This is a genomic window from Cupriavidus alkaliphilus, from assembly GCF_900094595.1.
Classification (GTDB): domain Bacteria; phylum Pseudomonadota; class Gammaproteobacteria; order Burkholderiales; family Burkholderiaceae; genus Cupriavidus; species Cupriavidus alkaliphilus.
Genome location: NZ_FMAD01000010.1, coordinates 1 through 54,674 on the forward strand (window position 1 = coordinate 1; position 54,674 = coordinate 54,674).

The following is a 54,674-nucleotide window of genomic DNA, read 5'->3' on the forward strand; positions in this document are numbered from 1 at the left end:
CGGCCAGCTGCGACAGCTCCAGGAACGGCGTGCCGGGGTCGAGCAGCTGCTGCACGCGCTCGCGCGGCAGCAGCTTGCCGCGCGCCAGGTGCTTGGCGCGCGCGTCGGCGCCGCCGCCTTCGGCCAGCTTGGCGATCTTCGCCTTCAGGTCGGCCACCAGCGCGCGCATGGCCTCGGCATTGGCCTTGAAGGATTCGGAGCGGGCGTTGAGTTTGCTTTCGAGCGTGGGCATCTCGGAGTCTCTTGCTGGCAGTTAGGATGGTGGACCGCCTGGTGCCGTCCCGCCGCGGCGGGGCTCAGCCGGCTGCTTTCGGCAACGGATGCCCGGGCATCAGCTCATAGGGATGCTTCCAGCCCGGCAGCGCGCGGAAGCGCTCCATCCACGCGTGGATATGCGGGTATTCCTTGCGCCAGTGCACGCCGATTTCGTCGTCGAAGAAGACGTAGCCCGCCAGCGAGAAGTCGGCAATGGTGGGGCGCTCGCCCAGCACGTAGTCGCGTCCGGCCAGGTGCGCGTTCAGTACGTTCCAGGCGCCTTCGCAGCGCGCGCGGAAAAAGTCCAGCACCGCGGGGTCGGGCGACCTGGCGAAGTTGCGCATGAAGCGGTAGGTGGCGGTGTACGAGGTGAACTTGTGGTTGTCGAACAGCAGCCAGCGCAGCACCTCGGCGCGCTCGGCTTCGTTGCGCGGGCCGAACGCGTCCAGCCGCGCGGCCAGCGTCTCGAGGATGGCGCCGGACTGCGACAGGCGCTGGCCGCCGAACTCCAGCACCGGCACCTCGCCCATCACGTTGATGGCGCGGTATTCCGGGGTGCGGGTCTCGCCGTTGAAGAAATCGACAAAGCGCGGCCGCCAGAGTGGCTGATGCGTCGGCTGGCCGCGCTGCACGCCGACGGTTTCCAGCAGCTGCGCCACCTTGTAGGCGTTGCCGGACTGGGCAAAGCAATACAGCAGGTACTCGGGCTCTTTCTGCTTGTCGATGCTCATGGTGTCTCCCCGATGATGTCGCCATCCACATAAAGCCAGCGCGGCGCCTCGCCCGGGGCGCGCGCCTCGCAGACAAAGCGGCTGCGCTCATGCAGCCGCCAGGCGCGCCCGCCTACCTTGTAGCGCGCCACGAATTCCACTTCGGCATGGGTGTCGTCCTGCTGCGCATGCGCCTTGACCGCCAGGCCGAGCCAGCGCGTGGCGGTGTCCGGCACCAGGTCGGCCGGGCAGGTCGACGCATGCCAGGTCTGGCGCAGCCAGTCGATGTCGTTCAGCACATAGGCGCTGTAGCGCGAGCGCATCAGCGCCTCGGCATTGGGCGGCAGCGCCTCGCCGCGGTGAAAGCGGCCGCAGCAGGCGTCATAGTCCGCACTGCCGCACGGGCACGGCACCGGGCCGGCCTTTGGCAGGCGCTGCGCCGCCTTGGTTGCCTTGGCCGCCTTCATGCCCGTCACCCCACCAGCTCCGGCAGCTCGCGCATATCGGTAAAGATGGTGCGCGCGCCGGCCTCGCGCAGCTGCGCGGCATCGTTGCGCGCGGCGTAGCCGAACACCGTCATGCCGGCCGCCACGCCCGCGGTCACGCCGGTCGGGCTGTCTTCCACCACGGCGCAGCGCGCGGGCTCGACGCCCATGGTGCGCGCGGCCAGCAGGTACACGTCCGGCGCGGGCTTGCTGCGCTCGACCTCGGTGGCCGAGAAGATATGCTCGCGCTGGTCTTGCTGGAACAGTTCGACCAGCCCGGTCTTGGTCAGCTGCAGCTTGACCTTGACGCGGTCCGCGCCCGAGGCCACGCACACCGGCATGCCGGTCGCGGCGACCGCGCGGATGGCCTCGCGCACGTGCGCCACGGCCGCGACCTCTTCTTCCAGCACCGCGTTGCGGCGCGCCAGCCAGGTCGACAGCCAGTTCTCGGGCAGCGGCGCGCCGCGCATGCGTTCGATCATGTCCAGCTCCTCGCGCACCGCGCGGCCCAGGAACAGGCGCGTGGAGTCCTCCAGCGAGATCTCGATGCCGAGCTCGTTCAGCATCTGGTTGAGCACGCGGTTGACGATGGGCTCGCTGTCGACGAGCACGCCGTCGCAGTCGAAGATCACACAATCGAATCGGCCGGAATGGCCACGGTTTACTGCAGTCATGCGGGTTTCTTTTCCTTGGTGTCCAGGTTGGGAACGGCCCGGAGTTCGGTCTGGCGGCGGCTCTTCAAATGGGCTTCGACCTGGTCGAAGCGGTCGAAGCCCCAGAACGGCTCGCCGTCGACGATGACGAAAGGCGAGCCGAACACGCCCTTGGCCATCGCCACCTCGATCTCGGCCTTGAGCTGGTCCTTGATCTGGTAGCTGGTGGCGCCGGCATCGAGCGCCTGCACGTCCACGCCCAGCGGCTCGGCCAGCTTCATGATCTCGGCCGGCTCGGCGATATTGATGTCGTCGACGAACAGCGCGCGGTACACCGAGCGGGCAAAGACCGCGGCGAGGTCGTCGCCGTGATGGTTCTGCAGCCACAGCATCGCGCGCGCGGCATGCGTGGTCGGCAGCGGGAAATGCGTGGGGCGCTTGTATTCGATGCCGTGGAAGCGCGCGGTGCGCTCGAAATCGCGCCAGCTGTAATCGCCCTTGAGCGGCAGCTGCGGCAGCGGCGATGCGCCGGTGGTCTTGAACACCACGCCCAGCAGGATCGGATGCCAGGCGACGTTGCGCCCGTACTTCTGCGCCAGGTCGTCGATACGGGTACTGGCGAAGTAGCCGTACGGCGAAGAGAAATCAAAGTAGAAGTCGATCGCTGCGGTCATGTCGGGGCCCTATTCTTGGGGTTGCAGGTCCGGTTGCGGGAAAACGTGACGCCGGCGCGGCACGCCCGCTCATCGTACGCGCAAATGGCGGCGCTAGGCCAGCGCGCGTGCGATCAGGATCTTCTGGATGTCGCTGGTGCCCTCGTAGATCTGGCACACGCGCACGTCGCGGTAGATGCGCTCGACCGGGAAGTCGCTGACGTAGCCGTAGCCGCCGAACACCTGGATCGCGTCGGAGCAGACCCGCTCGGCCATCTCGCTGGCGAACAGCTTGGCCATCGCCGCTTCCTTCAGGCACGGGCGGCCGGCATCGCGCAGCGCGGCGGCGTGCCACACCATCTGGCGCGCGACGTCGATGCGCGTGGCCATCTCGGCCAGGCGGAACTGCACCGCCTGGTGCTGGAACAGCGGCTGACCGAAACTCTCCCGTTCCTTTGCATACGCCAGCGCCGCCTCGAACGCGGCGCGCGCCATGCCGATGCTCTGCGAGGCGATGCCGATGCGGCCGCCCTCCAGCCCCGACAGCGCCATCTTGTAGCCGCCGCCCTCGTCGCCGAGCAGGTTGGCGGCCGGCACGCGGCAGTCCTCGAACAGGATCTGCGCGGTGTCGGACGAGTGCTGGCCGAGCTTGTCCTCGAGCCGCGCCACCACGTAGCCCGGGGTCGAGGTCGGCACGATGAAGGCGCTGATGCCGCGCTTGCCGGCGGCCTTGTCGGTCACCGCCAGCACGATCGCCACGTCGGCGTTCTGCCCGCTGGTGATGAACTGCTTGACGCCGTTGAGCACGTAGTGGTCGCCGTCGCGGACCGCCGTGGTACGCAGCGACGAGGCATCGGAGCCGACGTGCGGCTCGGTCAGGCAGAACGCGCCCAGCATCTCGCCGCGCGCCAGCGGCACCAGCCACTGCTGCTTCTGCGCCTCGCTGGCGAACGACATCAGCATGCTGCACACCGGGCAGTTGTTGACGCTGATGACGGTGGAGGTGCCGCCGTCGCCCGCCGCGATCTCTTCCAGGATCAGCGCCAGCGACAGGTAATCGAGCCCGGCGCCGCCATACTGCTCCGGCACCGCCACGCCGTAGGCGCCCAGCCCCGCGAGTTCGCGGTGCACGTCCTTGGGGAAGGTCTTGTCGCGGTCCCACTGCGCGGCCTGCGGCGCGATCACTTCCTGCGCGAACTGCCGCACGGCGTCGCGGATCATTTCCTGTTCGGGGGTCAGCAGCATGTCGGTTCGGGGTTCGGTTGTGCGCACGCCCTTACCAGGGGATGGGCGTGCCGTCGTAGTTGTGGAAGGTGCCGTTGTCGCGGCGCTTGACGCTGGCCAGCACCTGGCGCATGCCCTTGACGCTCTGCTGCACGGTCAGGTCGGCTTCCTGGCCGCCCATGTCGGTCTTGACCCAGCCGGGATGCAGCGCGACGCAGGTGGCGTGGCGCGCATCCAGCGCCACCGCGCGCAGTGCGGCGTTGGCGCCCGCCTTGCTGACGCGGTACAGCCAGCTGGTGCTGTGCTCCATCGCGCCGATGCTGCCCATGCGCGAGGACAGCACCGCAAGCACGCCGCCATGGCCGGACTGCCCGGCCTCGACATAGGGCAGCAGCAACGGCAGCGCCATCATGGGCCCCAGCACGTTGACATGCATGACGCGGTCGAACTCCGGCGGCGTGACCGGCTGCGCGCTTTCGGTGCGCGGCCCCATCACGCCGGCGTTGTAGACCGCCACGTCGAGCGCCTCGCCATCGAGCTTCCAGCCCAGGCCCGCCACCGCGCCGGCATCGGACAGGTCGGCCTGGTGCGCCTCGGCGCCGAGCGCCTCCAGCGCGCCGACGCCTTCGGGCGTGCGCGCCGCCGCGATGACGCGCCAGCCGTCGGCTCGGTACTGGCGCACGAATTCAAGGCCGATGCCGCGCGAGGCACCGAGGATGAGGGCGGTTGGCAAGGGTGGGCCTCCTTTCAAAGACTGACCTGCCGCATATGGCACGGCTGGCCACGGATTGGCAAAGTGCCGCTGTCTTGCTCCCTCTCCCGCGAGCGGGAGAGGGGAGAAAACAAGCGGTTAGCGCGCTTGCGTTACAGGAGCTCGATCCCCACCGCCGTCGCCTCGCCCCCGCCAATGCACAGGCTCGCCACGCCGCGCTTGCCGCCGGTCTTGCGCAGCGCGCCGATCAGCGTGGTCATGATGCGCGCGCCCGACGCCCCGATCGGGTGGCCCAGCGCGCAGGCGCCGCCGTGGATATTGACCTTGTCGCGCGGGATCTTGAGGTCGTGCATCGCCGCCATCGGTACCACGGCGAACGCCTCGTTGATCTCGAACAGGTCGACGCTGTCGGTATTCCAGTCGAGCTTGCGGTACAGCTTGGCGATGGCCTCGACCGGCGCGGTGGTGAACCAGCCCGGCGCCTGCGCGTGAGTGGTGTGGCCCAGCATGCGCGCGAGCGGCTGCAGGCCCAGCGCCTTCGCGGTCGAGGCGCGCATCATCACCAGCGCCGAGGCGCCATCGTTGATCGACGACGACGAGGCCGCGGTGATGGTGCCGTCCTTGGCAAAGGCCGGCTTGAGCGACGGGATCTTGTCGAGCTTGATTCGGCGCGGGCCTTCGTCGGTGTCGATCACGGTGTCGCCGCCCTTGCCCGATACCGTCACCGGTGCGATCTCCCAGCGGAAGTCGCCGTTCTCGGTAGCCTGCTGCGCGCGGCGCACGCTATCCATCGCGAACTCGTCCTGCTGCTGGCGCGTGAAGCCGTACTTGGCGGCGCAGTCCTCGCCGAAGGTGCCCATGGCGCGGCCCTTGTCATAGGCGTCTTCCAGGCCGTCCAGCATCATGTGGTCATAGATCATGCCGTGGCCGATGCGGTAGCCGCCGCGGCCCTTCGGGATCAGGTACGGCGCATTGGTCATGCTCTCCATGCCGCCGGCGACCGCGATCTCGAACGAGCCCGCGACCAGGCCGTCATAGACGGTCATGGCCGCGCGCATGCCGGAGCCGCACATCTTGTTGACGGTGGTGCAGCCCGTGCCCAGCGGCAGGCCCGCGCCCAGCGCGGCCTGCCGTGCCGGGGCCTGGCCCTGCCCGGCGGGCAGCACGCAGCCGAACACCACTTCCTCTACCTGCTCGGGCTTGAGCCCGGCGCGCTCGACCGCGGCGCGGATGGCCACGGCGCCGAGTTGCGGCGCGGTGACGCTGGCGAATTCGCCCTGGAACGCAGCCATCGGCGTGCGGGCGGCTGAAACGATGACGATCTCTTCCATCTCGGGTCTCCTGGATCGGTAGCTAGGTATCGGTAGTGGCGGTTAGGTGGATCAGCGGATCGACGCCTGCGGCGGCTCGCCGTACTGGCGGTAGGCCGCGGCCAGCTGCTCGTGCAGCTCGTCGTTGTTGCTGGCAGCCATGCCGAGGTCGCGCAGCAGGCCGTCGGACACGCCGTAGATCCAGCCGTGCACGGTGATGGCCTGGCCGCGCGCCCAGGCGTCCTGAATCACGGTGGTCTGGCAGACGTTGTTGACCTGCTCGATCACGTTGAGCTCGCACAGCCGGGTATGGGCGTCTTCCTCGCGCAGGATGGTGCCGAGGTAGGACTCATGCTTGTCGGCCACGTCGCGCACATGGCGCAGCCAGTTGTCGGCCAGGCCGATGCGCTCGCGCTTGAGCGCCACCTTGACGCCTCCGCAGCCGTAGTGGCCAACCACGGTGATATGGCGCACCTTGAGCACTTCCACCGCGAACTGGATCACGGACAGCGCGTTCAGGTCGCTGTGCGCGATCACGTTGGCGATATTGCGGTGGACGAACACCTCGCCCGGGGCCAGGCCCAGGATCTGGTTGGCCGGCACGCGCGAATCGGAGCAGCCGATCCACAGGTATTCCGGCGCCTGCTGGTTGGCCAGGCGGGTGAAGAAGGCCGGATCTTCCGCATTGACGCGGTCGACCCAGTCGCGGTTGTTGCGGAACAGCTGGGCGATGGCGTCATTCATGCGACTCTCCTTGCAGGGCCGGCAGCGGGCTGTGGGTGGGACGGATTGACGGACGGCTCGGCGCCGTAGCGGTGAATGAATCGCTCAGAAGCGTGATAGGCAAAAAAGTCATGGACATGTCCGGCCAGCAGCCGGTCCTTGTGGCTCTGCCACATGGCAGGGTCAAAAAAATCCGCATGGTGGCGCAGGAACGCCGCGCGTACGCGCGGATCCCCGAGCAGGAAGGTGCGGAAGGTCTCGGGAAAGATGTCGTGCGGACGCACGGTGTACCAGACTTCGCCCGACATCTCCTCTTCCTCGTTGCGCGGCTGCGGCACGTGGCGGATGTTGCAGTCGGTCAGGTACTCGATCTCGTCGTAGTCGTAGAACACCACGCGACCATGGCGCGTGACGCCGAAGTTCTTGTACAGCATGTCGCCCGGGAAGATGTTCGCGGCGATCAGTTCCTTGATGGCATTGCCGTATTCCAGCACGCCATGCTCGACCTGCTCGTCCGAACCCTCCTGCAGGTAGATGTTCAGCGGCGTCATGCGGCGCTCGATATAGACGTGGCGCACCACGATCTCTTCGCCGCCGTCCCTGGTGCGCTGGTATTCGATCATCGAGGGCGCGTGCTGTTCGAACTCGCGCACCAGCGCATCGTCGAAGCGCGACAGCGGGAAGGCCACGTCGGAGTATTCCAGCGTATCCGCCATGCGGCCGACGCGGTCGTGCTGCTTGACCAGCTGGTACTTCGACTTGACCAGCTCGCGCGTGGTTTCCTTGGGCGCCGGGAAAAAATCGCGGATCACCTTGAACACGTACGGATACGACGGCAGCGTGAACACCAGCATCACCAACCCGCGGATGCCGGGCGCGACGATGAACTTGTCCGACGAATGCTGCAGATGGTGCAGGAAATCTCGGTAGAACAGGTTCTTGCCCTGCTTCTGCAAGCCCAGCGAGGTATAGATCTCCGCGCGCGGCTTGCGCGGCATGATGTCGCGCAGGAAGGTCACGTAGGCCGACGGGATCTCCATGTCGACCATGAAGTAGGAGTGGGTGAACGAGAACAGGATCAGCAGCTGTTCCTTCTTCAGCAGCACGGTGTCGAGCACCAGCTTGCCCGAGGGCCCGTGCAGGATCGGGATCGCCAGCGGGAAGGTGCGGTCGCCGTTGACGATGCGGCCGATGATAAAGGCCGCCTTGTTGCGGAAGAACAGCGACGACAGCGTATGGATCTGGAAATTCGGCGCGATGCGCAGGTCGCCGAAATGCTCGCCGACGGCGCGCACCACGTAGCCGATGTCGCGCCGCAGGTCCTCGAACGGGCGCTCCAGCTGGAAGTTGTGGACGATGCGCTCGAAGCACGCGGCCATGCCCTCGCGGCTGCCGGGGTAGTAGGCGCGGAAGGTGGGGCGCGTCGGCGATTCCTCGTTCTCGATGTACTCGGTCGAGATCGCCGGGCGCACGAAGATGAAATCGTTGTTGAAGTACGAGCGGTGCAGGATGCGCGTGCACACCGAGTTGAAGAAGGTCTCGGCCAGCTCGGGCTGGTGGTGGTTGGTCAGCAGCCCGATGTAGTGCAGCTTGATCTGCTGCCAGATCTCGTCTTCGATGTTCTCGGCGTCGTACTCGTCTTCCAGGATCACGCTGGATTCGCGCACGCGCTCGTTATAGAAGGCGATGCGGTCGCGCTGGATCTGCTGCAGCCCGTGCCAGTCGCCGGCCTCGAACTTCAGCTTGGCCTGGTGGCTGACCTCGCGGAACAGGCGGTAGTGCTTGTCGAACCCGTCGAGCATCGTTCTCGCCACATCGTAGGCAATCTGCGAGGAGAGCAGTTTGGGGAAGTGGGACATGGGTCGACAGGGGCCGGGGGGCAGTACAGCGTGAGGGTCTTGCGACAGGTATTGAGATTGTAATGGGGTTCGGGCGGGGGCCCCGGGTGATTTCGGCGCCCCGCCTGGTGACCGGCGCTGCCGGTTACATGGTTTCCGCGAACAGCTCGCGGCCGATCAGCATGCGGCGGATCTCCGAGGTGCCGGCGCCGATCTCGTACAGCTTGGCGTCGCGCCACAGGCGGCCGGCCGGGTATTCATTGATATAGCCGTTGCCGCCCAGGATCTGTACGGTCTCGCCCGCCATCCAGGTAGCCTTCTCGGCGGTGTACAGGATCACCGCGGCGCAGTCCTTGCGCACCTGGCGCACGTGGTCGCTGCCGAGCGCGTCCAGGTTCTTGCCGACCGTGTACAGGTAGCTGCGCGCCGCCTGCAGCGTGGTGTACATATCGGCCACCTTGCCCTGGATCAGCTGGAATTCGCCGATGCTCTGGCCGAACTGCTTGCGGTCGTGGATATACGGCGTGACCACGTCCATGCAGGCCTGCATGATGCCGACCGGGCCGCCGGACAGCACCGCGCGCTCGTAGTCCAGGCCGCTCATCAGCACCCTGGCGCCGCCGTTCTCGGCGCCCAGGATATTCTCCACCGGCACTTCCACGTCCTCGAACACCAGCTCGCCGGTATGCGAGCCGCGCATGCCCAGCTTGTCGAGCTTCTGCGCCACCGAGAAGCCCTTCATGCCCTTCTCGACGATAAACGCGGTCATGCCGCGCGCGCCCAGCTCGGGCTCGGTCTTGGCATAGACCACCAGCACGTCGCAGTCCGGGCCGTTGGTGATCCACATCTTGGTGCCGTTCAGCACGTAGCGGTCGCCCTTCAGATGCGCGCGCAGCTTCATGCTGACCACGTCGGAGCCGGCGTTGGGCTCGCTCATCGCCAGCGCGCCGATCCATTCGCCCGAGACCAGCCTGGGCAGGTACTTGGCCTTCTGCGCGGCCGTGCCGTTGCGATGGATCTGGTTCACGCACAGGTTGGAATGCGCGCCGTACGACAGGCCAACCGAGGCCGAGGCGCGGCTGATTTCTTCCATTGCGATCATGTGGGCCAGGTAGCCCATGTTGGCGCCGCCGTATTCCTCGGCCACGGTGATGCCGAGCACGCCGAGGTCGCCCATCTTCTTCCAGGCGTCCATCGGGAACTGGTCGGTGCGGTCGATCTCGGCCGCGCGCGGGGCCAGCTCGGCCTGGGCCCAGTCGCGCACGGCGCCGCGCAGCATTTCGATGTCTTCGCCCAGATCGAATTTCAGGCCTGGCAATTCAGTCATGATGGTCTCCTGTAGGAATCGGTGTGTCGGTGTGTCGGTGGGTTCCGGGGTCGCCGGATCGATCGGTTCAGACGTGGCCCAGCGTTTTGACCACGCACAGCGTCATCAGCATGGTCGCCACCGGCTTGCGGCGGCCTTCCTGCTCGACGTAGACATCGCCCTGCGCCACGATCAGCGTGCGCCCGGGCTTGAGCACCCGCCCCACCGCCACCAGGCGTTCGCCCTGGGCGGGGGACAGCAGGTTGATCTTGTACTCGGCGGTCAGGCCCGCCTCCTCCTCGCCGACCAGCGTCAGCGCGGCATAGCCGCAGGCGCTGTCGGCCAGCGCGCCGACCACGCCGCCGTGGAAAAAGCCATGCTGCTGGGTCACGCCCTCGGACCACGGCATCGCCAGTTCCACCTCGCCGCGCTGCACCCGCGCCAGTTCGGCGCCGAAGGTTCGCATCAGCCCCTGGCGCGAGAAACTGGTGGCAATGGCGTCGGCCCGCGCGGCGGACAGCGGTTCCGGTTCAGCGGGCACGGCATGGGCAAGGGAGGCGGTCATGGCGGGTTCCGGTGTGGCGGCCTGTTTCGACGGACAGCGCACGGCCGCGCGCTGTCCGGCTATTCTATTTACGTTTACGTAAACGTCAATGGCGGATCGCACGGAGGCGTGCGCAAGTGCCGCTCACGCGGCATGGTTCTGGTCCGGTGCCTTGTCACCGCTCTGGGCCGCCAGCAAGGCCCTGCACTGGCGCTCATGCTGGTCGATCTCGGCCAACTGCGCCTGCAGGTCTTCCATCTGGCGCTCGAGCGTGCCGCGGTGCGCGGCGAGCGCGGCCAGGAACCGGTCCAGTTGCGGGGCGGTATCGCGCGGCGATTCGTACAGGTCAAGAATTTCGCGGATCTCGTTGAGAGTAAGCCCCAACCTCTTGCCGCGCAGCGTCAGCTTCAGCCGGGTCCGTTCGCGGCCGTTGTAGACCCGCTTGCGTCCGCCCGGCCCTTCGCGCTGCGGCGACAGCAGGCCCTGGTCCTCGTAGAAGCGGATGGCGCGCGGCGTGACGTCGAACTCACGCGCGAGGTCGGTGATGGTGTAGGTGGCGGAAGCCGCCGCTGGTGTCGCTGACATGGCCTGGGCAAAGAAAGTGAACGGTCGTTCGTTGCGAAGTCAAGTTTTCGCTTAAGATGGAAACGAACCCGTATGGTTGACGTTTACGTTAGCGTCAACCAGATCGGCTGGCAACCGGTGCTTGCACGCCCCGCACGATCAGGACGTGCCGGCAGAACGAGAAAGCCCGCGCCCCGGCGCCAGGCTTCGACCACGAGACTCCTCATGAACGCACTCGAACACCAGCTCCAATATCCGTTCGGCGACACCATGCCCGCGCCCGGCGCCAGGCAGGAGGTCGCCCCCGGCGTCTACTGGCTGCGCATGCCGCTGCCGTTCGCACTCGACCATATCAACCTGTGGCTGCTGCGCGACCGCCTGGACGGACGCGACGGCTGGACCATCATCGATTGCGGCATCACCAACGATGTCATCAAGGGCCACTGGGAAACGATCTTCGCCAATGAGCTGGAAGGCTTGCCGGTGGTGCGCGTGCTGGTCACGCACAGCCACCCAGACCACGTCGGCCTGGCGCACTGGCTGTGCCGCCGTTTCGACGTGCGCCTGTGGATGAGCCTGGGCGACTACATGAGCGCGCGGGTGATGGGCAGCGGCACCGGGGCCGGGTCGAGTGCCGGCGGTGACGCCGCCGCCGCGCATTTCGCGCTGCACGGCCTGACCGATGCCGACAGCCAGGAAAAGCTGCGCGCGCGCAAGACCTATTACCCGTCGCTGGTGCCGGACCTGCCTACTCAGTACCGCCGCCTGATGGAGGGCGACACGGTGCGCATCGGCACCGACCCCGCCACTTCGGCCTGGCGCGTGATCACCGGCTTCGGCCATTCGCCCGAGCACGTGGCGCTGTATAACGCCGCCACCAATGTGCTGGTCTCCGGCGACATGGTGCTGCCGCGCATCTCGACCAATGTCAGCGTGTTCGACATGGAACCCGAGGCCAATTCGCTGCAGCTCTACCTGGATTCGCTGGGCAAGTACGAGCCGCTGCCGCAGGACGTGCTGATCCTGCCGTCGCACGGCCGCCCCTTCCGCAACCTGCATACCCGCATCATGCAGCTGCGCGAACACCATGCCGACCGCCTCGCCGAAACGCTGGAGGCGTGCCGCGCAAAACCCTGCAGCGCGCACGACATCGTCAGCGTGATCTTCAAGCGCCAGTTCGACATCCACCAGATGACCTTCGCCATGGGCGAGTCGCTGGCCCACCTGCACTGCCTGTGGCACCGCGGCGAGCTGGTGCGCGAAACCGGCGACGACGGCGTGATCCGCTTCCGCGCCGCCTGATCGTCTTAGCGCCTCAGTTGGCGGCCGCCAGCGCCGCCAGGTAGCGCACCCCGTCGACGGCGCGGCTGCCGTACCACGACAGCATCTCGCCGTCGACCAGCAGCACCGGCTTGCCGAGCTGGCGCTCGAGTGCGTCGGCATGGTCTTCGGTAAAGCGGTAGGGCTCGGTCGACAGCAGCACCAGGTCGAGCTCGCGCACCAGCGCATCGCTCCAGCGGAAGCTGGGATAGCGCTCGCCGGGCGCATTGGGACGGCTGCAGTCTCCGCCTGCGCAGGCCTGCATGGTGTCCGCGCCGCCGGGCCAGGTCTGCCAGTTGGCCAGCGCCAGCATGCGACTGATATAGGTGTCGCGCGACACCGTCATCCACGGGTCCTGCCAGATCGCATAGAGCACGCGGCGCGCCGGCCACGGCCGCATGCGGATGGCATCCAGTTGCGCCTGCAGCGCCGCGCACAGCGCCTCGGCCTCGGCATGGCAGCCGAAGATCCCGCCCAGCAGCCGGTACAGCCCGAGGTTGTCCTCGGGCGCGCACGGATGGGTGACGATCACGTTGGGCACGAAGCCGCGGATCTCGTCGACAGTCTCGCGCCGGTTCTCATCGATATTGACCACCACATGCGTGGGCGCCAGTTCGCGCAGCCGCGCCACCTTGACGTCCTTGGTGCCGCCCACCTTGGGCACCGCGCGCACCGCCGGTTCCGGATGGATGCAGAAGCCCGTGCGCGCGACCATCTGCCGCGCCAGCCCGAGCGCGAACAGCAGTTCGGTCACCGACGGTACCAGCGAGGCAATCCGCACCACGCCGGTGGCGGCGGCATGCTGCTGGCCGATGGCGTCGCGCCACATCTCAGGGCTCCCGGAATGCGTCGGCACGGCGCGGCTTGCGCGGCGCGCCCGCGGCGAGCGTGTCGTACAGCCAGCGCGGCATCACGTGCAGCAGCGCCGCCACCACGCCCATCGGCCACGGGATCACGCGGAAGCGCCGGCCCGCCGCGATCACGCGCACGGCCTTGCGCGCGAATACCTCGGCATCGGTCAGGAACGGCATGCGGTACGGGTTGTGCGCGGTCATCGGCGTGCGGATATAGCCCGGCGCGATCGTGACCACGCGGATGCCGTGCCCGCGCTGCTCCAGCCGCAGGCTTTCGAGCAGCTTGATCACCGCCGACTTGGAGGCACTGTAGGCCCCGGCCCCCGGCAGCCCGCGCACGCCGGCCACGCTGGCAATCCCCACCAGCGTGCCGCGCCGGCCGAAATGCCCGGGCTCGCGCGCCTGCATCGCATGCAGGAAGGGCTGGAAGGTGGTCAGCACCCCGAACCAGTTGGTGTCCATGACCTGGCGGAACGCGTCCAGGTCCTCGCGCTCGCTGGCGACGGTCCCGACCGAAACCCCGGCATTGGCGATCACCACATCCGGGCAGCCGAACTGGCCGAGGAAGTCTTCCGCGGCGCGCGCCATCGCCTCGGCATCGCGCACGTCGGCGCCATAGACGCGCACCGCGCCCGGGTTGGGCAAGGTGGCCACGAACTGGTGCAATGCGTCCTCGCGCCGCGCCACCAGGCCAAGGATGGCGCCCTGCGCGGCGTATTCGCGCGCGAGCGCCTGGCCCAGGCCGCTGGAGGCGCCGGTGAGGAAGACTTTGAGGGGACGCATAAAAGCGAAGGCGGTAGGAAATAAAAAACGGCTGGTACAGGATACCAGCCGTTTGGCGAACCACGGGTCTTTGCCCCCTGCCTGGGCACTCCCTCTCCCGCTGGGAGAGGGTTGGGGTGAGGGCGGGAATATCGACGAAGTACAGCGCGTCGGTGTGCCAGGGCCTGCCCTCACCCCCTGCCCCTCTCCCGCAAGCGGGAAAACCCCGCCGCAATCAAAGCTTTTTCGCCTTGATCTGCTCCACCAGGTAATCCATGGTCTGCACCGCGCCCTGCTTGTTGCCGGCGATCGACGGCGAGGTCACGTACTTGCCCTGCACCACCACGGTCGGCACGCCGTCGATCTTGTAGGCGTCGGCGATCTTGTTGGCGCGCTGCGAGTTGGTCGTCACCGTGAACGAGTTGTACGCATCCAGGAAGGCCTTGCGGTCGACGCCGTTCTTGGCCATGAAATCGGCGATCTCGTTGGTGTCGGTCAGGCGCTTGCGGTCCACGTGGATGGCGCTGAAGACCTTGTTGTGCATGGCGTCGAGCTTGCCGATGGCTTCCAGCGCGTAGAAGATCTTGGTGTGCGGGAGCAGGTCGTCGCGGAACGCGACCGGCACGCGCTTGAACACCACGTTGCCGCCCTGCTTCTTGACCCAGGCTTCCAGGTCCGGCTCGAACTCGTAGCAGTGCGGGCAGCCATACCAGAAGAACTCGGTCACCTCGATCTTGCCCGCCGCGACCGGCTGGGGTGTCTTCAGGACCTGGTACTCCTTGCCTTCGGTGGGTGCCGCCTGCGACGGGGCGGACATCAGCAGGCCGCCCACGGCGGCGAACATGGCGAACAGTGCGGCGAGTTTTTTCATATCAGGACGGCCTTGCGGTTTGGACGATGAGCGTATGACAGCGGCGGCGGCACCCGGTTCATCGGCGCGCCCGCCGCTTCTGGCAGGAACCTGTTGCTGCGGTGTTGCGGCGGTTACCGGGTATTAAGCGGTGCCGCCTACTGCTTGGTAAAGCGGATCACCGAGGCCTCGAAACCGGACGACTGCAGCCGGTCGCGTGCCTTGTTCATGTCTTCGATGCGGTTGAACGGCCCCAGGCGCACCCGGTACATCTTGACGCCGTTGACGTCACGCTCGGTGATGCGGGCCTCGAAGCCCTGCATCGCCAGGTTGGCCTTCTGGCGGTCGGCGTCGTCCGACGAGCGGAACGCGCCCACCTGCAGCAGGTAGCCCACCTTGTGCGCGTCGGCCTGGGCGATCTCGGCGATCGGGTCCGACACCGGCTTCTCGGCGGGCTTGGTCGCGAGCGGCTTGTCAGCCGGCTTCTCGACGGGCTTGTCCAGCGGCTTGTCCAGCGGCTTCTCCGTCGGGCGGGTCGCCACCGGCGGCTGGCCGTTCTGCTTGGGCTCCGGCTCCGGCGCCTGGCCCACCGGCTTGGCCGGGGTCTTGCTCCACAGCGGCTTGTTCGGGTCGCTCGGGCCTTCGTCGGCGCGCTGGGCCGGGGCCGGCAGCTGGCTGGTGACGTTGCCGGGCTCGCTCGGCCGGGGGGCGTGTTTCTGCTGGAACGGCGTCGGCGACTTGGTGATGTACAGGGCGACCACCACGGCGATGGCCAGCCCGACGATCAGCCCGAGCACCAGGCCCAGGAACGTACCGCCGCGCTGCTGGCTGCGACGGACATTGCGCGACTCGCGCTTGCGTTGCTGTTGCATGAAGTCCTCTTCGGTGATGCCGGGATTATAGAGCCAGTGCCGCCGCCGGCCGCACTGGATCGCCCCCGGGGCCGGCGAGTGCCGGGCGCCGGCTGCTTGCTTACATGCGGCGCGGGGCGGACACCCCGATCACCGCCAGGCCGTTGCGCAGCACCTGGCGCGTGGCCGCTAGCAGCGCCAGGCGGGCGCGCTTGACGGCTTCGTCGTCGACCAGCACGCGGTCGGCGTTGTAGAAGGCGTGGAAGTCGCCGGCCAGGTCGCGCAGGTAGAACGCCACCGCGTGCGGCGCCAGTTCTGACGCGGCGGCCGCCAGCATGTCCGGGAACTCGGCCAGGCGCTGTCCCAGCGCCAGCGCCTGGGCACTGGCCTCGGCGCCGGTCACGGCGGCCAGGTCGGCGCCGGCCAGCTCGGCCAGGCGGGCTTCCCAGTCCGCGCCGCCCCACGACTCGAAGATCGAGCAGATGCGGGCATGGGCGTACTGGACGTAGTACACCGGGTTCTCGTCGTTCTGCTTGAGCGCCAGGTCGACATCGAACACGAACTCGGTATCGGCCTTGCGCGACAGCAGGAAGAAGCGCACCGCGTCGCGGCCGCGCGTGAAGTGCGCGGGCCAGTCCGCCACGCCGCCGTCCAGGCAGCCGCGAATGGTCTCGTCGCCACCGTTGGACCATTCGATCAGGTCGCGCACGGTGACGTAGGAGCCGGCGCGCTTGGAGATCTTGACCTCCTCGCCGTTCTTCATCACGGTGACCATCTTGTGCAGCACGTAGTCGGGATAGCCCTGCGGGATGCCCATGTCCAGGCCCTGCAGGCCGGCGCGCACGCGCGCAATGGTGCCGTGGTGGTCGCTGCCCTGCACGTTGATGACCTTGGTGAAGCCGCGCTCCCACTTGGTGGTGTGGTAGGCCACGTCCGGCACGAAGTAGGTATAGGTGCCGTCGCTCTTCTTCATCACGCGGTCCTTGTCGTCGCCGTCGTCGGTGGTGCGCAGCCACAGCGCGCCCTCGCTCTCGTAGGTCTTGCCTTTACCGATCAGCGACTGCACCGCGGCGTCGACGCGGCCGTCGCTGTACAGCGACGACTCCAGGTAGTAGCGGTCGAACTTGACGCCGAAGGCCTGCAGGTCGATGTCCTGCTCGTTGCGCAGGTAGGTCACGGCGAACTTGCGGATCGAGTCGATGTCCTCGACGTTGCCCGACGCGGTCACCGGTTCGCCGTCGGAGGCGCTGACGGTCTTGCCGGCGAGGAAGTCGGCGGCGATGTCGGCGATGTAGTCGCCGTTGTAGGCGGCCTCGGGCCAGCTGGCATCGCCCGGCTTCAGGCCGCGCGCGCGCGCCTGCACCGACAGCGCCAGGGTCTGGATCTGCACGCCGGCGTCGTTGTAGTAGAACTCGCGGTGCACGTGCCAGCCCTGCCACGACAGCAGGTTCGCGAGCGCATCGCCCAGCGCCGCCTGGCGGCCGTGGCCGACGTGCAGCGGGCCGGTCGGGTTGGCCGAGACGAACTCCACCAGCACCTGGCCATGCACGCCGCGCTCGCGCGCGCCGTAGTGGTCGCCCTGGCCCAGCACCGCGCGCAGCACGTCGGCCTTGGCCGCCGGCGTCAGGCGCAGGTTGATGAAGCCGGGGCCGGCGATCTCCATGGTCGCGACCAGCTCCTGCGCGCGCGCATCGGCCTGCACCGCGGCGACGATGCGCTGCGCCAGCTCGCGCGGATTGCTCTTGAGCGCGCGCGCGACCTGCATCGCGACATTGCAGGCGAGGTCGCCATGGGCGGCCACCTTGGGCCGCTCGAAGGTGACCGCGGGCAAGGTGGCATCGGCCGGGGCGAGCGCACGCACGGCATCGGTGAACGCGGCGGCAAGATTGGAGGTCTGAACAGGCAGCATGGATGTCGGAAGCCCTGTGGGCTGGTATTCAGGCGCAGACCCCGCGGGCCGCGCCGGTGCCACGAACGCAGCAAGTGACGGCGAATCAACGCCGCGCCGCGTGCCAGGCATGGGAATCGGGAACGCGCAATTTTATCAGGTGCTATGCTGACATCATGCGCAAGGACGGCCACGGACCACAATCCGCCCCGGCGGCCGCCCCACACCGTGCCCGAACCGGCGCGGCATCCCGCCCCGGGGACGCCGCCCCACCGTTCCCCGTGAAAGGAAAAACCATCATGCTGATCACCTTCAAATCCCACGCCGCGCAGGACCTGATCATGATGAAGGATCTGGCCGTGACGCTCCTGGGCATCATCGGCAAGCATCTCGGGGAACGGGGGGTGATCACTGTCGAAGAACTGCCGCACGCGATCCACAGGCTCGAAGCAGCCGTGGCCGATGCGCGCCGCGCGCATCCTGCCGACACCGCGGTCGAGGCCCGGCCCGAGGCCGACGAAGAAGAGGAAGAGCCGCTGCACCTGGGACAGCGCGCCTATCCCTTCCTCGACATGCTGCGCGCCTCGCAGCGCGAAGGGGCCAATGTTCTCTGGGGGGTCTGAACCGTCTGCGGGCCGCAAGACGCTGAGCGCCGCTGCGCGCCGGTCCACCGCCCGCGGATAAAAAAACACCCGGCACCACCGTTGGCGGCCGGGCTTCCGGACGAGGGTTCCGGAAAGGGGGGAATTCCGGCGGAGCCCGGCTGGCGCGCCAGGCGGGCCTCCGCGTCAGGTCATTTCTGCTGAATCCGCGCGGCTATTCCTCATCGGCATGGTGCCGGCCATTGGCCAGCAGCAGCCCGATCACCGCGCCGACAGCGGCGGCGATCGCCACCGCCTTCAGCGGGGATTCGGCCACGCGGTGCTGGGCCTGCACCACCGCGCCATCCATGCGTTCGCGCGCGCGCATCATGCCGTCGGCGGTCTGGGCGCGCAGGCGATGCGCCATGTCGCTGGCGCGTTCGCGCAGGCGGTGGCCTGCCTGCAGGCTCTCGGCAGAGCCCTCGCGAGCCAGCACCTGGATGGTGTGCTCGAGTTGCGAGATCAGCGACTTGACTTCGCTGGACACCGGCGCCGCAGCCTCGCGCGTATCGCGCGCGGCATGCTTGATATGGCGGATCGCACTGTCGGCACTGTCGGACAGGTGGTTCAGTTCCTTCCGGACTTTAGGGTTCTGCGTCAGCATACGGTCTCCTCAGGTTCGGGTCGACGAGGGCGTGATACCGGCTTGCGCCGGCTTCATCGTCCCCTGCGAACGAGTCCCATCACCGCGGCGACCAGCGCCACGACCAGGAAGATGAAGAACAGGATCTTGGCGATTTCCACGGCGCCGGCAGCAATTCCGCCGAAGCCGAAAATCGCGGCGATCAGGGCGATGACAAAAAATACGAGTGCATATTGCAGCATGGCTAGGCTCCCGAAGATTTCGGACCAGGCCAGGCGCCCTGGCTGGGCCCATGTGAGGCTTGCGCCAACGGGTGCAAGCTCATAGCCTCATCGTAGAAAGCCACGCTTCGTGCCAATACCGACAGGCAGCCGATTCCGCTGTCAGCCAAGTCCTACAACGCCTGCCGGGCGCCACGCAGGCACTGCGCAGCGCGCGCAACCGGGCTGAGGTGCTGGCGCGAAGCGCGACCCGGAAGCCGGCGCCGGGTTGACCCATGGCGGTCGATGTGATTCCATGGGCCCTCCCTTGGCGCCGCGGCGGGCGAGCGCGCCTTCTCGATAGGAATTGCCCCATGTTCAAGCAGTCATTTCTCCCTCACACGCTGCTGCTCGCGGGCGGCATCCTGCTGACCCTGGCGGTGCTGGTGGCGTCGGAAACCGGCAATATCCGCCTGCGCGAAAGCTATACCGACGTGATCCGCTCGCAGCGCCTGCAGACCGAGCTGGCCGCGCTCAACGGCGAGCTGGTCAATGCCGAGGCCGGCCAGCGCGGCTTCCTGCTGACCGGCAAGGAAAGCTACCTGGAGCCGTACTACAAGGCCCTGCCGCGCATCGCCGAGCTGATGGCGCAGATCCGCGCAGGCTACGCCAATGACCCGGAGGGCCTGAAGCAGTTCGGCGATACCTCCAAGCTGGTCAACAGCAAGCTCAACGAGATGGCGCTGACGCTGGTGTACGGCAAGCGCGACCTGGAAGTGGCGCTGGACCTGATCCGCACCGACTACGGCAAGCAGACCATGGACAACGCGCGCCGCGGGCTCGACCAGCTGCAGGCGCGCGAGGCCGGCGCGGTCTCGCACCGGCTCGAGGGCGCCGAGAACGACGTGCAGCTGTCGCGCTACGGCATCGGCCTGCTCACGGCGATCAACATCATCCTGCTGATGGCGGTCGGCATCGGGCACGCCAAGCGGCTGGCAATGGCCGAGGCGGTACGCACCCAGCTGGAAGAGGAAAGCGTGCGGCTGGACCGCAAGGTGCGCGCGCGCACGCGCCAGCTGTCGGCGCTGGCGGGCCACCTGCAGCGCGTGACCGAAGACGAGAAGACCCGGCTCGCGCGCGAACTGCATGACGAACTGGGCGCGATCCTGACCGCGATCAAGCTGGACCTGCACTGGGTGCGCCGCAAGGTACAGGCGGACCAGCCGGTGGCGGCCGAGCGCCTGACGCGCGTGATGCTGCACGTGGACCAGGGCATCCAGATCAAGCGCCGCCTGATCGAGGACCTGCGCCCCACCGTGCTGCTCAACCTTGGCCTGCGCGCCGCGGTGTGCCAGCTGGTCGAGGAGGTGGGCGCGCGCAACAACTGGCAAACCCAGGTCAGCGTGCCCGAAGACCTGCCGGCGCTGCGCGACGAAGCCGCGATCGCGCTGTACCGGATCGTGCAGGAATCGCTGACCAATGCCAGCAAGTACTCCGAGGCCAGGCATGTCGAGGTATCGCTGGCGTGCCAGGGCGAACTGCTGACGCTGACCGTGCGCGACGACGGCAAGGGGTTGCCGCCCGACTTCGATGCCGGCAGCACGGCCGGCCACCACGGACTGTTGGGGATGGAGCAGCGCGTCACCGCGCTGGGCGGCAGCATGCAGATCGATTCGTCACCGGATGCCGGGGTACGGATCCGGATCGAGGTACCGCTGACCGCCTCGGTGCTGGCGCCGGCCGAAGAGCCGGAGAGCGCGGAGCCGGCGCGCGCCTGAGCGCCCAGGATGCCTTATACGCCCTGAATGCCGTGAGCGCTTCAGGGCTGCGGCGCGGCGTGCTCCTCGATCACGCGGAACACCTGCTCCAGCTCCAGGGACTTGTCGAAAAAGTAGTCGGCACCCGCCTCGGCGCACTGGCGCCGGTACATCTCGAGCTGGGCATGGTTGGTGTAGACGATGCGCACCGTGCCGTTGTTGGCGCGCTGCATGGCACGCAGCACATTGATGCCGTTACCCTGGCGCAGCTGCAGGTCGACGATGGCTACGTCGTACGTGCCGGCGGCAAGCAGGCGCAGGGCCATGGCTTCGGTATCCGCCCAGTCGACGTTCTCGACAAACGGGAAATCCTTCAGGTATTCAAGCAGCATGCCGCGCAGGACCGCCGAATCTTCAATCAGCAGCACGTTCAGCGCCCGGTAGGAAGTGTTCGAATCCTGCTCCGACATATTGTGTATTGCGGTCCCTTCCGGGGCGACCCGCGCGGGGCCGCGATTGAACTGCTATTCCACCAGGCCGTTCTTGATCGCGTAGTAGGTCAGGTCGGCGTTGGTCTTCATGCCCATTTTCTCCAGGATGCGCGAACGGTAGGTACTGACGGTCTTGACGCTGAGGAACAGCTCGTCGGCGATCACCGACACCGACTGCCCGCGCGACAGCTTGCAGAAGATCTGGAACTCGCGCTCGGACAGCATCTGGTGCACCGGCTGCTCGGTCGGCTTGTCGAGCCCCCCGATCAGCAGGTCGGCCACCGTGGCGCTGACGTAGCGGCGGCCCTGCGCCACCGTGCGGATCGCCTTGACCAGGTCGTCGGGTGCGCTTTCCTTGGTCAGGTAGCCGGATGCGCCGGCACGGATCAGGTTGATCGCGTACTGGTCTTCCGGGTACGTCGACAGGATCAGCACCGGCAGGTCGGGCTTGCGCTGGCGGATCAGCTTGAGCACGTCGATGCCGTTGCGGTCCGGCATCGAGATGTCCAGCACCAGCACGTCGAACTCGGCATCGCGCAGCTGCGCCATGACTTCGTCGCCACTGCCGGCCTCGCCGGTTACCTGGATATCGGGTTCTTCGGAAATGAACTGACGCAGCCCGGCACGCACAATCTCGTGGTCGTCGGCGATCAGGACGCGGATCATGTGGGGCTCCACGGGTTTATCGGACCGGCACTTTGGCCCGGTGCACGTCGGGTGCAGGCGGAACCGCTTGCGATGTTGTCATTGTAGTGCCGCGCGCGGGCGCGGGCTGTCGGTGTCAGGCTGACAATGCGGCGTGGCGGCAAGGCCGGCCGCGGGCACGTTGTGGCTGCCGCAAAAGCAAAGCGGGACGGATCAGATCCGTCCCGCTTTGCTGCGGCGCGTCAGGCCCGTGAACATCCCTGGAGGGGGCCCGGCGCGGCCTGCACCGGTAGAGGCTGTGGCTAGTACTGCAAGCGACTACCCGGGTGCTTACTGCGCTTTCGCGCCAGCTTCCGCGCCGGCGCTCACGCCCACGTTCGCGTCGGCCTTCGACTTCTTGGTCGACTTGGCGGCGTGCTTGCCATGCTTGGCCTTGCTGCCGGCCTCTGCCTTGGCCGAGCCGGTGGCGTCGGCGGCGGTGCCCACGCCCTTGTCGACGGCGGCGCCCGCGGTCGACAGGCCCTTGTCAGCCGCCGTGCCCGCCGCCGAGAGGCCCTTGTCGGTGGCCGCGCCGGCGGTCGACAGGCCCTTCTCGGCCGCGCCCGCGGCACCCGTTGCGGCGCCGCCGACGGCGTTCAGGCCACCCTGCGCCGCCGCAGCGGGCGCGGGCGTGGTCACCGAGGCACCGACATCGGCCTTGGCGCCGACGGCGCCGCCGGTGCCCTGGGCCATGGCCAGCGAGGAAGCCGCGGCGATCGACAGTGCGGACAGGGAGAGCAGCAGTTTCTTCATGGACAGACTCCTTTCAGGATGCCCCACGGCGAAACATTCGCCGCGGTGATCACGCTGGTGATTGCGTGTATCGAGCCCTCAGTCTAGGGAGCCGGACTGCGCCGGTCTGTGAGCAGTTGAAAGGCACTGTAAGGAGTTGTGAGGCGGCCCGCACGCCACGTCAGCGGCGCTGTGCCGGCCGTCCGCTGCGCTTTTCCTGCCGCATCAACGGGCTGGCGGCGGCGCACCGCCGCCGCCGCTGCCGCCCGGGCGTCGCACCCGGTTACAGGTTGGGTGCCAGCGCGCGCGCCAGCGCGGCGCGGTCTTCGTGGCGGCGTGCCGCCATGTCGTCGAGCTGGTCCTGGCCGATCTTGCCGATGGTGAAGTAGGTCGACGCGGGATGCGCCAGGTAGAAGCCGCTGACCGAGGCCGCCGGCGTCATCGCCAGCGATTCGGTAATGCCCATGCCGATCTCGGCCGCGTCGAGGAATTCGAACATCGGCCCCTTGACGGTGTGCTCCGGGCAGGCCGGATAGCCGGGCGCCGGACGGATGCCGCGGTATTTCTCGGCGATCAGCTCGTCGTTGCTCAGGGTCTCGGCGGCGTCATAGCCCCACAGGTCCTTGCGCACGCGCTCGTGCAGGCATTCGGCGAAGCCCTCGGCCAGGCGGTCGGCCAGCGCCTTGAGCATGATCGCGCTGTAGTCGTCGTGATCGGCCTCGAACTGGGCCTCCTTCTTGTCGACGCCCAGGCCCGCGGTCACGGCGAAGATGCCGACATAGTCGGCGATGCCGCTGTCCTTCGGTGCGACAAAGTCCGCAAGACAGCGATTGGGCCGGCGCACGCCGTCGACCACCGGGCGCTCGCTCTGCTGGCGCAGGTTGTGCCAGGTCAGCGCGACCTTGCTGCGGGTCTCGTCGGTGTAGATCTCGATATCGTCGTCGTTGACGGTGTTGGCCGGCAGCAGCGCGATCACGCCGTTGGCGGCGAGCCAGCGGCCCTGGATCAGCCGCGACAGCATCGCCTTGCCATCCGAGAACACCTTGCGCGCCGACTCGCCGACGATCTCGTCGTTGAGGATGTCGGGGAATTTGCCGGCCAGGTCCCAGGTCTGGAAGAACGGGCCCCAGTCGATGTAGTTGGCCAGTTCGGCCAGGTCGTAGTTGCGGAACACGCGGCGGCCGATGAACTTCGGCTTCGGCGGCACGTAAGTGCTCCAGTCGATCGGCGTCTTGTTGGCGCGCGCCTGCGCCAGCGTCACCATCGGCGTGGCCTTCTTGTTGGCGTGCTGGGTGCGGATGCGCTCGTAGTCGCTCTTCAGCTCGTCCAGGTACCTGGCCGCGCCTTCGTCGGACAGCAGGCTCGACGCCACGCTGACCGAGCGCGAGGCGTCGGGCACGTACACCACCGGGCCCTCGTAGTTGGGCGCGATCTTGACCGCGGTATGCACGCGCGAAGTGGTGGCGCCGCCGATCAGCAGCGGGATCTTCTTCACGCGGAAGTAGTCGTCGCGCTGCATCTCGGACGCGACGTAGGCCATCTCTTCCAGCGACGGCGTGATCAGCCCCGACAGACCGACGATGTCCGCGCCCTCGACCTTGGCCTTGGCCAGGATCTCGTTGCACGGGACCATCACGCCCATGTTGACCACTTCGAAGTTATTGCACTGGAGCACAACCGAGACGATGTTCTTGCCGATGTCGTGCACGTCGCCCTTCACGGTGGCGATCACGATCTTGCCGCGCGCCTTGACGTCGCCACCGGCCTCGGCCAGCAGGCGCTTCTCTTCCTCGATGAAGGGCAGCAGGTGCGCCACCGCCTGCTTCATCACGCGCGCGCTCTTGACCACCTGCGGCAGGAACATCTTGCCGGCGCCGAACAGGTCGCCGACGATGTTCATGCCATCCATCAGCGGGCCTTCGATCACCTCGATCGGGCGGCCGCCGCGCGCCGCCACCTGCTGGCGCACTTCTTCGGTGTCCTCGACGATGAAGGTGGTGATGCCGTGCACCAGCGCGTGCGCCAGGCGCTCGCCCACCGGCACCGGCTGCTCGGGCGTACCGCGCCAGGCCAGGTTTTCTTCCTTCTTCGCGCCGCCGCCCTTGTAGCGATCGGCGATTTCCAGCAGGCGGTCGGTGGAATCCTCGCGGCGGTTCAGCACCACGTCTTCGACGCGCTCGCGCAGTTCGGGATCGAGCTGGTCATACACGCCGAGCTGGCCGGCGTTGACGATGCCCATGTCCATGCCGGCGCCGATCGCGTGGTACAGGAACACGGTGTGGATGGCCTCGCGCACCACGTCGTTGCCGCGGAACGAGAACGACACGTTGGAGACGCCGCCGCTGACCTTGGCGTACGGCAGGTTCTGCTTGATCCAGCGCGTGGCCTCGATGAAGTCCACGGCATAGTTGTTGTGTTCCTCGATGCCGGTCGCGACCGCGAAGATGTTCGGGTCGAAGATGATGTCTTCCGGCGGGAAGCCGACTTCATTGACCAGGATGTCGTAGCTGCGCTGGCAGATCTCGGTCTTGCGCGCGAAGGTATCGGCCTGGCCCTTCTCGTCGAAGGCCATCACCACGCTGGCGGCGCCGTAGCGGCGGATCAGCTCGGCATGGTGGCGAAACTGCTCCTCGCCCTCCTTCAGCGAGATCGAGTTGACCACCGGCTTGCCCTGCACGCATTGCAGGCCGGCCTCGATCACCTCCCACTTGGACGAATCCAGCATGATCGGCACCCGCGCGATGTCGGGCTCGGACGCGATCAGGTTCAGGAACCGGACCATCGCGGCCTTCGAGTCCAGCATGGCCTCGTCCATGTTGATGTCGATGATCTGCGCGCCGTTCTCGACCTGCTGGCGCGCCACCGCCAGCGCCTCGTCGAACTGGCCGTTCAGGATCATCCGCGCGAAGGCCTTGGAGCCGGTCACGTTGGTGCGCTCGCCGACGTTGACGAACAGCGTGTCGTCGTCGATGGTGAAGGGCTCGAGGCCGGACAGGCGCATCGGGCGCGGGGGCAGTTTGTTCTCGCTCATGTTGTCAGGCTCTCGGGCTCAGGCGGCGTCGCGGTACTGGCCGGGCCAGCTGCGGGGTTTCTTGTCGGCCACGCGCTGGGCGATGGCGGCGATATGCTCGGGCGTGGTGCCGCAGCAGCCGCCCACCAGGTTCACCAGCCCGGAGGCGGCGAACTCTTCCACCAGCGCCGACGTGACCTCGGGGGTTTCATCGAAGCCCGTGTCGCTCATCGGGTTCGGCAAACCCGCGTTCGGATAGCACGACACCGCGGCGTCGCAGATCTTGGCCAGCTCGGCGATATACGGACGCATCAGCGTGGCGCCCAGCGCGCAGTTCAGGCCGAAGGTAACCGGGCGCGCATGGCGCAGGCTGTTCCAGAATGCCTCGACGGTCTGGCCCGACAGGATCCGGCCCGAGGCATCGGTCACGGTGCCCGAGATCATCACCGGCACGCGCTCGCCGGTGTCCTCGAACAGCTGGTCGATGGCGAACAGCGCGGCCTTGGCGTTGAGCGTGTCGAAGATGGTCTCGACCAGGAACACGTCGGCGCCGCCTTCGAGCAAGGCCTTGCCCTGTTCGTAGTACGACTCGCGCAGCTCTTCGAAGGTGACGTTGCGCGCGCCGGGGTCGTTCACGTCGGGCGAGATGCTGGCGGTCTTGGGCGTGGGGCCGAAGGCGCCGGCGACGAAGCGCGGCTTGTCGGGCGTGCTGTACTTGTCGCAGGCGGCACGCGCCAGGCGCGCGGCCTCGACGTTCATCTCGTACGCCAGCCCGGCCATCTTGTAGTCTTCCTGCGCCACGCGGGTGGCGCCGAAGGTATTGGTCTCGATCAGGTCGGCGCCCGCGGCCAGGTATTGCTCGTGGATCTCGCTGATGACCTGCGGGCGCGTCAGCAGCAGCAGTTCGTTATTGCCCTTCACGTCCACCTTGTGCTCGGCGAAGCGCGTGCCGCGATAGTCGGCCTCGCTCAGCTTGTAGCGCTGGATCATGGTGCCCATGGCGCCATCCAGGATCAGGATGCGTTCTTGCAGCAGCCGGGGCAACTCGGCAGCCCGGGTGTAGGGGCGCGGTGCGGCCGCGCGGGATTCAGGGGCACTCATGGCGGGGACTCTGGAAAGGCGGGGCCGGCGGAGCTTCGACGGTAGGCCGCGGTGGCCGATGGCGGCCAAAGAGGTGCGATTTTATCAGGTGTATCAAGGCCTTGCGGGCGCCGTCGGTTGCCTGCCGGACGCTCCGGCGCCTACACTGAGAGACGTAAACATCACCGTCAGGCGGCCCGCGCCGCGCCTCTTCCGACCATGCAACACCTGTCCCCGACCGACGCCCACGCCTTGCTGGCGCAATCGCCCGAGACGCTCTTCATCGACTGCCGCAGCGAGATGGAATACCTGTTCGTCGGCCATCCCAAGGGCGCGCACAACGTGCCCTGGAACGACGGCCCCGACTGGGAGGTCAACCCGCATTTCGTGCAGATGGTGAAGAAGCTCGCCGGGCAGGCGTCGGCGCGGCCGGTGCTGCTGATCTGCCGCAGCGGCAACCGCTCGTCCGCCGCGGCACGTGCGCTCGAGGGCGCAGGTTTCTCCAACGTCCGCTTTGTGCTGCACGGCTTCGAGGGCGACCTCGACGCGGAACGCCACCGCAACACGCTCAACGGCTGGCGCCACGACGGGTTGCCGTGGGAGCAGTACTGAGCCATCGCACTCGGCAAGAACGCAAAAGCCCGCCGAAGCGGGCTTGATCCTCGTTGCGAAACCGGGCGCGCGGCGGCTCGGGGCGCCCGCCCGGCGTGGCCGCTCAGTGCATTACCAGCGGGTGCGTCATCACGTTGTCGAACTTGCCGAGGAAGTCATCGACCTCCTCCACCGACGGCTCGCTTTCGATCAGCCGCTTCACATCCGCACGGAAGCTCTCGGCAAGCTGGCCGCCGAGGAAAATCTCGCGCTTCAGGTTCTTGTCGACGATTTCGTAGCCGCCGAACTCAAGCGGGGCTTGCTCGACATCCGCACCGAACTCGACGATGCAGTAGTTGTCGCTGTTGTAGATCATTTGCATGGCACACCTCCTGGGCGTCATGGATGGGCGGCTCGCCCTTGTGGTTCTTGCCTCAGTTGTTGCCATGAGGGGGCGCCGCGGCTTTACCTCCAAACTTGGGGTGACCGGCGGGAAATCAAGTTATTGGGTGCCTGTCACCACGTTGCCACGATTTTCTGCCTTACATGAATTGGGCATCGGCCAATGCAACAAGTTTCTTGAGCCTGGAACATCAGTGTGTTGCTTGTCACGGAACGTCGCACTGGCCCCCACATGCGGCACTCCCCAGGAAGGCGTCCAGCGCGGCGTGGAAGCGTTCCGGCTGCTCCACGTGCACCAGGTGCGCCGCTTGCGGCACCACCTCGAGCCGCGACCCGGCGATCGCCGCGGCAATGCTCTGTGCCATTGCCACGGTGGCGCCCTGGTCCTGCTCGCCCGCTACTACCAGCGTAGGACAATGAATGCGGGAAAGCGCGCCCGCCAGGTCGAAAGCCATGATGGCCTCGGCCACACCCACGTATCCACGTACCGGAGTCGCCACCAACGTGTCGCGGATACGCAACACTTCGTCGGGATGTGACGCATGAAACGCCGGCGTCAGCCAGCGCCCGAGAGTGGCATCGGCGAGTCCAGCCATTCCGTGGGCCTCGGCCTGGCCGATGCGGTTGTGCCACATCGGGTGGGCCTCCATCGGCGTCTGGCTGTTGGTCGCCACCAGCGTCAGCGAGAGCAGCCGCTCGGGATGGCGCAGCCCCATGCTCTGCCCGATCATCCCGCCGACCGAGATGCCGCAGAAGTGCGCCTGCGGGATCTGCAGCGCATCCATCACCGCGACCACGTCGTCGGCCAGACGCGTCATGGTGTAGGGGCCGAGCGGGGCATCGCTGGCGCCATGGCCGCGCAGGTCCGGGCGCACCACGCGGTAGCGGCCGGCCAGGTGCCTGGCGGTGAGGTCCCACAGGGTATGGTCGGCCGCCAGGGCATGGGCCAGGATCACCCAGGGCCCGTCGGCGCCATCCAGGCGCACGTGCAGGTCGGCGCCGTCGGCATGGATGCGGCGGGTTTCGGTGGGCGGCGTTGCAACGGTCATGGCTGGGACTCCTTTCGGTCAAAGCCTGCGTGGATCTGCGCGAACCCGCGGCGCTACGGTCCTTCCCTGCCGCGGTACACCAGGTCGATCTGGGTGCCGTCGGGCTCGGTCTGGCGCAACCGCACCGGCATCCAGCCGAGCGACTGCGCCAGCCAGACCTCGACGCGGCGCCGGTCGTTGGCGCGGCGCGGCAGCCGCACAAAGTGCTTGGCGCGCACCACGCCCTGGCCGGTGTCGACCTCGACCTCTCCAACATACTGCACTTGCATCGGTTCCACATCCCGGGTGTCGGCCACCTGGAACGATTCCGTCACTCCGGGCGTGACGTAGCGCTGGGGATTGCCGCGCACCAGCCCCACCAGTTGCAGGAAGACGCTGAAGCGGTCCTGGGCGCCGGGCGGGAACGGCGCCTGCGCGCCCGAGGCAAAGGCCACCGTGCCGGCCGCGGTGTCGATGCGCGAGGCCTCGACCTTGTTGCGACGGCGCTCTTCGTAGCGTTCTGGCAACAGCCCCTGCTCGGCCAGCGCGCCGCTGCTCTGGAAGGCAAAGCGGAACCACAGCACGCGGGTCTCGACCGCGAGCCGGTAGCGGCTGCCGTCCTGCTCCCAGCGGATCAGTCCGTCCGGGTTCTGCACGCCGTTGACGAAGCTGGCGTAATGCATGGTCGCCGAAGGGGGCGCGCTGTAGCGCACGCCGTTGACGCCGCCCTGCGGCCCGCCGGAGGGGGCCGGCGCGGCCGCGGGCGCGGCCGCGCTGCCTTCGCCGCCGCTGCCGGCAGCCATCTCGGTAGCGCCCTGCGGGCTGGTGGCAAGCGGCGGCGCCGGCTCGGGGGCGGGAGCGGGCACTTCCGGTTCAGGTTGCGGCGCCGCGGGCTTGGGCTGCGGGCGCGGTGCGCGCGCGATCGGCCGCGGCTTGGGTGGCGCCGGCGGCGCCGGCGGCGGCAACAGCACGGCTTCCAGGGTGGGGGTGTTGCTGACATCGACCGGGATCAGCGGACCGGGCATGCGCACCAGGCCCACCACCGCCAGCAGGTGGACCAGCAGCACCAGCGCAATCACAACGATCCAGCGGCGCCGGCGCCAGACGCGGGGATCCGCGCCGGGGCGGGCGGGGGGATCAGGCTTGGCCGGTTTGCCCGGCCGGGGGGGCGGCACCAAGGTAGCCGAGTTCCGATGAGAGCTGTTGGGCGATGGCGCGCACGCGGCGATCCATCGTACCGCCCCATTCTGCATCGAATATGCTTTGCGCGCCCAGCACGATCAGTCCCATGGCGAGATGGCCGTTGGCGTCGAACACCGGCATTGAGAACGCATTGATGCCCGGCAGCACCCCGCCGAGCGTGCGCGCGGCGCCGTGTGCGCGTACCTCTGCGCAGATCGCGTCGTAGTCGGCCAGCGTGTGCGGCATGTCCGGCACGCCGTCGTGGCCGCGCGCGCCCAGCTCGCGCTCGATCAGCGGCAGCGTCTGCCTGCGCGGCAGGTAGGCGCCGTAGAGCCGGCCAGTGGCGGAGTTGAGCATCGGCATCACGTCGCCCAGGCGCAGGCTGACGGTGACCGGATGGCTGGACTCCTCCCAGTGCACCACCGTGGGACCGTGGTTGCCCCACACGGCGATGCCGGCGGTCAGGTCGAGCTCGTCGCGCAGCTGCGACAGGATCGGGCGCGCCTTCTTGACCGGGTCGAGGCGGTTCAGCCCGGCCAGCCCCAGCTGCAGCGCGAACGGCCCCAGGTCATAGCGCCCGCTCACGGGGTCCTGCGCCACCGCGCCCAGCCGCATGAAGCTGACCAGGTAGCGGTGGGCCTTGGCCGGGTTCATGTCGGCGGCGGCGGCCAGGTCGCGCAGCATCATCGCGCGCGGCGATGCCGCCAGCGCCTGCAGCAGCCTGAAGCCCACCTCGATGGACTGGATGCCGGAACGCAGCTTGGCGTCTTCTTCTTCGATCTCTGACATGCGGGTGGCAGGGGTGTGCTTGCTGGCTGGGGGAGGGAAAAATCCTAGGTAAATTTACTATAGCGAAATCGATTTACCAATTTTTAAGCGCTCGGTAGACTTTCTTCGCTACAGACCTGGCCGGCGGGCGCACGTGCGGCCCGCCACACCGGGCCCCGTTTTACCATGGAGACCACCGATGCGCCCCCCTGGCTACTTCCGCCCCGTTCTTGCCGCCCTGACCGCCGCGCCCCTGCTCGCCCTGCTGTGCACCGCCAGCGCCCCTGCGCGCGCCGACAACTGGCCGTCGCAGCCGATCCGCTGGGTGGTGCCCTACCCCGCCGGCGGCGGCACCGATGTGGTGGCGCGCACCGTGGCCCAGGCGATCACGCCGGCGCTGGGCAAGCAGGTGGTGATCGACAACCGGCCGGGCGCCGCCACCATCGTCGGCGCCGACGCCGTGGCGCATGCCAAGCCCGACGGCTACACCGTCCTGACCGCCGATACCGCCACGCTGGCCGCCAATCCGTCGCTGTACAAGAAGCTGCCGTACAACGCCGACAAGGATTTCGTCTATGTCGGCCAGCTGGCGCGCTTTCCGCTGGTGCTGGTGGCCAACCCGAATTTCCCCGCGCGCACGCTCAAGGAAGCGATCGACTACGCGCAGAAGCATCCGGGCAAGGTCAACTTTGCCTCGCCGGGCGCGGGCAGCCCGCACCATCTGGCGATGGAGCTGTTCATGGACCAGACCCGGGTCAAAATGACGCACGTGCCCTACAAGGGCGCCGCACCGGCGGTGCAGGACCTGCTGGCAGGGCAGGTCGACCTGATGTTCCTGGACCTGGCCTCGGGCCAGCAGAACGTACAGGCCGGCAAGCTGCGCGCGCTGGGTGTGGCCACCCCCAAGCGCCTCACCGTGCTGCCCGGTGTACCCACCGTCGCCGAAGGCGGCGTGGCCGGCTTCGAGGCCTACGCCTGGCAAGGCATGGTGGCGCCGGCCGGTACGCCCAAGGCCGTGGTCGCGCGGCTGAATGCCGAGCTGGTCAAGGCGCTGAAGACGCCCGAGGTGCAGAAGAAGCTGGAAGGCGTGGGCGTCGAAGCGGTGTCGAGCACGCCCGAGGAATTCGCCAGCTACGCGCGCGCCGAGGCCGAGCGCTGGGGCAAGCTGATCAAGGCCAAGGGCATCACGGTCGACTGAGCGGCGCGCGCGCCGCGTTAGACTAGCGCCCATTGCGCCTGCCCCGGCAGGCGCCCCCGATCCCTACCGTATCCCATGAAACTCGCAACCCTGAAGGACGGTTCGCGCGACGGCCAGCTGGTGGTCGTGTCGCGCGACCTGAAGACCGCGCACTTCGCCACCGACATCGCCGGCAAGCTGCAGACCGTGCTCGACGACTGGCAGTTCTACGCGCCGCAGCTGCAGGACCTGTACGACGCGCTCAACGGCGGCCGCGCCCGGCATCCGTTTGCGTTCGCGCCAAAGGACTGCATGGCGCCGCTGCCACGCGCCTACCAGTGGGCCGACGGCTCGGCCTACGTCAACCATGTCGAGCTGGTGCGCAAGGCGCGCGGCGCCGAGATGCCGCCCGAATTCTGGACCGACCCGCTGATGTACCAGGGCGGCTCCGACGATTTCCTGGGCCCGCATGACGATATCGTCTGCGCCAGCGAGGCCTTCGGCATCGACTTCGAGGCCGAGGTGGCGGTGATCACCGGCGACGTGAAGATGGGCGCCACCCCGGAGCAGGCCGGCGATGCCATCCGGCTGGTGATGCTGGCCAACGATGTCTCGCTGCGCAACCTGATCCCGGCCGAACTGGGCAAGGGCTTCGGCTTCTTCCAGAGCAAGCCGGCGACGGCGTTCTCGCCGGTGGCTGTGACCCCGGACGAACTGGGCGACGCGTGGCGCGAGCGCAAGGTACACCTGCCGATGACCGTGCACTGGAACAGCAAGAAGGTGGGCCAGCCCGACTGCGGCACCGACATGGTGTTCGACTTTGGCCAGCTGATCGCGCATATCTGCAAGACCCGCAACGTGCGCGCCGGCAGCATCGTCGGCTCGGGCACGATCTCCAACGTCGACCGCAAGAAGGGCTACTGCTGCATCGCCGAGAAACGCATGCTCGAGACCATCGACGAAGGCAAGCCGGCGACCGAGTTCATGAAGTTCGGCGACGCGGTCAAGATCGAGATGTTCGACGCGCAGGGCCATTCGGTGTTCGGCGCGATCGACCAGCTGGTGGCGGCGGCCTGAGGCACGGCGGGCGGGGGAGCGCAGCCGCGCGCCGGATTTGCATATAATTAACCGACCGCTCGGTTGGTAAATTTGAATGCCGTCACCTTGCGTCCGGCGCCCGCGCCGGGCGCCCACTTCAAAGGCCCCCATGACCACGCCCTCCGCTGACACCTCCACCCTGTCGCCGCGTTACGCGCGCTACCGCGCGCTGACCCTGCGCCGCCACGGCCCGATCCTGGAAATCGTCATGGGCGCGGCCCAGTCGGCCAACCAGAAGCTGGCCACCGCGGACGCCAACATGCACCGCGAGCTGGCCGAAATCTGGCGCGACGTCTCCGCCGACCCCGAGGTGCGCGTCGCGCTGATCCGCGGCGAGGGCAAGGGCTTCTCCGCCGGCGGCGACCTCGCGCTGGTCGAGGACATGGCCAACGACTTCGACACCCGCACCCGCGTCTGGCACGAGGCGCGCGACCTGGTCTACAACGTCATCAACTGCGACAAGCCGGTGGTGTCGGCGATGCACGGACCGGCCGTCGGCGCCGGCCTGGTGGCGGGCCTGCTGGCCGATATCTCGATCGCGGCGAAGACCGCGCGCATCGTCGACGGCCATACCCGGCTGGGCGTGGCCGCCGGCGACCATGCCGCGATCGTGTGGCCGCTGCTGTGCGGAATGGCCAAGGCCAAGTACTATCTGATGCTGTGCGAGTCGGTCAGCGGCGAAGAGGCCGAGCGGATCGGCCTGGTCTCGCTGGCGGTGGATGAGGACGAACTGGTGGCGCGCGCGTTCGAGGTGGCCAACCGGCTGGCGGCGGGGTCGCAGAGTGCGATCCGCTGGACCAAGTACGCCCTCAACAACTGGCTGCGCATGGCCGGCCCCGCTTTCGATACCTCGCTGGCGCTCGAATTCATGGGTTTTGCCGGCCCCGACGTGCACGAAGGCATGGCGAGCCTGCGCGAAAAGCGGCCGCCTCGGTTCAGGTAACGACGACGCAGCCGCGCTCCCGGAGGTCCGGGCACCGGGGCTGCGCCGCACACGGAGCGCCCAACCATGTTCGGACAGATTCCCGATTTCACCAACGGCTTCGACTTCATGCGCCGGCTATGGGGCGGCGCCGGCATGCCTGCCGGACTGATGCCGGGCCTGCAGGCGATGACGCCGCCGATGGACCTGGAAGACCTCGACAAGCGCATCGCCGACCTGAAGGCGGTGGAAAGCTGGCTGCAACTCAATACCAACCTGCTGCGCACCACCATCCAGGGACTGGAAGTGCAGCGCGCCACGCTGGTGGCGCTGCAGACCTTCGGCAACGCGCTGTCGCCCGAGGCGATGCAATCGGCGATGGAAAACGTCGCGCGCGCGGCCAACGCGCCCAGCGCCGAGGCGCCGCAACGCACCGGCGCGGATACCGGAGCCAATACCGGCACGGACAACCGCAGCGGCGCACCGGCCGAACCGCCGGCCGCCGAGGAGGCGCAGGCCGCCGCCGGCGACACCGATGCCGGCCCGGCGCCCAACGCCGCGCTGTGGTGGGACATGCTGCAACAGCAGTTCAACCAGATTGCCAGCGGCGCCGCAGCGGCCAGCATGGTGCCGTTCGGCATGGGCGGCATGGGCGGTTTTGGCGCCGCCGGCGCCGCCACGCCAGCCGGCACCGCCCAGTCCGGCGCAGAGAAACCGAAGACCGCGGCGGCCGGCAAGACGCCTTCGGCGGGTACCGCCAGCCCTGCCGCGAAGAAGGCGCCGGCGAAGAAAGCGCCGGCGAAGAAAGCGGCTGCCAAGAAGCCGGCCAGGGCAAGGCCGGCCCGGGACGCGGGCGAGGGTGGCAACGGCGGCAATGGCGGCAACAACGGCGCCGGCGGCGGCGTCACCAACTGATCCCGCCGCAGCCTGACGCCCCCTTCCCCCAACCGCCCATGCACCGCGATTCCCTGCCGCTGCCCCCGGCGGCGCCTCCGTCCGGCCCCAACCCCGCCGCTACCGCCCTGATCCTGATGGGCGGCGGCGCGCGCGCCGCCTACCAGGCCGGCGTGCTCAACGGCGTGGCGCGCATCGCCGCGCGTCATGGCAAGGCGCAGGCGGCGCTGCCGTTCGGCATCATTGCCGGCACTTCGGCCGGGGCCATCAACGGCGCGGGGCTGGCCATCCACGCCGGCGACCTGGAAGCCGCCACGCAGAGCCTGGGCGCACTCTGGCACAGCATCCATGCCGACGAGGTCTACCGCACCGATGTGCTGCGCGTGGGCGTGTCGGGGGCGCGCTGGCTGTCGACGCTGGCGCTGGGCTGGGCCACCCAGCGGCGCGCGCCGCGCGCGCTGTTCGACAACACGCCGCTGGGCAGCATGCTGGGCGAGCTGTTCGAGCCCGCGCGGGTGCAGGCCAGCCTCGACAGTGGCGCGCTGCAGGCGTTCGCGGTGACCGCGCTGTCGTACAGCACCGGGCGCCACGTGACCTTCTACCAGTCGCTCCACCGCATCCATCCCTGGCACCGCAGCCAGCGCATCGCGGTGCCGGCGCAGATCACGGTGGACCACCTGCTGGCATCATCGTCGATCCCGTTCCTGTTCCCCGCCATGCCGCTGGAACTCGACGGGCACCACGAGTGGTTCGGCGACGGCACCATGCGCCAGATGTCGCCGCTGTCGCCGGCGATCCACCTGGGCGCGTCGCGCATCCTGGCGATCGGCGCGGCCTCGCGCCAGCGCTCGGGCTGGTTCGATACCATGCCGGGCGGCGGCTATCCGTCGCTGGCACAGGTGGGCGGCCAGGCGCTGGCCAGCATCTTCCTGGACGGCTTGAACGCCGACCTGGAGCGGCTGCTGCATATCAACCGGCTGCTCGCGCGCATGCCCGAGGTAGCCGGCGACCGCGAAGGCTGGCGCCCGGTGCAGGTGATGACGGTGGCGCCCAGCGAGCCGATCGAGGCCATCGCCGCCGAGCACCAGAAGCAGTTGCCGCGCACCGTGCGCGCGCTGCTGGCGCCACTGGGCGGCACCGAGGCGCGCGGCGCCGCGTTCGCCAGCTACCTGCTGTTCGAGCCGGCCTTTACGCAGGCGCTGATCGCGCTGGGCGAGCGCGACGCCGAAGCCCAGGCCGACGAGCTGGCGGCCTTCCTCTACGGCATCGTCCCCGGTACGGCGCCGGCCGCGCCCGGCACCGGCGACCAGGCGGCCGAGCAGGCCGTCTCTCCCTGAGTTGCCGCCGTCACATGACGGTCTCAGAAGGCGCCCGCGCTGTCACTTTGGCGCGCCGCCGCGGCGCTGATCGCCCGGAAAATGCAGAAGGCGCCGGCAAACGCCCGCCGAGCGTTGCATATTTGCCCCGCTCCGGCCGAAAAAGGAGAGAAGAGAATAATTCGCATCTGGTAGAATCTGCCCGTAATTTCAAAGGCTTACCATGCTCTACCCCGAACTGTTCAAATCGTTGGAAGCCGTCCGCTGGCACATGGACAAGGACATCCCCTGGGATACCTTCGACGCCAGCATGCTGACGGACGACCAGGCCAAGACCATTCGCATGAATGCGATCACGGAATGGTCCGCCCTGCCCGCGACCGAGATGTTCCTGCGCGACAACCGCCACGACTCTGACTTTTCGGCGTTCATGAGCATCTGGTTCTTCGAGGAACAGAAGCATTCGCTGGTGCTGATGGAGTACCTGCGCCGCTTCCGCCCGGACCTGGTGCCGACCGAGGAAGAACTGCATGCTGTGCGCTTCGAGTTCGACCCGGCCCCGCCGCTGGAAACGCTGATGCTGCATTTCTGCGGCGAGATCCGCCTGAACCACTGGTACCGCCGTGCCGCCGAATGGCACACCGAACCGGTGATCAAGCATATCTACCGCACCCTGTCGCAGGACGAAGCCCGCCACGGCGGCGCCTACCTGCGCTACATGAAGAAGTACCTGGCGCAGTTCGGCGACAGCGCGCGCGCGGCCTTCGCCAAGATCGGCGTGCTGATGGCATCCGCGCGTCGCACCGAGAAGCCGCTGCACCCGACCAACCTGCACGTCAACAAGGCGCTGTTCCCCAACGACACGGTGCAGTCGCGCCTGCCGGACCCCGACTGGCTCGAGAAATGGCTGGACGAGCAGATCCGCTTCGACGAAGGCTGGGAGAAGAAGGTCATCGAACGGATCCTGCACAACATGTCGCTGCTGTTCGAACGTACCTTTGAAACCGTGCAGGACCTGAACCGCTACCGCAAGGAGCTGAACGCCAGCCTGCAAGGCGCCGGCGCGGCCCGCCCGGCGCAGGCCTGAGCGTCCGGGACCGGAAAAAAAATGCCCCGCCGAAGCGGGGCATTTTTTTTACCTTCACGCATTCCCGACAAATGCGGCCCGCGCGGGCGGGGTGCAACGCCGTTTTCCTGTTCCCGGAAATACGGTGCCGCGGATGATAAGCGCGCCAGCGGCTGCGCAGGTAGTAGCCGGTTACTACATCGCTGCCGTGCCGCGGGATGCGATGGCGCAAGCCATGGCCGGCCCGCGGGCGGCGCGCAAGAACGGGTACCATTCGTGCAAGCGCGCCGGCTCCGCCACGGGGGACCGGCCTCCACCCATCCCATGCCCTGATCCATGTCCGTACCCGCCTTCGAATCCAAGCTGACTCCCGCCGACGACACCGCCGCGCTGGCCGCGCGCATCGCCGCGCTGCCGCGCCCGCTGGTGTTTACCAACGGCGTCTTCGACATCCTCCATCGCGGCCATGCCACCTATCTGGCGCAGGCGCGCGCGCTGGGCGCCAGCCTGGTGGTCGGGGTCAACAGCGATGCCTCGGTGAAGATGCTGGGCAAGGGCGACGACCGCCCGCTCAACCATGAATCGGACCGCATGGCGCTGCTGGCCGCGCTCGCCTCGGTCGACCTGGTGGCGATGTTCCGCGAACAGACGCCGGTGGAGCTGATCCGCCTGGTGCGCCCCGACATCTACGTCAAGGGCGGCGACTACGATATCGATACGCTCGAAGAAACCCGGCTGGTGCGCAGCTGGGGCGGCCAGGCCTATGCCATCCCCTTCCTGCACGACCGCTCGACCACCAAGCTGCTGACGAAGGTGCGCGAGGGCGGCTGAGGCGCCGCGCCTGCGCTACGCGCCCGGTGCCGACGCCGGCGTGGCCAGCGGCGGTTGCAGCCGCATCCGCTCGCCCCGCACCTGCTGCTCCAGCCGGTGCGGCTCGCGCGGCGATTCGAACCAGCCCGACAGCGGCTGCGCGCCGAACGCGCCCAGCACCGCCGCCAGCAGCACGGCGTTGGCGAACAGCAGCGACAGCAAGGCGATGCGCAGGGAGCGGGTGATCATGGGGAATCGGACCGAGGTGGGGACGTAGCGTCGTTACGCGTCGGCCACGGCCATCGCATGCAGGCCGAGCAGCACCAGATTATCGTGCATCTCGAACGGCACCGCGAGCGCGCCCGCCAGCGCGCCGCGGGCACCGCCGGACAGCAGGCAGCGCGGCGGGCGCGCAGCATCGCCGCGCTCGCCCAGCGCACGCCAGGTGCGCTCGATGGCGCCGGCCTGCGCGGCCAGGCAGCCGGCGGCAATGGCGTCGTGGGTGTTGTCGGCCCAGCGCCGCTGCGTGCCCGCCACGCTGCCGGCCTCGCCGACATCCAGCGCCGGCAGCTGCGCCGTATTGCGCGCCAGCGTGCCCAACATCAGCGCCAGCCCTGGCAGGATCAGCCCGCCTTCGAAGCGCGCGCCGCCAGCCTCCGTCACGGTGACGATATCGAGCGTGGTGGCGGTGCCGGCGGTGACCACCAGCAGCGTGTCGCGCGGCAGCCAGCGGTGCGCGCCGACCGCGCCGACCCAGCGGTCGACGCCAAGCTGGGTCGGTTCGCGATAGCCGTTGGCAAGGTCGCCATGCGCGGCCGCGCTGCGTACCCATTGCACCGGCGCGCAGCCGCCAAAGGCGTCGGCCAGCGCGGCATCGACGGCGGCGGCAATCACCGGCCCGGCCACGTTGCTGATCCACACCGACGGCATCGGCCCGCTCGCGCGCAGCGCGCGCAGTTCGGCGGCCAGGGCCGGCAGCGCGCCGTCGTCGGCGTGCGCGACCGCGCCGGCGTGCCGCCACGGCGTCGGCAGCCTGGAGATGCCTGCGGTGGCGGGCGCCGCACCGGCGTCGCACCACGCCCACTTGAGCCGGGTATTGCCGATATCGACCAGCAGCCGCGGCGCGTTCATGCGTGCCCTTCCTTGCCCGCGGCGGGCCGCAGCGACAGCTCGCCGCTGGCGATGCGCTCCAGGCCCGCGGGCGTTTCCAGCAGCAGGTGGCCGGCCTCGTCGACGCCGCGCGCCATGCCTTCGGCGATCACCTCGCCGTCATGCAGCAGCCGCACCGGCTGGTCGCGGTAGGCATCGGCAGCGGACCAGCGCCGCGCCATCGGCCCGAAGCCATGCGCGAGGAAGTCCGCGCGCATCGCCGCCAGCCGCTCCAGCACCGCGGCCAGCAGGCGCGGCGCATCGCGCCCGGCATCGAAGTCCGGCATGGCCTCGGCCACGCCCGCCAGTTCGCGGCCGAGCGCGGCCTCCATTTGCGCGTCGCGCACCAGGTTCAGGCCGATGCCGATCACCGCCCAGACGCGCCGGGGGCCCGCCGGCACCGATTCGATCAGGATGCCGGCCAGCTTGCGGCCATCGATCTGCAGGTCATTGGGCCATTTCAGTCCGACCCGCGCGCCCAGCGCCGGGGCCACGTCGCCCAGGGCCTCGGCCAGCGCCAGGCCCACCGCCAGGCTCAGGCCGCTCAGCTGCGCCGGCGCCAGCGCCAGCGGCAGCGCCACCGAGAAGGTCATGCCGGCCTGCCCCTGCCACGGCCGGCCCTGGCGTCCGCGCCCGGCGGTCTGGCGATAGGCCAGGCGCAGCGTGCCGGCGTCGGACCACGGCGCCTGGCGGCACAGCGCGGTCAGGTCGGCATTGGTCGAGCCGGTTTCCTCGACCAGTTCCACGGTCCAGTCGCGCAGCGCGGGCGACAGCATGGCGCGCAGCGCGCCGGCATCGATGCGCCAGGACGTGGCGATGGAAGGATCGGGCGGATTCGGAGGAACGGCGGACATGCGCGGCAAGGGGCTGGATGGGGCTGGATGGGGCGGGATCGCGGTCGGCACACGCAGGATCCGGGTCGGAACCCGGGCCTGCGGCAGATGCCGCATTGTAGCCGCGCCGCGCCGCCGGGCATGCCCCCGGGCACGGCGCGGTCGCGCCAGCGGGGCGCGTGGCTTAGAATCGAGACTCGGCCATCACATCGCTAGCCCTTGGAACGCCAGACGACGCCAGACTTCCAGATCACGCGCGGGGACGGAACCGTCAGCGTACAGCTGCGTGGCGACTGGACTGCGCTCGCGCTGGCCGGCTGCCGCCAGGCGCGGCAGCTGCGCGCGCAGCTGCACGAACTGGCCCAGGCTCCCGACCACGCGCAATGGTCGCTGGCCGGCGTCGAGCGGCTCGACCATATCGGCGGGCAGCTGCTGTGGCAGGCCTGGAACGGCGCGCTGCCGCAACGGCTGGAGGCCAGCGAGGGCCAGCGCCGCGTGTTCGAGCGCATCGCCGCGGTGCAGAACGAGGGCTGGAAAAAGCACATGGTGGACCGCTTCAACCCGGTCACGCTGTTCGGCGCCAACGTGCTGTCGTTCGGCGCGCAACTGGGCAACGGCGTCACCATGCTGGGCCAGCTGGCGTTCGACCTGCTGCGCTTCGCGCGCATGCCGCAGCGCGGCCCGTGGCGCGAGATCTCGGCCAACATCTACAACGTCGGCTACAAGGCGCTGGGGATCACGGCGCTGGTCGGCTTCCTGATCGGCATCGTGCTGTCGTACCTGTCGGCCAACCAGCTGCGCACCTTCGGCGCCAGCACCTTCATCGTCAATATCCTGGGCATGGCGGTGATCCGCGAACTCGGGCCGGTGCTCGCCGCGATCCTGATCGCGGGGCGCTCGGGCTCGGCCATCACCGCGCAGATCGGCGTGATGCGCGTGACCGAAGAGCTGGACGCGATGCGCGTGATGGGCATCTCGCACGGCTTCCGGCTGATCATGCCGCGCGTGATCGCGCTGGCCATCGCCATGCCGCTACTGGTGGCGTGGACCGACGTGATGGCGCTGGCCGGCGGCATGCTGGCCGCGCGCATGCAGCTGGGCATCAGCGCCACCTTCTTCCTGCGCGAGCTGCCCGATGCGGTGCCGGTGGCCAACCTGTGGCTGGGGCTGGGCAAGGGCGTGGTGTTCGGCATCCTGATCGCGCTGACCGCCTGCCACTTCGGCCTGCGCATCAAGCCCAACACCCAGAGCCTGGGCGAAGGCACCACCGCCTCGGTGGTCACCGCGATCACCATCGTGATCCTGGCCGACGCGGTCTTCGCCATCCTGTTCAAGGACGTGGGCCTGTGAACGCGGCGCAAGCGAACGCGACCCAGCCAGGCGCGCCGCAGCCCGCGCCGGAGCGCATCCCGGTGATCGAGGTGCGCGACCTGGTCAAGCGCTTCGGCAAGGCGGTGGTGCACGACCATGTGGACCTGGACGTCTACCGCGGCGAGGTACTGTCGATCGTCGGCGGCTCGGGCAGCGGCAAGACCGTGCTGCTGCGCCAGATCGTCGGGCTGGAGCGCCCCACCTCGGGCACCATCAAGGTGTTCGGCGAGGATCCGGCGCGGCTGAGCCCGGCCCAGCTGCAGGCGCTGCGCAGCCGCTGGGGCCTGCAGTTCCAGCGCGGCGCGCTGTTCTCGGCGCTGTCGGTGATCGACAATATCGCGCTGCCGCTGCGCGAGTTGCGCGCGCTGCCCGACAACCTGATCTGCCAGGCGGCGCTGCTCAAGCTGCAGCTGGTGGGGCTGTCGGCGCGCGATGCCGACAAGATGCCGTCGGACCTGTCCGGCGGCATGATCAAGCGCGTGGCGCTGGCGCGCGCGCTGTCGCTGGAACCTGAGCTGCTGTTCCTGGACGAACCCACTGCCGGCCTGGACCCGATGGCGTCCGACGACTACGTCGCGCTGATCCGCGAGCTGCGCCGCGAGCTGGGCCTGACCGTGGTGATGATCACGCACGACCTCGACACGCTGGTGGCGCTGTCCGACCGCGTCGCGGTGCTGGCTGACCACAAGGTGATCGCGGCCGCGCCGATTGCGCAAGTGGTGGAGGTGGACCATCCCTTCATCCGCGAGTATTTCCTGGGCGAGCGCGCCCAGCGCGCCCTGCAGGCGCTGCCCCAGCCCGGGCAGCCCGCGGCGCCGCCCCCTGGAGAAGCATGATGGAAAACAAGTCCCACGCCTTCCTCGCCGGCGTGTTCACCATCGGCCTGGCCGTGCTGGTGCTGTTCGCGATCTTCTGGTTCAGCAGCGACCACGCGGTGCGCGTGCCGTACGACCTGATCACCCGCTCCACCGTCAACGGCCTCGGACCGCAGGCCGACGTCAAGTACCGCGGGCTGGCGGTGGGCAAGGTCGAGTCGATCAAGTTCGATCCGCAGGTGCCGGGCCAGATCATCGTGCGCGTCAACGTCAACCGCGAAACGCCGATCACGCGCACCACCTACGCCACCCTGGGCTTCCAGGGCGTGACCGGGATCGCCTACGTGCAGCTCGACGACTCCGCCGCGCACGACGGTACCGCCGCCTCGCCGCCGCTGCCGACCTCGCCGCGGGCGGTGGCGCGCATCGCCATGCGGCCCGGCTTCTTCGAGGAACTGGAAAAGCGCGGCGATTCGCTGCTGACCCAGGCCGAGACCCTGATGGGCTCGCTCAACGACATGTTCCGGGGCGCCAACCGCGACGAGCTGATGGCGGCGATCCGCTCGGTGCGCAAGACCGCCGAAGACTATTCGCGCCTGTCCGATTCGCTCGCGCCGGCGGCGCAGCGCCTGCCGAAAGTGGCCGAGAACCTGAACGCGACGCTGGAATCGACCCGGCGCCTGACGCAGGAACTGGCCAACCCCAACGGCACCGTGATGCGCACCGTCGACAGCGTCGGGCGCGACCTGCAGGGCGCGGCCGCGTCGGTGCAGTCGGCCGCGGGCACCTTCAGCGAAGAGACCCTGCCGCAGCTCAATGGCCTGGCCCGCGACGCGCGCCAGACCGCGCGCAGCTTCGAACGCGCCGCCGGCCAGTTCAACGAGAGCCCGAGCAGCGTGCTGTTCGGCGCGCCCGCGCCCACGCCAGGGCCGGGCGAGCCGGGCTTCAGCGCGGCCCCGTAGCGCGGCCGGCCTGCGATACAGCCCGCGCCCGAACCTGTTCCCATCGATCACGCCAAACGCCAACCGCGAGAATCCGCCGTGAACCCTGCGACCGAGATGCCACGCTTGCTGCGCTCCGCGCCCGCCCGCCTGCGCGCGGCCCTGCTGATTTTCTCCGCCGGCCTGGCGCTGTCGGGCTGCGCGCTGACCCGCGGCGAACCGACCATCACCTATGACCTGGGCCCGGCCGTCGCCGCCAACACGGCCGCCGGCACCGGGAACCCTGCGCCCGCGGCACTGCCCAAACTGCGCGTGGCGCAGACCGACGGGCCCAACTGGCTGGAAGGCAATGCGCTGTTCTACCGGCTCCAGTACGCCCAGGCGCAGCGCCTGCAGGCCTACGCCACGCAGCGCTGGGTGATGTCGCCCACGCGCCTGTTCGACGAGCGCCTGCGCGAGGCCGTGGCCGCGCGCGGCACGCTGGGCTGGTCCGGCGACAGCAGCGCGCCGGCGCTGAAGGTGGACCTGCTCGAGTTCGACCAGGTGTTCGACAGCGCCATCACCAGCGAGGGCGTGGTGCGGCTGCGCGCCACGGTGTACCGGCACGGCATGCTCGGCCAGCAGACCTTCGAGGCGCGCCGGCCCGCGCCCAGCGCCGACGGCGCCGGCGGCGTCAAGGCCCTGGCCGAAGCCAGCGACGCCGTGATTGCCGCGCTGCTCGACTGGATCGGCACGCTGCAGCTAAAGTAAAGCAACAGGAGATTTGCCATGGAGCCGGCTCCCCCGCCGCTCTCCGCGCCGCCGCCTGCGGCTGTGCCAGCAGCATCCGCGACCGCGCCGCAGCACTCGCCGCTGGCGCGCGTGGGGCTGCTCTGCTTCACGCTGCTGGTGATCTATGCCAGCCTGTACCCGTTCACCGGCTGGATCGACAACGGCATCTCGCCCTTTGCCTTTGTCAGCGCGCCCAAGCCGCGCTACATCACCGACTTCGACCTGCTGACCAACGTGCTGGGGTATTTCCCGTTCGGCGCGCTGGTGGTGCTGTCGCTGCATCCGCGCGTGTCGGGCGGGCGCGCCACGCTGGTGGCGCTGGTGGCCGGCGCCCTGCTGTCGGCGTGCATGGAGGCCTTCCAGACCTGGCTGCCCAGCCGGATCTCGTCCAACATCGACCTGATCACCAATGCGCTGGGGGCGCTGCTCGGCGGCGCCGTGGTGGCGCCGTTCACGCGCGCGCTGATAGACGACGGCCGGCTGACGCGGCTGCGCCATGCGTGGTTCGAGCCGCACGCCAGCTTTGCCATCATCCTGCTGCTGCTGTGGCCGTTCGCGCAGGTGTTTCCGCAGGAGCACCTGTTCGGCATGGGCGGCATCGTGCGCGAATGGCTGACCGATCCGGAATCCTGGCCGATGCAGGTGCTGCAGATGGTGTTCCCGCAGCTGGAGTCCTGGCAGGACCATATCGGCCTGCGGCCCGAGGACATGCAGAGCCAGCAGTTGCTGGAATCGCTGGTAACCGCCAGCAGCTGGGTCGGCACCGGCCTGTTCGCCTCGGTGGCGATGCGCCGCAGCGCGCCGATGCTGCGCATCCTGGCCGGCCTGCTGGCGGCGGCGCTGCTGCTCAAGGCGACCGCGGCCGAGCTGCAGTTCCCGACCGAAAGCGCCTTCGTCTGGCTGTCCGAAGGCGGGCGCTTCGCGCTGCTGACCAGCTCGCTGGTGCTGGCGCTGCTGCTGTACCTGCCGCGCTGGCTGCGCGCGGTGCTGGCGATGGCGGCGCTGATCGTGCTGGTGGCGCTGACCAACGTGCTGCCGTCCAACCCGTACGCGTGGATCTCGGAGCAGGGCTGGCGCATGGGCCGCTTCATACACTTCAACAGCCTGGCGCAGTGGCTCGGCTGGCTGTGGCCGTTCCTGGCGTTCTGCTATGTGATCTGGCGCTTCGAGCAGGTCAGCCTGCGCCGCCATGCGATGAAGAAAGCCGCGGCACGCCGCGAGGCGGCCGCGGCCAACCTGCAGGAGTAAGCGGCGCGGACATGCGCGCCGACGCTCAGTGCAGTTGCCCGCCCTGTTCGCGCACGTCGGCGCGGGTTGACAGCGCCGTCGCCACCGCGGTGCGCAGGCCCTTCACCAGCGTCTCGTGCGCCAGGCTCGGCTGGCCCGGATGGCGCGCGGCCTGCTCGGGCAAATACGGAATGTGGATAAAGCCGCCGCGCACCGCGCCGTCGGGCTGCCGCGCCAGCCGGTGCATCAGCCCGTAGAACACATGGTTGCAGACGAAGGTGCCGGCGGTCTGCGACACCGACGCCGGCACGCCGGCCGCGCGCATGTCGCGCACCATCGCCTTGATCGGCAGCGTGGCAAAGTAGGCGGCCGGGCCGTCGGCGACGATGGCGGTGTCGATCGGCTGGGCGCCGGCGTTGTCGGCGATGCGCGCATCGTCGACATTGATCGCCACCCGCTCGACCGACATCTCGGCGCGGCCGCCGGCCTGGCCGACGGCGATCACCAGGGTCGGGCGCAGCGCGTCGAGCAGTTCGCCGATGGCGGCGGTCGCCGCGCCGAATACGCACGGCAGCTGGCGCGCGACGATCACCGCGTCGCCGACACGCTCGCCGTCGAGCGCGCGCACGGCTTCCCACGACGGGTTGACCGGTTCATCCTCGAACGGCTCGAAGCCGGTCAGCAGCACGGTAGTCATGGCGGGGCTCCTGTCGCTTACATCAGCCAGTACAGCAGCACGATATTGGCCGCCAGGATCGCCAGCGCGGTCGGCACCTGCGCGCGGATCACGGCGTTCTTGTCGTCGAGTTCCAGCAGCGCCGCCGGCACGATATTGAAGTTGGCCGCCATCGGCGTCATCAGCGTACCGCAATAGCCCGAGAACATGCCGATCGCCGCCATCACCGCGGGATTGCCGCCGAACATGCCGACCAGGATGGGCACGCCGACACCGCCGGTCATCACCGGGAAGGCGGCGAAGCCATTGCCCATGATCACCGTGAACAGCGCCATGCCGACGCAGTAGACCGCCACCGCCACCAGCTTGTAGTCCAGGTTGATATAGGCGGTGGTCAGGTGCGCCACGGCCTTGCCCACGCCGGCGTCGGCAAACACCAGCCCGAGCATCGCCAGCATCTGCGGCAGCACCAGCGCCCAGCCCAGCGACTCGGTCAGCCGGCGCGATTCGCGCAGGCCCTGCGCCACGGTGTCGCGCGTGAGCCAGCACACCACCGCCAGCGAGATCAGGCAGCCTATCCCCAGCGAAACGAAGGTCACGTTCTTGGGATCGAGCAGGGGCACGCCGGCGACCCGGACATCCTTGAACAGCATGGTGCCGATCACGGTCACCAGCGGGATCAGCAGCGCCGGGATGAACAGCCTGTTGCCGAGGCGGCTCGCACTGGCGCGGCGCTCGGTCTCGGGCAGGCTGTCGTGCTTGCCGTGGCCGACGCCGCCGAAGCCCGCGATCAGCGCCATCACCACCGCGCCGATGCCGACCGCGGCCGGCGGCAGCCGGTCGCCGGCCAGGAACACGATCGCGTACAGCAGCCAGAACAGGCCGGTGCTGAGGCGGCGCGGGTGCGCGCGGTCGGTGAAGGTCATCAGCGCGGTGATGGCCAGCACCAGGCCGGCGAGCCAGTAGAGGTATTCGATCGAAATGATCATGGCGCGCTCCTTACTCGGCGCTCGGCGCAGGCACGGCGGTGCGGGCAGCGTTGCCGCCCAGCTCGCGCTCGAGCCAGCCGTCCAGGCGCTTGAGGCGCACGGCGTGGATCAGGAAGGCGCAGATGGCGGTGGGGATGCCCCACACGGCGATATGCAGCGGCTCGACCTCGATGTTCGACGACAGCAGGAAGGTATGCATCAGCGCGATCGCCCCGAACGCAACGAAGATGTCCTCGCCGAAGAACAGGCCGACGTTGTCGGTGGCGGCGCAGAAGGCCAGCACGCGCTGGCGCACCGGCTCGGGCAGGTGGCCGAAGCGGTTCTCGGCCGCGCCCTCGGCCATCGGCGCCAGCAGCGGGCGCACCATCTGCGGATGGCCGCCGAGGCTGGTCAGGCCGATCGCCGCGGTCAGCTCGCGCACGCCCAGGTAGACGATCAGCAGGCGCCCGACCGTGGCCGAGGCAATGCGCGCGATCCATGCCTGCGCGTGCTCGCGCAGCCCGTGGCGCTCCAGCAGGCCGATCACGGCCAGCGGCAGCAGGATGATCAGCGGCAGGTTGCGCGCCTTGACGAAGGCGGTGCCGATCGCGGAGAAGATCTGCATCAGCGGCATCGGTGCGGCCAGCCCGGTGGCCAGCGCGGCGAGCACCACCACCAGCATGGGATTGAAGCGCAGCACGAAGCCGACGATGATGACGCCGACCCCGACAAGGGGCCAGAGATTGACTGCCTGTTCCATGGAAACACCAAACGAAGATAACGAAGGCGCGCGGACAGCAGCCGTCGTGACGCGTGACGGGGCAGGCCGCGTGGGGAAATGCCGGCGTGAAGGCGCAGGAACGCGCTCAGTCGCCGGCGCGGATCGCGATGCCTTCTGCGCCCAGCCGTTCCCGGATGCGGCGCGCGAAGGCCAGCGCGTGAGCGCCGTCGCCGTGCAGACACACGGTTTCGGCCTGAATCGGTACCCAGGTGCCGTCGATGGCGCGCACGCGCTGCTCGCGCACCATGGTCAGGGTCTGGTCCAGGGCGACTTCCTCGTCCTCATGCAGCGCGCCCGGCGTGCCGCGTTTGACCAGCGTGCCATCGGGGTTGTAGCCGCGGTCGGCAAAGACCTCCTGCTTGACGCGCAGGCCGGCCTCCTTCGCCACGTCGATCATCTGGCTGCCGGCCAGGCCGAAGAACACCAGGTCGGGGTCGAAGTCGCGCACCGCGCGCACGATCGCGCGCGCCAGCGCCGGGTCGCGCACGGCCTGGTTGTACAGCGCGCCATGCGGCTTGACGTGGTGCAGCACCCCGCCCTGCGCGCGCACGATCGCGTCGAGCGCGCCGATCTGGTACAGCACGTCGGCGTAGACGTGTTCCGGGTCGCGCTGCATCTCGGTGCGGCCGAAGTTCTCGCGGTCCGGGTAGCTCGGGTGCGCGCCGATCGCCACGCCATGCGCCAACGCCCACTTCACCGTCTGCACCATGGTGGCGGCATCGCCCGCGTGCCAGCCGCAGGCGATATTGGCCGAGCTGATCAGCGCCAGCAGCGCCTCGTCATTGCCACAGCCTTCGCCAAGATCCGCGTTCAGATCGATCTGCATTGCCATTCTCCTGTGCGGCGCCCGGGCGCCTTCTCTTATGCTGCCGCTCGCGTGCGGGTACGCCGGCGCGCGGCAATGGGCATGCCATCGCCCTGCCATTGCAGCGCCTGCCCGATCTGCCGCAGGTAGCGTGCCAGCTCTTCCTGCGCCGCTTCGGCCTGCGCCAGCGTGACCTGCACGAAGCGCACCGGCGCGCCCAGCGGCACCTGCGCCAGCCGCCACAAATCCGCTTCGATCACCACGCCGATCTTGGGATAGCCGCCGGTGGTCTGCGCATCGGCCATCAGCGCGATCGGCTGGCCCCCCGGCGGCACCTGCATCACGCCCGGCATCACGCCGTGCGAGAGCAGGTCGGCGCTGCGCTCGGGGCGCCGCGCCAGCGCGGGCCCGGCGAGGCGCAGGCCCATGCGGTTGCTGTTGGGCGTGACGGTCCAGTCGGCCTGCCACAGCGCGGCCTGCGCGGCCGCGTCGAAATCCTCGTATTCCGGCCCCGGCAGCATGCGGATCGCCGTGGCCTTGCCTTCGACCGCCGCGGGCAGCGCCCACGCCGGCGCCTGCACGCCGATCCAGTCGGTCTCGGCTTCCAGTCCCGGCCGCCCCGCGGGCAGGCGGTCACCCTCCTGCAGCGCGCGGCCGCCCAGCCCGCCGAAACCGGACTTCAGGTCGGTGCTGCGCGAACCCATCACCGGCTCGACCGCGATGCCGCCCGCCACGCACAGGTACACGCGCGTGCCGCCGCGCGTCGACGGCAGCGTCAGGGTCTCGCCCTTGTGCGCGTCGAACGCATGCCATGACCACACCGGCATGCCGTCGAGATTGGCGCCGCATTCGGCGCCGGCCAGGGCCACGCGCATATCGGCATGGAAGCGCACCGCGGCGCGTCCCAGCGTGAATTCAATGGCGGCGCAGCCGGGCGCATTGCCAAGCAGGCGGTTGCCGACTTCCACCGCCAGCATGTCCATGGCACCGCAGCGGCCCACGCCAAAACGGCGAAAGCCGGTACGGCCCAGGTCCTGCACCGAGGCGAGCGCGCCCGGACGAAGGATCTCGATCACGCGATGATTTCCTCGGCGACAAAGCGCACGGTATCGCCGGGCGCGAACAGGGACGGCGGATCGCGGTCCGCCACGAAGAGTTCGGCGTCGGTGCGCCCGATCAGCTGCCAGCCGCCCGGCAGCACCGCCGGATAAATGCCGGTCTGCTCGCCGCCGATGCCGACCGACCCGGCCGGCACCGCCACCCGCGGCTCGCGCCGGCGCGGCGTGGCCAGTTCCGGCGCGAGCCCGCCCATATAGGCAAAGCCGGGCTGGAAGCCGAGGAAGTAGACCACGTACTCGCCCGCTGCATGACGGCGCACCACTTCCTGCGGCGTCAGGCCGGTATGCGCGGCGACGTCGCCCAGGTCCGGGCCATGCTCGCCACCGTAGCGCACCGGGATCTCGACCAGCTTGCCGGTGGCATTGCGCGCCTCGCCCGAGGCCCACGCCAGCTTCAGGTTGCGCTCGAGCGCGTCGACGTCGGCACTGCCGTCGAAGATCACGGTCAGGTTGTTCATGCCCGGCACCACGTCGACCACGCCGCGCCAGTCCGCGGCACGCGCCGCCATGGCCCAGATGCGGCGCTGGACTGCCAGCGATGCGGGCGGCGCGACGCTGTACAGCAGCGCGTGCTCGGCAAGTCGGTGGACGGTGCAGTTCATGAGATTCCCGGTAGCGCACTTGCTACCCAGTGTAGGCAGACAAGCCGGAATGTGACGTCTTTGTATTTCATCGATAATTTATCGATGAATTCATCATATCGAAATGGACAGGGCGCGGACAGTCGGGGTTGACCCTAGGATTGGGCACGGGCGCGCCCAAAGCAAAACGGCCGGGGAAATCCCCGGCCGTTTCTTGTTCCATCCGCTGACCAACCTGCTCAGGCAAACCCCGCCTGATGCGCCTGCTGGTCGGCGTGGTACGAACTGCGCACCATCGCCCCCACCGCAGCGTGGGTGAAGCCCATCTTGTAGGCCTCGTCCTCGAACATCTTGAAGGTGTCGGGATGCACGTAGCGCAGCACCGGCAGGTGGTGGTTCGACGGCGCCAGGTACTGGCCGATGGTCAGCATGTCGATGTCGTGCGCGCGCATGTCGCGCATGACTTCCAGGATTTCCTCGTCGGTCTCGCCCAGGCCGACCATCAGGCCGGACTTGGTCGGGACGTTGGGATTGCGGCGCTTGAACTCCTGCAGCAGCTTGAGCGAGTGCGCGTAGTCGGCACCCGGTCGGGCCTGCTTGTACAGGCGCGGCACGGTTTCCATGTTGTGGTTCATCACGTCGGGCGGGCACGCCTGCAGGATGTCCAGCGCCTTGTCCAGGCGGCCGCGGAAGTCGGGCACCAGCACTTCGATGCGGGTGTTGGGCGACAGCTCGCGCGTCTGCGAGATGCAGTCGACATAGTGCTGGGCGCCGCCGTCGCGCAGGTCGTCGCGGTCGACGCTGGTGATCACCACGTAGTTCAGCTTGAGCTGGGCGATGGTGCGGGCCAGGTTGCCGGGTTCGTTCACATCGAGCGGGTCCGGACGGCCGTGGCCGACGTCGCAGAACGGGCAGCGGCGGGTGCACTTGTCGCCCATGATCATGAAGGTGGCGGTGCCCTTGCCGAAGCATTCGCCGATATTCGGGCAGCTGGCTTCCTCGCACACCGTCACAAGGTTGTTGGCGCGCAGGATGTCCTTGATCTCATAGAAACGCGAATTGCCGGTGGCGGCCTTCACGCGGATCCAGTCCGGCTTCTTGAGCTTCTCGGCCGGCACGATCTTGATGGGGATACGCGCGGTCTTGTCGGCCGACTTCTGCTTGCGGGTCGGATCGTACTGCTCCGCGGGGGACTGCGGGGCTTCGCTGGAAGATGCGATCGGGGCGATCAGTGCGTCGCTCATACATTTCTCCGCACGCGCTCGGCGTGCATTTCGCTTTTGACTAGGAGGCCAGGGCCGGGGCGGCAGGTTCTTCAGCCGCCAGCACGCGAGCCTCGTGCGCTGCCAGCACCTCGCACAATGCAGCCGCCAGGCGTTGTGCGATTTCGGGTTGTCTTGCCGCAGTCACGGGCAACGGCGCGCCATCGGCATCCACCACCGGACAGGTGGCTCCCGCGGTGGCCATGTCGACCGTTTCCAGTCCGGCATAGCCGCAGGGATTGATGCGCAGGAACGGCGACAGGTCCATCTGCACGTTGAGGCTGACGCCGTGGTAGCTGCAGCCGTTGCGGATCTTGAGGCCGAGCGCCGCAATCTTGGCGCCCTGGTGCGGCCCGCCGGACAGGTAGATGCCGGGGGCGCCGGGCTTGCGTTCGGCTGCGAGATTATACGCCGCGAGCGTGTCCAGCACGGCCTGCTCGATGCCGTGAACCAGCTCCCGCACCATCAGACGGCGGCGGCGCAGGTCAAGCAGCAGGTAGGCGACGACCTGCCCCGGGCCGTGGTAAGTGATCTGCCCGCCACGATCGATTTGCACCACCGGAATCCGCTCGTCCGGGGCCAGCAGGTGCGCGCGATCGCCCGCCTGGCCCAGCGTGTAGACCGGCGGGTGCTCGACCAGCCAGACCTGGTCGGGCGTCTCGGGAGTGCGTGCGGCGGTAAAGGCGCGCATCGCGTCGAAACACGGCTGATAGTCCTCGCGGCCGCGTTCGATGACTTGAATCGGATGCATGGCGAGAGTGTAACGAAAAGGGCCGGCTTGCGCCGGCCCTGCCTGCCCCCCGTTCACGAGGTGGTAGGCGCGGAACCGCCCGATGCGTCACGCGACCAGACCAGGCGCAGATGCGCCCGGTGCCGGGGCGACGCGTACGGTGCTCCGCCCTCCCCTGCTTCAGGAGGCGGTGACCCGGTCCTGGTTCGGCGTCCATTCGGTGCCTCGAACCAGCCGGCGCAGGCTGCGGTACGCCAGGTGCGGCAGGTCGGCCAGCGTCAGCGCCGGGCGGCGCGCCTCGGCAATCAGCGCCAGGCGCACCGGCTGCAAGGCGCGCGGGTCGATGCTGAGCACCACCTCGTCCCCGGCACGCAGCAGCAGGCTGCCGCCACAACGCAGCCAGTAGTCCTCCGAATCGTTCTCGCGGGTCAGCCATACATCGGTGCCGCGGGCGTCGGCAATGTGCAGGCGCTGCGCCGCATGCACCGACAGCGTGGTGACTTCGCCAGGATTCAGGGTGAACTCGGTCGTTGTGAGCACGGTTTTCATGGTGGTTCTCCGTTCAGCCGGCCCTGGCGGGGATACGCCAGACGCAGTACGGATCCGCGGCGGGTCACAGGAACTGGCCCGGCAAGGGGACCAGGCCAGTTAAATCCTGCGAATATCGCCGTGAAGAAGTGTGCAACTGCGGGGGCCGGTGATGAAATATTAGTGATTGCCCGGCCACTATCAAAACGATATATTTTCTTTGTTCTTGTTAGCCAATCTCACATAACCCCGATCATCTGGAGGCGGCCATGGCCTGGAAAAGCGCCTGGGAGAAAGACATGCCGCGCGGCTGGCACCGCGAGTTGCCGCGCCTGCCGGCGCTGACCGCGTTGCGCGCGTTCGAAGCCGCCGCGCGGCACGAAAGCTTTTCGCGCGCGGCCACGGAGCTGTTTGTCACCCATGGAGCGGTCAGCCACCAGATCCGCGCGCTGGAAGAGGAACTGGGCATGCCGCTGTTCGAACGCCACGGCAAGCGCGTGGCACTGACGCCGGCGGGCCGCCTGTATGCCGAGCGCGTGCGCGACGCCCTGCTGCAGATCGCCGATGCCACGCGCGCGCTGCAGGCGGGCAATCGCGACAAGCGCCTGACCATCAGCACCATGCCGTCGTTTGCCGCGCGCTGGCTGACGCCGCGCATCGGCAGCTTTATCGAGCGCCATCCGGAACTGGATGTCGAGTTGCTGTCGTCGAACACGCTGGTCAACTTTGCGCACGAAGAAGTCGATATCGCGCTGCGCATGGGCAGCGGCGACTATCCCGGCCTGTACGTGGAGCGGCTGCTCGACGACGTCTTCTTCCCGGTCTGCAGCCCCGCCTTCAACGGCGGCCGGCTGCCGGCACGACCGCAGGACATGGCGGGCATGCCGCTGCTGCGGGGCGAGGGCGATCCGTGGAAGCCGTGGTTCGACGCCGCCGGGCTGGACTGGCCGGAGCCGCGCAAGGGCCTGCTGCTGGAAGATTCTTCGCTGCTGCTGCAGGCCGCCTCGGAAGGCCAGGGCATCGCCCTGATCCGCTCGTCGCTGGCGTGCAATGACCTGCTGTCGGGGCGCGTGGTGCGGCTGTTCGAGGTCAGCATCCCGTGCCCGTGGCTGCTGTACTTCGTCTGCGCACCCGGCTCGCTGAACCTGCCCAAGGTGCAGGCCTTCCGCGGCTGGCTGCTGCCCGAGATCGAGCGCTTCCGCGAGGTGCTGGCGCAGTGGGAGTGAATCAGTCTTCCGGCGTTTCGCCGCTATCCGCCGCGCCGCAGGCGCCGCCGGAGCTATCGGCCGCCGGCTTCGCGCGCGCGCGGCCGGCGCGCGGATGGGCCTTGTCGTAGACCTTCGCCAGGTGCTGGAAATCCAGCGCGGTGTACACCTGCGTGGTCGAGATGCTGGCATGGCCCAGCATCTCCTGCACCGCGCGCAGGTCGCCGGAAGACTGCAGCATGTGGGTGGCGAACGAATGCCGCAGCATATGCGGATGCACATCGGCCGGCACGCCGGCGCGCAGTGCCTGCTGCTTGAGCCGCAACTGCACCGTGCGCATCGACAGGCGCCGGCCGCGCGGACCGAGGAACAAGGCATTGGCGTCCTCGGCCGCGGCGCCCGGCCGCAGCAAGGCGTCTCGCACCGCCAGCCACGCCCGCAGCGCCGCGATGGCCTTGCTGCCGACCGGCACCGAGCGCCGGCGCGAGCCCTTGCCGGTCACGGTCACCTCGGCGCCGGCCAGGTCGAGCCAGCCGCTGGAGCGGTAGCCGTCGGCGTCGGCATAGCGCAGGTCCAGCTGCACCAGCTCGGACAGGCGCAGCCCGCTCGAGTAGAACAGTTCATAGACCGCCTGGTCGCGCAGCGCCTCGGCGTCGCTGCCGGCCGGGTGCGCGACCAGCGCCACCGCGTGCTCGACCGACAGCGCCTTGGGCAACGCGTGCCCGGAGCGCGGCGCGCGCACGCCGTCGACCGGATTTACGGTCACGCCATGGCCATGGCGCGCCGCCCAGAGATAGAAGCCGCGCCATGCCGACAGCGCGCGCCCGATGCTGGTGCCGACCAGCCCGGCGGCATGCAGCCGCGCGGCGAAATTGCGGATATGGTGGGTCTGCAGCGCCAGCAGCGCGACCCCCGGCGCATGCTGCGCCGCGTGCGCCTGCAGCACGCGCAGTTCGCGCGCATAGCCCGACAGCGTGTG

58 protein-coding genes and 1 pseudogene (1 of these 59 running past the window's edge) are annotated in these 54,674 nt (G+C 68.7%); 17 read left to right on the top strand and 42 right to left on the bottom strand.

Annotated elements, in window-relative coordinates; translation table 11 throughout:
- The 13 genes and pseudogenes from GA0116996_RS20040 to GA0116996_RS20100 all read right to left on the bottom strand — a co-directional run.
- Window positions 1-232 (bottom strand): annotated as a pseudogene (locus GA0116996_RS20040) (methylcrotonoyl-CoA carboxylase); the annotation flags it as partial.
- Window positions 233-296: 64 nt separating this feature from the next.
- The gene (locus tag GA0116996_RS20045; protein ID WP_092315133.1) at window positions 297-986 is read right to left on the bottom strand and encodes a glutathione S-transferase family protein; all 690 of its coding nucleotides are present in this window, start codon (window positions 984-986) and stop codon (window positions 297-299) included.
- Window positions 983-1,432 (bottom strand): YchJ family protein, encoded by a 450-nt coding sequence (locus GA0116996_RS20050; protein ID WP_092315135.1) that lies wholly within the window; start codon window positions 1,430-1,432, stop codon window positions 983-985. The genes GA0116996_RS20045 and GA0116996_RS20050 overlap by 4 nt, the downstream gene beginning before the upstream one ends.
- A 5-nt stretch (window positions 1,433-1,437) precedes the next feature.
- Entirely contained in the window at window positions 1,438-2,124 is a 687-nt protein-coding gene (locus GA0116996_RS20055; protein ID WP_092315137.1) for an HAD family hydrolase, read from the bottom strand.
- Window positions 2,121-2,777, bottom strand: a complete 657-nt coding sequence (locus GA0116996_RS20060) for a 2-hydroxychromene-2-carboxylate isomerase (protein ID WP_092315139.1) — start codon at window positions 2,775-2,777, stop codon at window positions 2,121-2,123. Before GA0116996_RS20060 ends, GA0116996_RS20055 begins: the two co-directional genes overlap by 4 nt.
- 93 nt (window positions 2,778-2,870) lie before the next feature.
- A complete protein-coding gene (locus tag GA0116996_RS20065) occupies window positions 2,871-4,001 on the bottom strand; it encodes an acyl-CoA dehydrogenase family protein (protein ID WP_092315141.1) in 1,131 nt (376 codons plus the stop codon).
- Window positions 4,002-4,032: 31 nt separating this feature from the next.
- A complete protein-coding gene (locus tag GA0116996_RS20070; protein ID WP_062796281.1) occupies window positions 4,033-4,713 on the bottom strand; it encodes an SDR family oxidoreductase in 681 nt (226 codons plus the stop codon).
- Between the two features lie 131 nt (window positions 4,714-4,844).
- A complete protein-coding gene (locus GA0116996_RS20075; protein WP_092315143.1) occupies window positions 4,845-6,023 on the bottom strand; it encodes an acetyl-CoA C-acetyltransferase in 1,179 nt (392 codons plus the stop codon).
- A gap of 51 nt (window positions 6,024-6,074) precedes the next feature.
- Window positions 6,075-6,746 carry a carbonate dehydratase gene (gene can / locus GA0116996_RS20080; protein WP_012351453.1) on the bottom strand — a complete coding sequence of 224 codons (672 nt, stop codon included), beginning with the start codon at window positions 6,744-6,746 and terminating at the stop codon, window positions 6,075-6,077.
- Window positions 6,743-8,584, bottom strand: a complete 1,842-nt coding sequence (gene aceK / locus GA0116996_RS20085) for a bifunctional isocitrate dehydrogenase kinase/phosphatase (protein WP_092315145.1) — start codon at window positions 8,582-8,584, stop codon at window positions 6,743-6,745. The genes can and aceK overlap by 4 nt, the downstream gene beginning before the upstream one ends.
- Window positions 8,585-8,708: 124 nt before the next feature.
- Entirely contained in the window at window positions 8,709-9,890 is a 1,182-nt protein-coding gene (locus GA0116996_RS20090) for an isovaleryl-CoA dehydrogenase (protein ID WP_092315147.1), read from the bottom strand.
- Window positions 9,891-9,957: 67 nt separating this feature from the next.
- The gene (locus GA0116996_RS20095; RefSeq protein ID WP_092315149.1) at window positions 9,958-10,434 is read right to left on the bottom strand and encodes a PaaI family thioesterase; all 477 of its coding nucleotides are present in this window, start codon (window positions 10,432-10,434) and stop codon (window positions 9,958-9,960) included.
- A gap of 123 nt (window positions 10,435-10,557) precedes the next feature.
- Window positions 10,558-10,998 (bottom strand): MerR family transcriptional regulator, encoded by a 441-nt coding sequence (locus GA0116996_RS20100; RefSeq protein ID WP_092315151.1) that lies wholly within the window; start codon window positions 10,996-10,998, stop codon window positions 10,558-10,560.
- 204 nt (window positions 10,999-11,202) lie between these two features.
- Here GA0116996_RS20100 and GA0116996_RS20105 point away from each other — a divergent pair, with 204 nt between their 5' ends.
- The gene (locus tag GA0116996_RS20105; protein ID WP_092315153.1) at window positions 11,203-12,279 is read left to right on the top strand and encodes an MBL fold metallo-hydrolase; all 1,077 of its coding nucleotides are present in this window, start codon (window positions 11,203-11,205) and stop codon (window positions 12,277-12,279) included.
- 13 nt (window positions 12,280-12,292) lie between these two features.
- Here the strand turns inward: GA0116996_RS20105 and GA0116996_RS20110 are convergent, their stop codons facing one another.
- The 5 genes from GA0116996_RS20110 to argS form a co-directional block, all read right to left on the bottom strand.
- Window positions 12,293-13,126: a helical backbone metal receptor gene (locus tag GA0116996_RS20110; protein WP_092315155.1), complete on the bottom strand. Its 834-nt coding sequence runs from the start codon at window positions 13,124-13,126 to the stop codon at window positions 12,293-12,295.
- Window position 13,127: 1 nt separating this feature from the next.
- Window positions 13,128-13,934, bottom strand: coding sequence for an SDR family oxidoreductase (locus GA0116996_RS20115; protein ID WP_092315157.1), 807 nt, complete (start codon window positions 13,932-13,934; stop codon window positions 13,128-13,130).
- A 214-nt stretch (window positions 13,935-14,148) separates the two neighbouring features.
- Window positions 14,149-14,784 (bottom strand): thiol:disulfide interchange protein DsbA/DsbL, encoded by a 636-nt coding sequence (locus GA0116996_RS20120; RefSeq protein ID WP_092315159.1) that lies wholly within the window; start codon window positions 14,782-14,784, stop codon window positions 14,149-14,151.
- 137 nt (window positions 14,785-14,921) lie between these two features.
- Window positions 14,922-15,635, bottom strand: a complete 714-nt coding sequence (locus GA0116996_RS20125) for an SPOR domain-containing protein (protein WP_092315161.1) — start codon at window positions 15,633-15,635, stop codon at window positions 14,922-14,924.
- Between the two features lie 100 nt (window positions 15,636-15,735).
- Window positions 15,736-17,523, bottom strand: a complete 1,788-nt coding sequence (gene argS / locus GA0116996_RS20130) for an arginine--tRNA ligase (protein ID WP_092315163.1) — start codon at window positions 17,521-17,523, stop codon at window positions 15,736-15,738.
- Between the two features lie 278 nt (window positions 17,524-17,801).
- On the opposite strand from argS, the gene GA0116996_RS20135 reads away from it, so the two are divergent.
- A complete protein-coding gene (locus GA0116996_RS20135) occupies window positions 17,802-18,125 on the top strand; it encodes a DUF1840 domain-containing protein (RefSeq protein WP_092315165.1) in 324 nt (107 codons plus the stop codon).
- A gap of 193 nt (window positions 18,126-18,318) precedes the next feature.
- On the opposite strand, the gene GA0116996_RS20140 is transcribed toward GA0116996_RS20135, so the two are convergent.
- Window positions 18,319-18,747, bottom strand: coding sequence for a DUF883 family protein (locus GA0116996_RS20140; protein ID WP_092315167.1), 429 nt, complete (start codon window positions 18,745-18,747; stop codon window positions 18,319-18,321).
- A 53-nt stretch (window positions 18,748-18,800) separates the two neighbouring features.
- Window positions 18,801-18,968 (bottom strand): DUF1328 domain-containing protein, encoded by a 168-nt coding sequence (locus GA0116996_RS20145; protein WP_010812883.1) that lies wholly within the window; start codon window positions 18,966-18,968, stop codon window positions 18,801-18,803.
- A 332-nt stretch (window positions 18,969-19,300) separates the two neighbouring features.
- Here GA0116996_RS20145 and GA0116996_RS20150 point away from each other — a divergent pair, with 332 nt between their 5' ends.
- On the top strand, window positions 19,301-20,704 hold the full coding sequence (locus GA0116996_RS20150; protein ID WP_092315169.1) for a sensor histidine kinase: 1,404 nt from the start codon (window positions 19,301-19,303) through the stop codon (window positions 20,702-20,704).
- A 41-nt stretch (window positions 20,705-20,745) separates the two neighbouring features.
- Here GA0116996_RS20150 and GA0116996_RS20155 read toward each other — a convergent pair whose 3' ends face one another.
- From GA0116996_RS20155 to GA0116996_RS20175, 5 genes are all read right to left on the bottom strand, one after another.
- On the bottom strand, window positions 20,746-21,153 hold the full coding sequence (locus GA0116996_RS20155) for a response regulator (protein WP_092315171.1): 408 nt from the start codon (window positions 21,151-21,153) through the stop codon (window positions 20,746-20,748).
- Window positions 21,154-21,207: 54 nt separating this feature from the next.
- Complete coding sequence (locus GA0116996_RS20160) at window positions 21,208-21,840, bottom strand: response regulator (RefSeq protein ID WP_018006648.1); 633 nt, start codon at window positions 21,838-21,840, stop codon at window positions 21,208-21,210.
- Between the two features lie 309 nt (window positions 21,841-22,149).
- Entirely contained in the window at window positions 22,150-22,611 is a 462-nt protein-coding gene (locus GA0116996_RS20165) for a hypothetical protein (RefSeq protein ID WP_092315173.1), read from the bottom strand.
- 262 nt (window positions 22,612-22,873) lie between these two features.
- Window positions 22,874-25,621, bottom strand: coding sequence for a methionine synthase (metH, locus tag GA0116996_RS20170; RefSeq protein ID WP_092315175.1), 2,748 nt, complete (start codon window positions 25,619-25,621; stop codon window positions 22,874-22,876).
- 18 nt (window positions 25,622-25,639) lie between these two features.
- Window positions 25,640-26,701 carry a homocysteine S-methyltransferase family protein gene (locus tag GA0116996_RS20175; RefSeq protein WP_092315177.1) on the bottom strand — a complete coding sequence of 354 codons (1,062 nt, stop codon included), beginning with the start codon at window positions 26,699-26,701 and terminating at the stop codon, window positions 25,640-25,642.
- 198 nt (window positions 26,702-26,899) lie between these two features.
- Between GA0116996_RS20175 and GA0116996_RS20180 the strand changes: the two genes are divergently transcribed.
- Entirely contained in the window at window positions 26,900-27,292 is a 393-nt protein-coding gene (locus tag GA0116996_RS20180; RefSeq protein ID WP_018006652.1) for a rhodanese-like domain-containing protein, read from the top strand.
- Window positions 27,293-27,395: 103 nt separating this feature from the next.
- On the opposite strand, the gene GA0116996_RS20185 is transcribed toward GA0116996_RS20180, so the two are convergent.
- The 4 genes from GA0116996_RS20185 to GA0116996_RS20200 form a co-directional block, all read right to left on the bottom strand.
- Window positions 27,396-27,653 (bottom strand): BTH_I0359 family protein, encoded by a 258-nt coding sequence (locus GA0116996_RS20185; protein ID WP_012351433.1) that lies wholly within the window; start codon window positions 27,651-27,653, stop codon window positions 27,396-27,398.
- Window positions 27,654-27,879: 226 nt separating this feature from the next.
- Entirely contained in the window at window positions 27,880-28,722 is an 843-nt protein-coding gene (locus GA0116996_RS20190) for an alpha/beta fold hydrolase (protein WP_092315179.1), read from the bottom strand.
- Between the two features lie 53 nt (window positions 28,723-28,775).
- On the bottom strand, window positions 28,776-29,780 hold the full coding sequence (locus GA0116996_RS20195; protein ID WP_244159926.1) for a DUF3108 domain-containing protein: 1,005 nt from the start codon (window positions 29,778-29,780) through the stop codon (window positions 28,776-28,778).
- Window positions 29,781-29,838: 58 nt separating this feature from the next.
- Window positions 29,839-30,672 (bottom strand): IclR family transcriptional regulator, encoded by an 834-nt coding sequence (locus GA0116996_RS20200; protein WP_092315181.1) that lies wholly within the window; start codon window positions 30,670-30,672, stop codon window positions 29,839-29,841.
- 178 nt (window positions 30,673-30,850) lie between these two features.
- Between GA0116996_RS20200 and GA0116996_RS20205 the strand changes: the two genes are divergently transcribed.
- From GA0116996_RS20205 to rfaE2, 7 genes are all read left to right on the top strand, one after another.
- Complete coding sequence (locus GA0116996_RS20205) at window positions 30,851-31,849, top strand: Bug family tripartite tricarboxylate transporter substrate binding protein (protein WP_092315183.1); 999 nt, start codon at window positions 30,851-30,853, stop codon at window positions 31,847-31,849.
- 75 nt (window positions 31,850-31,924) lie between these two features.
- On the top strand, window positions 31,925-32,905 hold the full coding sequence (locus GA0116996_RS20210) for a fumarylacetoacetate hydrolase family protein (protein ID WP_092315185.1): 981 nt from the start codon (window positions 31,925-31,927) through the stop codon (window positions 32,903-32,905).
- 130 nt (window positions 32,906-33,035) lie between these two features.
- Complete coding sequence (locus GA0116996_RS20215) at window positions 33,036-33,869, top strand: enoyl-CoA hydratase/isomerase family protein (protein WP_092315187.1); 834 nt, start codon at window positions 33,036-33,038, stop codon at window positions 33,867-33,869.
- Between the two features lie 66 nt (window positions 33,870-33,935).
- Window positions 33,936-34,763: a PhaM family polyhydroxyalkanoate granule multifunctional regulatory protein gene (locus GA0116996_RS20220; protein ID WP_092315189.1), complete on the top strand. Its 828-nt coding sequence runs from the start codon at window positions 33,936-33,938 to the stop codon at window positions 34,761-34,763.
- A gap of 38 nt (window positions 34,764-34,801) precedes the next feature.
- A complete protein-coding gene (locus GA0116996_RS20225; protein ID WP_092315191.1) occupies window positions 34,802-36,079 on the top strand; it encodes a patatin-like phospholipase family protein in 1,278 nt (425 codons plus the stop codon).
- A gap of 202 nt (window positions 36,080-36,281) precedes the next feature.
- Entirely contained in the window at window positions 36,282-37,145 is an 864-nt protein-coding gene (locus GA0116996_RS20230; protein WP_018006661.1) for a ferritin family protein, read from the top strand.
- A 315-nt stretch (window positions 37,146-37,460) separates the two neighbouring features.
- A complete protein-coding gene (rfaE2, locus tag GA0116996_RS20235; RefSeq protein ID WP_092315193.1) occupies window positions 37,461-37,955 on the top strand; it encodes a D-glycero-beta-D-manno-heptose 1-phosphate adenylyltransferase in 495 nt (164 codons plus the stop codon).
- A gap of 15 nt (window positions 37,956-37,970) precedes the next feature.
- On the opposite strand, the gene GA0116996_RS20240 is transcribed toward rfaE2, so the two are convergent.
- Genes GA0116996_RS20240 through GA0116996_RS20250 form a run of 3 tightly spaced genes read right to left on the bottom strand, consistent with a single transcriptional unit; the run spans window position 37,971 to window position 39,937 of the window.
- Window positions 37,971-38,183, bottom strand: coding sequence for a hypothetical protein (locus GA0116996_RS20240; protein ID WP_092315195.1), 213 nt, complete (start codon window positions 38,181-38,183; stop codon window positions 37,971-37,973).
- Between the two features lie 33 nt (window positions 38,184-38,216).
- A complete protein-coding gene (locus GA0116996_RS20245; protein WP_092315197.1) occupies window positions 38,217-39,065 on the bottom strand; it encodes a type III pantothenate kinase in 849 nt (282 codons plus the stop codon).
- Window positions 39,062-39,937, bottom strand: coding sequence for a biotin--[acetyl-CoA-carboxylase] ligase (locus tag GA0116996_RS20250; RefSeq protein WP_092315548.1), 876 nt, complete (start codon window positions 39,935-39,937; stop codon window positions 39,062-39,064). The genes GA0116996_RS20245 and GA0116996_RS20250 overlap by 4 nt, the downstream gene beginning before the upstream one ends.
- 198 nt (window positions 39,938-40,135) lie before the next feature.
- On the opposite strand from GA0116996_RS20250, the gene GA0116996_RS20255 reads away from it, so the two are divergent.
- The 5 genes from GA0116996_RS20255 to GA0116996_RS20275 all read left to right on the top strand — a co-directional run bounded on the left by GA0116996_RS20255 (window position 40,136) and on the right by GA0116996_RS20275 (window position 45,062).
- Complete coding sequence (locus GA0116996_RS20255; protein ID WP_092315199.1) at window positions 40,136-41,266, top strand: MlaE family ABC transporter permease; 1,131 nt, start codon at window positions 40,136-40,138, stop codon at window positions 41,264-41,266.
- Complete coding sequence (locus GA0116996_RS20260) at window positions 41,263-42,123, top strand: ABC transporter ATP-binding protein (RefSeq protein ID WP_092315201.1); 861 nt, start codon at window positions 41,263-41,265, stop codon at window positions 42,121-42,123. Before GA0116996_RS20255 ends, GA0116996_RS20260 begins: the two co-directional genes overlap by 4 nt.
- Window positions 42,120-43,064 (top strand): MlaD family protein, encoded by a 945-nt coding sequence (locus GA0116996_RS20265; protein ID WP_092315203.1) that lies wholly within the window; start codon window positions 42,120-42,122, stop codon window positions 43,062-43,064. Before GA0116996_RS20260 ends, GA0116996_RS20265 begins: the two co-directional genes overlap by 4 nt.
- Window positions 43,065-43,160: 96 nt before the next feature.
- Entirely contained in the window at window positions 43,161-43,793 is a 633-nt protein-coding gene (locus tag GA0116996_RS20270; protein WP_092315205.1) for an ABC-type transport auxiliary lipoprotein family protein, read from the top strand.
- A gap of 18 nt (window positions 43,794-43,811) precedes the next feature.
- Entirely contained in the window at window positions 43,812-45,062 is a 1,251-nt protein-coding gene (locus GA0116996_RS20275; RefSeq protein WP_092315207.1) for a VanZ family protein, read from the top strand.
- A 25-nt stretch (window positions 45,063-45,087) separates the two neighbouring features.
- Here GA0116996_RS20275 and pcp read toward each other — a convergent pair whose 3' ends face one another.
- The 9 genes from pcp to GA0116996_RS20320 form a co-directional block, all read right to left on the bottom strand.
- Entirely contained in the window at window positions 45,088-45,738 is a 651-nt protein-coding gene (gene pcp, locus GA0116996_RS20280; RefSeq protein WP_092315209.1) for a pyroglutamyl-peptidase I, read from the bottom strand.
- A 17-nt stretch (window positions 45,739-45,755) separates the two neighbouring features.
- The gene (locus GA0116996_RS20285) at window positions 45,756-46,706 is read right to left on the bottom strand and encodes a DUF979 domain-containing protein (protein WP_092315211.1); all 951 of its coding nucleotides are present in this window, start codon (window positions 46,704-46,706) and stop codon (window positions 45,756-45,758) included.
- A gap of 10 nt (window positions 46,707-46,716) precedes the next feature.
- Window positions 46,717-47,445 carry a DUF969 domain-containing protein gene (locus GA0116996_RS20290; protein ID WP_092315213.1) on the bottom strand — a complete coding sequence of 243 codons (729 nt, stop codon included), beginning with the start codon at window positions 47,443-47,445 and terminating at the stop codon, window positions 46,717-46,719.
- Between the two features lie 106 nt (window positions 47,446-47,551).
- Window positions 47,552-48,292, bottom strand: coding sequence for a 5-oxoprolinase subunit PxpA (gene pxpA, locus GA0116996_RS20295; protein WP_092315214.1), 741 nt, complete (start codon window positions 48,290-48,292; stop codon window positions 47,552-47,554).
- 35 nt (window positions 48,293-48,327) lie between these two features.
- The gene (locus GA0116996_RS20300) at window positions 48,328-49,347 is read right to left on the bottom strand and encodes a 5-oxoprolinase subunit C family protein (protein WP_092315216.1); all 1,020 of its coding nucleotides are present in this window, start codon (window positions 49,345-49,347) and stop codon (window positions 48,328-48,330) included.
- Window positions 49,344-49,991: a 5-oxoprolinase subunit PxpB gene (gene pxpB, locus GA0116996_RS20305; RefSeq protein WP_092315218.1), complete on the bottom strand. Its 648-nt coding sequence runs from the start codon at window positions 49,989-49,991 to the stop codon at window positions 49,344-49,346. Before pxpB ends, GA0116996_RS20300 begins: the two co-directional genes overlap by 4 nt.
- A gap of 218 nt (window positions 49,992-50,209) precedes the next feature.
- Complete coding sequence (gene lipA / locus GA0116996_RS20310; RefSeq protein WP_092315220.1) at window positions 50,210-51,214, bottom strand: lipoyl synthase; 1,005 nt, start codon at window positions 51,212-51,214, stop codon at window positions 50,210-50,212.
- Between the two features lie 40 nt (window positions 51,215-51,254).
- Window positions 51,255-51,983 carry a lipoyl(octanoyl) transferase LipB gene (gene lipB, locus GA0116996_RS20315; protein WP_092315222.1) on the bottom strand — a complete coding sequence of 243 codons (729 nt, stop codon included), beginning with the start codon at window positions 51,981-51,983 and terminating at the stop codon, window positions 51,255-51,257.
- Between the two features lie 159 nt (window positions 51,984-52,142).
- The gene (locus GA0116996_RS20320) at window positions 52,143-52,511 is read right to left on the bottom strand and encodes a DUF2917 domain-containing protein (protein WP_092315224.1); all 369 of its coding nucleotides are present in this window, start codon (window positions 52,509-52,511) and stop codon (window positions 52,143-52,145) included.
- Window positions 52,512-52,759: 248 nt separating this feature from the next.
- Between GA0116996_RS20320 and GA0116996_RS20325 the strand changes: the two genes are divergently transcribed.
- Window positions 52,760-53,716 carry a transcriptional regulator GcvA gene (locus tag GA0116996_RS20325; RefSeq protein ID WP_092315226.1) on the top strand — a complete coding sequence of 319 codons (957 nt, stop codon included), beginning with the start codon at window positions 52,760-52,762 and terminating at the stop codon, window positions 53,714-53,716.
- A gap of 1 nt (window position 53,717) precedes the next feature.
- Here the strand turns inward: GA0116996_RS20325 and GA0116996_RS20330 are convergent, their stop codons facing one another.
- Window positions 53,718-54,674 carry the 3' portion of a tyrosine recombinase XerC gene (locus GA0116996_RS20330; protein ID WP_092315228.1) on the bottom strand. It continues 129 nt past the right edge of the window, so 957 of the gene's 1,086 nt are visible here — the last part of the coding sequence; the start codon falls outside the window, past its right edge; its stop codon occupies window positions 53,718-53,720.

Bases quoted from the DNA above. Each gene is read 5' to 3' on its own strand.
- GA0116996_RS20045 (WP_092315133.1), bottom strand. From the start codon at position 986: ATGAGCATCGACAAGCAGAAAGAGCCCGAGTACCTGCTGTATTGCTTT.
- GA0116996_RS20050 (WP_092315135.1), bottom strand. From the start codon at position 1,432: ATGAAGGCGGCCAAGGCAACCAAGGCGGCGCAGCGCCTGCCAAAGGCC.
- GA0116996_RS20055 (WP_092315137.1), bottom strand. From the start codon at position 2,124: ATGACTGCAGTAAACCGTGGCCATTCCGGCCGATTCGATTGTGTGATC.
- GA0116996_RS20060 (WP_092315139.1), bottom strand. From the start codon at position 2,777: ATGACCGCAGCGATCGACTTCTACTTTGATTTCTCTTCGCCGTACGGC.
- GA0116996_RS20065 (WP_092315141.1), bottom strand. From the start codon at position 4,001: ATGCTGCTGACCCCCGAACAGGAAATGATCCGCGACGCCGTGCGGCAG.
- GA0116996_RS20075 (WP_092315143.1), bottom strand. From the start codon at position 6,023: ATGGAAGAGATCGTCATCGTTTCAGCCGCCCGCACGCCGATGGCTGCG.
- can (WP_012351453.1), bottom strand. From the start codon at position 6,746: ATGAATGACGCCATCGCCCAGCTGTTCCGCAACAACCGCGACTGGGTC.
- aceK (WP_092315145.1), bottom strand. From the start codon at position 8,584: ATGTCCCACTTCCCCAAACTGCTCTCCTCGCAGATTGCCTACGATGTG.
- GA0116996_RS20090 (WP_092315147.1), bottom strand. From the start codon at position 9,890: ATGACTGAATTGCCAGGCCTGAAATTCGATCTGGGCGAAGACATCGAA.
- GA0116996_RS20095 (WP_092315149.1), bottom strand. From the start codon at position 10,434: ATGACCGCCTCCCTTGCCCATGCCGTGCCCGCTGAACCGGAACCGCTG.
- GA0116996_RS20100 (WP_092315151.1), bottom strand. From the start codon at position 10,998: ATGTCAGCGACACCAGCGGCGGCTTCCGCCACCTACACCATCACCGAC.
- GA0116996_RS20105 (WP_092315153.1), top strand. From the start codon at position 11,203: ATGAACGCACTCGAACACCAGCTCCAATATCCGTTCGGCGACACCATG.
- GA0116996_RS20110 (WP_092315155.1), bottom strand. From the start codon at position 13,126: ATGTGGCGCGACGCCATCGGCCAGCAGCATGCCGCCGCCACCGGCGTG.
- GA0116996_RS20115 (WP_092315157.1), bottom strand. From the start codon at position 13,934: ATGCGTCCCCTCAAAGTCTTCCTCACCGGCGCCTCCAGCGGCCTGGGC.
- GA0116996_RS20120 (WP_092315159.1), bottom strand. From the start codon at position 14,784: ATGAAAAAACTCGCCGCACTGTTCGCCATGTTCGCCGCCGTGGGCGGC.
- GA0116996_RS20125 (WP_092315161.1), bottom strand. From the start codon at position 15,635: ATGCAACAGCAACGCAAGCGCGAGTCGCGCAATGTCCGTCGCAGCCAG.
- argS (WP_092315163.1), bottom strand. From the start codon at position 17,523: ATGCTGCCTGTTCAGACCTCCAATCTTGCCGCCGCGTTCACCGATGCC.
- GA0116996_RS20135 (WP_092315165.1), top strand. From the start codon at position 17,802: ATGCTGATCACCTTCAAATCCCACGCCGCGCAGGACCTGATCATGATG.
- GA0116996_RS20140 (WP_092315167.1), bottom strand. From the start codon at position 18,747: ATGCTGACGCAGAACCCTAAAGTCCGGAAGGAACTGAACCACCTGTCC.
- GA0116996_RS20145 (WP_010812883.1), bottom strand. From the start codon at position 18,968: ATGCTGCAATATGCACTCGTATTTTTTGTCATCGCCCTGATCGCCGCG.
- GA0116996_RS20150 (WP_092315169.1), top strand. From the start codon at position 19,301: ATGTTCAAGCAGTCATTTCTCCCTCACACGCTGCTGCTCGCGGGCGGC.
- GA0116996_RS20155 (WP_092315171.1), bottom strand. From the start codon at position 21,153: ATGTCGGAGCAGGATTCGAACACTTCCTACCGGGCGCTGAACGTGCTG.
- GA0116996_RS20160 (WP_018006648.1), bottom strand. From the start codon at position 21,840: ATGATCCGCGTCCTGATCGCCGACGACCACGAGATTGTGCGTGCCGGG.
- GA0116996_RS20165 (WP_092315173.1), bottom strand. From the start codon at position 22,611: ATGAAGAAACTGCTGCTCTCCCTGTCCGCACTGTCGATCGCCGCGGCT.
- metH (WP_092315175.1), bottom strand. From the start codon at position 25,621: ATGAGCGAGAACAAACTGCCCCCGCGCCCGATGCGCCTGTCCGGCCTC.
- GA0116996_RS20175 (WP_092315177.1), bottom strand. From the start codon at position 26,701: ATGAGTGCCCCTGAATCCCGCGCGGCCGCACCGCGCCCCTACACCCGG.
- GA0116996_RS20180 (WP_018006652.1), top strand. From the start codon at position 26,900: ATGCAACACCTGTCCCCGACCGACGCCCACGCCTTGCTGGCGCAATCG.
- GA0116996_RS20185 (WP_012351433.1), bottom strand. From the start codon at position 27,653: ATGCAAATGATCTACAACAGCGACAACTACTGCATCGTCGAGTTCGGT.
- GA0116996_RS20190 (WP_092315179.1), bottom strand. From the start codon at position 28,722: ATGACCGTTGCAACGCCGCCCACCGAAACCCGCCGCATCCATGCCGAC.
- GA0116996_RS20200 (WP_092315181.1), bottom strand. From the start codon at position 30,672: ATGTCAGAGATCGAAGAAGAAGACGCCAAGCTGCGTTCCGGCATCCAG.
- GA0116996_RS20205 (WP_092315183.1), top strand. From the start codon at position 30,851: ATGCGCCCCCCTGGCTACTTCCGCCCCGTTCTTGCCGCCCTGACCGCC.
- GA0116996_RS20210 (WP_092315185.1), top strand. From the start codon at position 31,925: ATGAAACTCGCAACCCTGAAGGACGGTTCGCGCGACGGCCAGCTGGTG.
- GA0116996_RS20215 (WP_092315187.1), top strand. From the start codon at position 33,036: ATGACCACGCCCTCCGCTGACACCTCCACCCTGTCGCCGCGTTACGCG.
- GA0116996_RS20220 (WP_092315189.1), top strand. From the start codon at position 33,936: ATGTTCGGACAGATTCCCGATTTCACCAACGGCTTCGACTTCATGCGC.
- GA0116996_RS20225 (WP_092315191.1), top strand. From the start codon at position 34,802: ATGCACCGCGATTCCCTGCCGCTGCCCCCGGCGGCGCCTCCGTCCGGC.
- GA0116996_RS20230 (WP_018006661.1), top strand. From the start codon at position 36,282: ATGCTCTACCCCGAACTGTTCAAATCGTTGGAAGCCGTCCGCTGGCAC.
- rfaE2 (WP_092315193.1), top strand. From the start codon at position 37,461: ATGTCCGTACCCGCCTTCGAATCCAAGCTGACTCCCGCCGACGACACC.
- GA0116996_RS20240 (WP_092315195.1), bottom strand. From the start codon at position 38,183: ATGATCACCCGCTCCCTGCGCATCGCCTTGCTGTCGCTGCTGTTCGCC.
- GA0116996_RS20245 (WP_092315197.1), bottom strand. From the start codon at position 39,065: ATGAACGCGCCGCGGCTGCTGGTCGATATCGGCAATACCCGGCTCAAG.
- GA0116996_RS20250 (WP_092315548.1), bottom strand. From the start codon at position 39,937: ATGTCCGCCGTTCCTCCGAATCCGCCCGATCCTTCCATCGCCACGTCC.
- GA0116996_RS20265 (WP_092315203.1), top strand. From the start codon at position 42,120: ATGATGGAAAACAAGTCCCACGCCTTCCTCGCCGGCGTGTTCACCATC.
- GA0116996_RS20270 (WP_092315205.1), top strand. From the start codon at position 43,161: ATGCCACGCTTGCTGCGCTCCGCGCCCGCCCGCCTGCGCGCGGCCCTG.
- GA0116996_RS20275 (WP_092315207.1), top strand. From the start codon at position 43,812: ATGGAGCCGGCTCCCCCGCCGCTCTCCGCGCCGCCGCCTGCGGCTGTG.
- pcp (WP_092315209.1), bottom strand. From the start codon at position 45,738: ATGACTACCGTGCTGCTGACCGGCTTCGAGCCGTTCGAGGATGAACCG.
- GA0116996_RS20285 (WP_092315211.1), bottom strand. From the start codon at position 46,706: ATGATCATTTCGATCGAATACCTCTACTGGCTCGCCGGCCTGGTGCTG.
- GA0116996_RS20290 (WP_092315213.1), bottom strand. From the start codon at position 47,445: ATGGAACAGGCAGTCAATCTCTGGCCCCTTGTCGGGGTCGGCGTCATC.
- pxpA (WP_092315214.1), bottom strand. From the start codon at position 48,292: ATGCAGATCGATCTGAACGCGGATCTTGGCGAAGGCTGTGGCAATGAC.
- pxpB (WP_092315218.1), bottom strand. From the start codon at position 49,991: ATGAACTGCACCGTCCACCGACTTGCCGAGCACGCGCTGCTGTACAGC.
- lipA (WP_092315220.1), bottom strand. From the start codon at position 51,214: ATGAGCGACGCACTGATCGCCCCGATCGCATCTTCCAGCGAAGCCCCG.
- lipB (WP_092315222.1), bottom strand. From the start codon at position 51,983: ATGCATCCGATTCAAGTCATCGAACGCGGCCGCGAGGACTATCAGCCG.
- GA0116996_RS20320 (WP_092315224.1), bottom strand. From the start codon at position 52,511: ATGAAAACCGTGCTCACAACGACCGAGTTCACCCTGAATCCTGGCGAA.
- GA0116996_RS20325 (WP_092315226.1), top strand. From the start codon at position 52,760: ATGGCCTGGAAAAGCGCCTGGGAGAAAGACATGCCGCGCGGCTGGCAC.